This window comes from Rhodospirillaceae bacterium (assembly GCA_018660465.1).
Classification (GTDB): domain Bacteria; phylum Pseudomonadota; class Alphaproteobacteria; order Rhodospirillales; family JABJKH01; genus JABJKH01.
This window is the reverse complement of record JABJKH010000074.1, coordinates 1-56,973: the sequence shown is the minus strand read 5'-3', so window position 1 is coordinate 56,973 and position 56,973 is coordinate 1. Positions and strand designations below refer to the sequence as shown.

51 protein-coding genes are annotated in these 56,973 nt (G+C 51.2%); 27 read left to right on the top strand and 24 right to left on the bottom strand.

Features of this window, described 5'->3' with window-relative positions; translation table 11 throughout:
* A partial coding sequence (locus HOM51_11565) for a hypothetical protein (GenBank protein ID MBT5035142.1) occupies positions 1 to 341 on the top strand: 341 nt, incomplete at its 5' end.
* A 4-nt stretch (positions 342 to 345) separates the two neighbouring features.
* On the opposite strand, the gene HOM51_11560 is transcribed toward HOM51_11565, so the two are convergent.
* On the bottom strand, positions 346 to 1,551 hold the full coding sequence (locus HOM51_11560) for a hypothetical protein (GenBank protein ID MBT5035141.1): 1,206 nt from the start codon (positions 1,549 to 1,551) through the stop codon (positions 346 to 348).
* A gap of 290 nt (positions 1,552 to 1,841) precedes the next feature.
* On the opposite strand from HOM51_11560, the gene HOM51_11555 reads away from it, so the two are divergent.
* The 7 genes from HOM51_11555 to HOM51_11525 all read left to right on the top strand — a co-directional run bounded on the left by HOM51_11555 (position 1,842) and on the right by HOM51_11525 (position 9,588).
* Positions 1,842 to 2,708, top strand: coding sequence for a xanthine dehydrogenase family protein subunit M (locus tag HOM51_11555; protein MBT5035140.1), 867 nt, complete (start codon positions 1,842 to 1,844; stop codon positions 2,706 to 2,708).
* Between the two features lie 24 nt (positions 2,709 to 2,732).
* Positions 2,733 to 3,206: a (2Fe-2S)-binding protein gene (locus HOM51_11550; GenBank protein MBT5035139.1), complete on the top strand. Its 474-nt coding sequence runs from the start codon at positions 2,733 to 2,735 to the stop codon at positions 3,204 to 3,206.
* Between the two features lie 17 nt (positions 3,207 to 3,223).
* Positions 3,224 to 4,615, top strand: a complete 1,392-nt coding sequence (locus HOM51_11545; GenBank protein MBT5035138.1) for a molybdopterin-dependent oxidoreductase — start codon at positions 3,224 to 3,226, stop codon at positions 4,613 to 4,615.
* Between the two features lie 3 nt (positions 4,616 to 4,618).
* A complete protein-coding gene (locus HOM51_11540; protein ID MBT5035137.1) occupies positions 4,619 to 5,644 on the top strand; it encodes a molybdopterin-dependent oxidoreductase in 1,026 nt (341 codons plus the stop codon).
* Between the two features lie 171 nt (positions 5,645 to 5,815).
* Positions 5,816 to 7,282 (top strand): hypothetical protein, encoded by a 1,467-nt coding sequence (locus tag HOM51_11535; GenBank protein MBT5035136.1) that lies wholly within the window; start codon positions 5,816 to 5,818, stop codon positions 7,280 to 7,282.
* A gap of 86 nt (positions 7,283 to 7,368) precedes the next feature.
* Positions 7,369 to 7,782 carry a hypothetical protein gene (locus tag HOM51_11530; GenBank protein ID MBT5035135.1) on the top strand — a complete coding sequence of 138 codons (414 nt, stop codon included), beginning with the start codon at positions 7,369 to 7,371 and terminating at the stop codon, positions 7,780 to 7,782.
* A gap of 90 nt (positions 7,783 to 7,872) precedes the next feature.
* Positions 7,873 to 9,588, top strand: coding sequence for a caspase family protein (locus HOM51_11525; GenBank protein MBT5035134.1), 1,716 nt, complete (start codon positions 7,873 to 7,875; stop codon positions 9,586 to 9,588).
* An 81-nt stretch (positions 9,589 to 9,669) separates the two neighbouring features.
* Here the strand turns inward: HOM51_11525 and HOM51_11520 are convergent, their stop codons facing one another.
* A complete protein-coding gene (locus tag HOM51_11520) occupies positions 9,670 to 10,893 on the bottom strand; it encodes a pyruvate carboxyltransferase (GenBank protein ID MBT5035133.1) in 1,224 nt (407 codons plus the stop codon).
* A 283-nt stretch (positions 10,894 to 11,176) separates the two neighbouring features.
* Between HOM51_11520 and HOM51_11515 the strand changes: the two genes are divergently transcribed.
* From HOM51_11515 to HOM51_11505, 3 genes are all read left to right on the top strand, one after another.
* The gene (locus tag HOM51_11515; protein ID MBT5035132.1) at positions 11,177 to 11,980 is read left to right on the top strand and encodes an FkbM family methyltransferase; all 804 of its coding nucleotides are present in this window, start codon (positions 11,177 to 11,179) and stop codon (positions 11,978 to 11,980) included.
* 64 nt (positions 11,981 to 12,044) lie between these two features.
* Positions 12,045 to 13,037 carry an ABC transporter substrate-binding protein gene (locus tag HOM51_11510; protein MBT5035131.1) on the top strand — a complete coding sequence of 331 codons (993 nt, stop codon included), beginning with the start codon at positions 12,045 to 12,047 and terminating at the stop codon, positions 13,035 to 13,037.
* Between the two features lie 51 nt (positions 13,038 to 13,088).
* On the top strand, positions 13,089 to 15,761 hold the full coding sequence (locus HOM51_11505; protein ID MBT5035130.1) for a response regulator: 2,673 nt from the start codon (positions 13,089 to 13,091) through the stop codon (positions 15,759 to 15,761).
* A gap of 31 nt (positions 15,762 to 15,792) precedes the next feature.
* On the opposite strand, the gene HOM51_11500 is transcribed toward HOM51_11505, so the two are convergent.
* Positions 15,793 to 17,313 carry an MmgE/PrpD family protein gene (locus HOM51_11500; protein MBT5035129.1) on the bottom strand — a complete coding sequence of 507 codons (1,521 nt, stop codon included), beginning with the start codon at positions 17,311 to 17,313 and terminating at the stop codon, positions 15,793 to 15,795.
* A 192-nt stretch (positions 17,314 to 17,505) separates the two neighbouring features.
* Between HOM51_11500 and HOM51_11495 the strand changes: the two genes are divergently transcribed.
* Positions 17,506 to 18,987 carry a Fic family protein gene (locus HOM51_11495; protein ID MBT5035128.1) on the top strand — a complete coding sequence of 494 codons (1,482 nt, stop codon included), beginning with the start codon at positions 17,506 to 17,508 and terminating at the stop codon, positions 18,985 to 18,987.
* 14 nt (positions 18,988 to 19,001) lie between these two features.
* On the opposite strand, the gene HOM51_11490 is transcribed toward HOM51_11495, so the two are convergent.
* The gene (locus tag HOM51_11490) at positions 19,002 to 20,321 is read right to left on the bottom strand and encodes a hypothetical protein (protein ID MBT5035127.1); all 1,320 of its coding nucleotides are present in this window, start codon (positions 20,319 to 20,321) and stop codon (positions 19,002 to 19,004) included.
* Positions 20,322 to 20,427: 106 nt separating this feature from the next.
* Positions 20,428 to 21,684: an aminopeptidase P family protein gene (locus HOM51_11485; protein MBT5035126.1), complete on the bottom strand. Its 1,257-nt coding sequence runs from the start codon at positions 21,682 to 21,684 to the stop codon at positions 20,428 to 20,430.
* Positions 21,685 to 22,035: 351 nt separating this feature from the next.
* Between HOM51_11485 and HOM51_11480 the strand changes: the two genes are divergently transcribed.
* Positions 22,036 to 22,779, top strand: coding sequence for a hypothetical protein (locus HOM51_11480; GenBank protein ID MBT5035125.1), 744 nt, complete (start codon positions 22,036 to 22,038; stop codon positions 22,777 to 22,779).
* Between the two features lie 10 nt (positions 22,780 to 22,789).
* The gene (locus tag HOM51_11475) at positions 22,790 to 23,353 is read left to right on the top strand and encodes a hypothetical protein (GenBank protein ID MBT5035124.1); all 564 of its coding nucleotides are present in this window, start codon (positions 22,790 to 22,792) and stop codon (positions 23,351 to 23,353) included.
* Here the strand turns inward: HOM51_11475 and HOM51_11470 are convergent.
* Together HOM51_11470 and HOM51_11465 are read right to left on the bottom strand one after the other, a co-directional pair.
* A complete protein-coding gene (locus HOM51_11470) occupies positions 23,350 to 24,996 on the bottom strand; it encodes a UbiD family decarboxylase (GenBank protein ID MBT5035123.1) in 1,647 nt (548 codons plus the stop codon). The two genes, HOM51_11475 and HOM51_11470, sit on opposite strands and share 4 nt — an antisense overlap.
* Positions 24,997 to 25,078: 82 nt before the next feature.
* Complete coding sequence (locus HOM51_11465) at positions 25,079 to 26,581, bottom strand: amidohydrolase (protein MBT5035122.1); 1,503 nt, start codon at positions 26,579 to 26,581, stop codon at positions 25,079 to 25,081.
* Positions 26,582 to 26,686: 105 nt separating this feature from the next.
* On the opposite strand from HOM51_11465, the gene HOM51_11460 reads away from it, so the two are divergent.
* Positions 26,687 to 27,457, top strand: a complete 771-nt coding sequence (locus HOM51_11460; GenBank protein MBT5035121.1) for a metallophosphoesterase — start codon at positions 26,687 to 26,689, stop codon at positions 27,455 to 27,457.
* Between the two features lie 15 nt (positions 27,458 to 27,472).
* On the opposite strand, the gene HOM51_11455 is transcribed toward HOM51_11460, so the two are convergent.
* From HOM51_11455 to pcaD, 4 genes are all read right to left on the bottom strand, one after another.
* Positions 27,473 to 29,224, bottom strand: coding sequence for an amidohydrolase family protein (locus HOM51_11455; GenBank protein MBT5035120.1), 1,752 nt, complete (start codon positions 29,222 to 29,224; stop codon positions 27,473 to 27,475).
* Positions 29,193 to 31,358 carry a malate synthase G gene (locus HOM51_11450; GenBank protein MBT5035119.1) on the bottom strand — a complete coding sequence of 722 codons (2,166 nt, stop codon included), beginning with the start codon at positions 31,356 to 31,358 and terminating at the stop codon, positions 29,193 to 29,195. The genes HOM51_11455 and HOM51_11450 overlap by 32 nt, the downstream gene beginning before the upstream one ends.
* Before the next feature lie 107 nt (positions 31,359 to 31,465).
* Positions 31,466 to 32,353: an NAD(P)-dependent oxidoreductase gene (locus HOM51_11445; protein MBT5035118.1), complete on the bottom strand. Its 888-nt coding sequence runs from the start codon at positions 32,351 to 32,353 to the stop codon at positions 31,466 to 31,468.
* A gap of 26 nt (positions 32,354 to 32,379) precedes the next feature.
* Complete coding sequence (gene pcaD, locus HOM51_11440; protein ID MBT5035117.1) at positions 32,380 to 33,171, bottom strand: 3-oxoadipate enol-lactonase; 792 nt, start codon at positions 33,169 to 33,171, stop codon at positions 32,380 to 32,382.
* A gap of 154 nt (positions 33,172 to 33,325) precedes the next feature.
* Here pcaD and HOM51_11435 point away from each other — a divergent pair, with 154 nt between their 5' ends.
* The gene (locus tag HOM51_11435; GenBank protein MBT5035116.1) at positions 33,326 to 33,883 is read left to right on the top strand and encodes a TIGR02444 family protein; all 558 of its coding nucleotides are present in this window, start codon (positions 33,326 to 33,328) and stop codon (positions 33,881 to 33,883) included.
* Between the two features lie 9 nt (positions 33,884 to 33,892).
* On the opposite strand, the gene HOM51_11430 is transcribed toward HOM51_11435, so the two are convergent.
* Both HOM51_11430 and HOM51_11425 read right to left on the bottom strand, forming a co-directional pair.
* Positions 33,893 to 34,642, bottom strand: a complete 750-nt coding sequence (locus tag HOM51_11430) for a glutathione S-transferase family protein (GenBank protein ID MBT5035115.1) — start codon at positions 34,640 to 34,642, stop codon at positions 33,893 to 33,895.
* A gap of 19 nt (positions 34,643 to 34,661) precedes the next feature.
* Positions 34,662 to 35,261: a UbiX family flavin prenyltransferase gene (locus tag HOM51_11425; protein MBT5035114.1), complete on the bottom strand. Its 600-nt coding sequence runs from the start codon at positions 35,259 to 35,261 to the stop codon at positions 34,662 to 34,664.
* A gap of 269 nt (positions 35,262 to 35,530) precedes the next feature.
* On the opposite strand from HOM51_11425, the gene HOM51_11420 reads away from it, so the two are divergent.
* A complete protein-coding gene (locus HOM51_11420) occupies positions 35,531 to 36,463 on the top strand; it encodes an AEC family transporter (GenBank protein MBT5035113.1) in 933 nt (310 codons plus the stop codon).
* 14 nt (positions 36,464 to 36,477) lie between these two features.
* A complete protein-coding gene (locus HOM51_11415) occupies positions 36,478 to 37,563 on the top strand; it encodes a mandelate racemase/muconate lactonizing enzyme family protein (protein ID MBT5035112.1) in 1,086 nt (361 codons plus the stop codon).
* A 3-nt stretch (positions 37,564 to 37,566) separates the two neighbouring features.
* On the opposite strand, the gene HOM51_11410 is transcribed toward HOM51_11415, so the two are convergent.
* The 4 genes from HOM51_11410 to HOM51_11395 form a co-directional block, all read right to left on the bottom strand.
* Positions 37,567 to 39,714 carry a methyl-accepting chemotaxis protein gene (locus HOM51_11410; GenBank protein ID MBT5035111.1) on the bottom strand — a complete coding sequence of 716 codons (2,148 nt, stop codon included), beginning with the start codon at positions 39,712 to 39,714 and terminating at the stop codon, positions 37,567 to 37,569.
* Between the two features lie 206 nt (positions 39,715 to 39,920).
* Positions 39,921 to 40,580: a DsbA family protein gene (locus tag HOM51_11405; GenBank protein MBT5035110.1), complete on the bottom strand. Its 660-nt coding sequence runs from the start codon at positions 40,578 to 40,580 to the stop codon at positions 39,921 to 39,923.
* 12 nt (positions 40,581 to 40,592) lie between these two features.
* Complete coding sequence (locus HOM51_11400) at positions 40,593 to 41,366, bottom strand: methyltransferase (GenBank protein MBT5035109.1); 774 nt, start codon at positions 41,364 to 41,366, stop codon at positions 40,593 to 40,595.
* Positions 41,366 to 42,016, bottom strand: coding sequence for an alpha/beta hydrolase (locus HOM51_11395; protein ID MBT5035108.1), 651 nt, complete (start codon positions 42,014 to 42,016; stop codon positions 41,366 to 41,368). The genes HOM51_11400 and HOM51_11395 overlap by 1 nt, the downstream gene beginning before the upstream one ends.
* Before the next feature lie 317 nt (positions 42,017 to 42,333).
* On the opposite strand from HOM51_11395, the gene HOM51_11390 reads away from it, so the two are divergent.
* The 7 genes from HOM51_11390 to HOM51_11360 all read left to right on the top strand — a co-directional run bounded on the left by HOM51_11390 (position 42,334) and on the right by HOM51_11360 (position 49,500).
* Entirely contained in the window at positions 42,334 to 44,574 is a 2,241-nt protein-coding gene (locus HOM51_11390; GenBank protein MBT5035107.1) for a PAS domain S-box protein, read from the top strand.
* 93 nt (positions 44,575 to 44,667) lie between these two features.
* Positions 44,668 to 45,402: a hypothetical protein gene (locus HOM51_11385; protein MBT5035106.1), complete on the top strand. Its 735-nt coding sequence runs from the start codon at positions 44,668 to 44,670 to the stop codon at positions 45,400 to 45,402.
* Positions 45,403 to 45,411: 9 nt separating this feature from the next.
* The gene (locus HOM51_11380; protein ID MBT5035105.1) at positions 45,412 to 46,968 is read left to right on the top strand and encodes an ABC transporter; all 1,557 of its coding nucleotides are present in this window, start codon (positions 45,412 to 45,414) and stop codon (positions 46,966 to 46,968) included.
* Between the two features lie 76 nt (positions 46,969 to 47,044).
* Positions 47,045 to 47,326, top strand: coding sequence for a hypothetical protein (locus HOM51_11375; GenBank protein MBT5035104.1), 282 nt, complete (start codon positions 47,045 to 47,047; stop codon positions 47,324 to 47,326).
* Between the two features lie 134 nt (positions 47,327 to 47,460).
* Positions 47,461 to 48,297 carry a universal stress protein gene (locus HOM51_11370; GenBank protein MBT5035103.1) on the top strand — a complete coding sequence of 279 codons (837 nt, stop codon included), beginning with the start codon at positions 47,461 to 47,463 and terminating at the stop codon, positions 48,295 to 48,297.
* A 98-nt stretch (positions 48,298 to 48,395) separates the two neighbouring features.
* Positions 48,396 to 48,866 (top strand): cytochrome c, encoded by a 471-nt coding sequence (locus HOM51_11365; GenBank protein ID MBT5035102.1) that lies wholly within the window; start codon positions 48,396 to 48,398, stop codon positions 48,864 to 48,866.
* Between the two features lie 31 nt (positions 48,867 to 48,897).
* Positions 48,898 to 49,500 (top strand): cupredoxin family protein, encoded by a 603-nt coding sequence (locus HOM51_11360; GenBank protein ID MBT5035101.1) that lies wholly within the window; start codon positions 48,898 to 48,900, stop codon positions 49,498 to 49,500.
* Between the two features lie 21 nt (positions 49,501 to 49,521).
* Here HOM51_11360 and HOM51_11355 read toward each other — a convergent pair whose 3' ends face one another.
* Both HOM51_11355 and HOM51_11350 read right to left on the bottom strand, forming a co-directional pair.
* Positions 49,522 to 49,914: a hypothetical protein gene (locus tag HOM51_11355; GenBank protein ID MBT5035100.1), complete on the bottom strand. Its 393-nt coding sequence runs from the start codon at positions 49,912 to 49,914 to the stop codon at positions 49,522 to 49,524.
* A 23-nt stretch (positions 49,915 to 49,937) separates the two neighbouring features.
* Positions 49,938 to 50,345, bottom strand: coding sequence for a cupin domain-containing protein (locus tag HOM51_11350; protein MBT5035099.1), 408 nt, complete (start codon positions 50,343 to 50,345; stop codon positions 49,938 to 49,940).
* A 147-nt stretch (positions 50,346 to 50,492) separates the two neighbouring features.
* Between HOM51_11350 and HOM51_11345 the strand changes: the two genes are divergently transcribed.
* Positions 50,493 to 51,014: a phosphonopyruvate decarboxylase gene (locus tag HOM51_11345; GenBank protein ID MBT5035098.1), complete on the top strand. Its 522-nt coding sequence runs from the start codon at positions 50,493 to 50,495 to the stop codon at positions 51,012 to 51,014.
* Between the two features lie 11 nt (positions 51,015 to 51,025).
* Complete coding sequence (locus HOM51_11340) at positions 51,026 to 51,610, top strand: thiamine pyrophosphate-binding protein (GenBank protein MBT5035097.1); 585 nt, start codon at positions 51,026 to 51,028, stop codon at positions 51,608 to 51,610.
* 5 nt (positions 51,611 to 51,615) lie between these two features.
* On the opposite strand, the gene HOM51_11335 is transcribed toward HOM51_11340, so the two are convergent.
* The 5 genes from HOM51_11335 to HOM51_11315 form a co-directional block, all read right to left on the bottom strand.
* A complete protein-coding gene (locus HOM51_11335; GenBank protein ID MBT5035096.1) occupies positions 51,616 to 52,686 on the bottom strand; it encodes an Ldh family oxidoreductase in 1,071 nt (356 codons plus the stop codon).
* 11 nt (positions 52,687 to 52,697) lie between these two features.
* Positions 52,698 to 53,492 carry an SDR family oxidoreductase gene (locus HOM51_11330; GenBank protein ID MBT5035095.1) on the bottom strand — a complete coding sequence of 265 codons (795 nt, stop codon included), beginning with the start codon at positions 53,490 to 53,492 and terminating at the stop codon, positions 52,698 to 52,700.
* Positions 53,493 to 53,508: 16 nt separating this feature from the next.
* Positions 53,509 to 55,059, bottom strand: coding sequence for a hypothetical protein (locus HOM51_11325; GenBank protein MBT5035094.1), 1,551 nt, complete (start codon positions 55,057 to 55,059; stop codon positions 53,509 to 53,511).
* Between the two features lie 13 nt (positions 55,060 to 55,072).
* Positions 55,073 to 55,570 (bottom strand): tripartite tricarboxylate transporter TctB family protein, encoded by a 498-nt coding sequence (locus HOM51_11320; protein ID MBT5035093.1) that lies wholly within the window; start codon positions 55,568 to 55,570, stop codon positions 55,073 to 55,075.
* A 102-nt stretch (positions 55,571 to 55,672) separates the two neighbouring features.
* Positions 55,673 to 56,647, bottom strand: coding sequence for a hypothetical protein (locus tag HOM51_11315; protein ID MBT5035092.1), 975 nt, complete (start codon positions 56,645 to 56,647; stop codon positions 55,673 to 55,675).
* Positions 56,648 to 56,973 lie beyond the last annotated feature (326 nt).

The following is a 56,973-nucleotide window of genomic DNA, read 5'->3' as shown; positions in this document are numbered from 1 at the left end:
GTTATCTTCACTGGTTGCTAGCGTTAGTCGCAATCAAAAAGGGAGATTTAAAAGCGAGTTTTGATCAGGAACTAGATTTTATAAACAAACGAAACGATCAGCTCTGGAAAAGCTTAGGCCTCAAGAAATTAGCAGCTAAAGGCTATATGCCTGCTCAATTTGAATTGTTTCGGCGGTATAATCTAGAAACTCCATCGCTCCAAAATACAGTACGGTCTATCTTTTGGCTCACAGTTTATAAAGCTAGCGGTGGCAAAGAGAACCCTTGGGAGAAATTTGATTCTCACTTTGATCAAGCAGGTGCCGATAAATTACGGTCGTTATTTAAAGGGAGGTTTTAAAAATTTAGCCACAGTTTAGTCGCTCACGTTTTTGAGTGTTCGCCCGGAGTTCCCATTTAAGCTCAGTTTCTTTCTTAAGGTATGATTCGTATTCTGGAACCAGTTGATTTTTAAGTGCTTCGAGTTCATTAAGTTTTGCATCTATTTTATCCCGTTCCTGCAATTTACTCGCCAAGTTCCAGGCTGTTCTAAACAATGTGAGCATCGCCGAAGGTAAATTGGGCTTGGGAATTTTTCTTGGAATTGATTTCAAAAGAGTCTCGGCTAGATTTTCATCATATTTTCGGTATTCACTTACTAGGTCCCTGCGGAGTCCTTCTAGCTTAGAATATCTCCGGTTCACTTCTGGGGATACCTTATTAATTTTTTGATTAATTGTGTATCCATCGACTTCAAGTGAACGGCATTCATCTGCGTGATCTCCCTTATTTGATTCTTGAGGCTTTCTGTCATCGGCATTAGCTTCATTTCCTTTCTCACGACCACCATCACCATTTTCTTCATCTTCGTTGGCGGCTATTTGAATTTGAAACAATCCCTCATTCGGTTTCCACCTGAGGGCAGCACCATCGGGCAAAGTAAGCGCCTTGCCATTTACCGTCAGCGCATACGTTGGGTGCATGGTTTTGGATTCTGTTCGGGTTTGGTCGTCGGTTTTTAGGAAGGTGGTTTCAGGGTCGAAGCCTTGGGCTTTTAGGTCGGTTTCGAAGCGCTGTTTTATGACCTCGGCGGAGAGCGATGGGTATTCGAGTTCTGGCGCGTGTTTGGTGAGACGACCTGATCCATCGGCGCTGGTTTCTGCCCACGAGCGTCTGAGTTCCAGGAGTCCGAGTTCCTTGGCGATTTGATGGTCGCCTGTGTGCATGAAGTAGGTTTTATACGCCTTGATGTAGTCTTCGCGGAGTTCAGGCATGACCTTGCGCGGTTTTGGCAGGTTGGGGATGGTCGGGCGTTCTGGTGCGGGGACAGGAATTGGGTTTGGCATTGGCTCTGGCGAGGGATCAGGGGCCGGGTCTGGGTCAGGGTCAGGCGCTGGCGCTGGCAAAGGACCGGACAGGGACGGCGGGGTGTCGAGTTTCACATTTTCACCCGTATTAGCCGTTCCCTGCCCGGCCAGATCCCCTTCCAAGCCCGGAGCCGTGTCTCGGACGGGGATATCTTGTGCGACGTTGGCGGGATTTAAGGGATCGTTGTCAGAAAACTTGGCCATGGGAGGCTCCTGGTTTGTGGTGTTTTTTAGCGTTAATTATTCAAAGCGATGAGAATGTATGAATATTTCGTACAAAAGTCAAACGATTTTTTCGTACACTTCACATAAGCCTAGCCCAGCACCCTTTATCTAGAACATTTCTAAACTGTGATATTTCACAGCTTGACTTTTGGTGGGGAAAAGAAGAAGTTCGTGCTAACGATTTCAAGGGACGAAATCCACACAATTAAGGTTGGATTTTACCCTTAAATTTTCTGGCAATTATTCTCGTAAAGAATAGGATAAAGACCTTGAGACCATTTGAATTTGTTTCGGCATCCAATGCGGAAGAAGCGGTTAAAGCCTTGGCTGCGGCGGCCCCCAATGGCAAGCCTGTTGCGGGCGGCACCGACCTGTTGGTTGAAATCAAGCATGAGGCGTCGGCGGCAGAGACCTTAGTCGATGTCTCCCAACTGGAAGAACTGCGTGGGATTGAACTAACAGACGAGGGCCTCCGCATCGGTGCATCGGTCACCCATACGGAAATCATGGACTCTGACCTGGTAGCGGAGCACGCCCCTGCTCTGCAAGATGCGGCGCATACGATTGGTGCTGTACAGACCCGGACTTTGGGGACGTTGGCTGGGAATCTCGTGACTTGCGTACCGTCCATGGACAGTGGCCCAACGCTGATGGCGTTGGAAGCGACGGTGAACATCTTGGGGGCCAAGGGTGCGCGGACGTCGAGCCTGGAAGATCTCTTCGTATTTGTACGCAAAACATCATTGGAAGCAGACGAGATCATCACCGACATCGTGGTGCCGAAAAAGAACCTGAAAAAACCGACGGTGTTTCATAAATTTGGACTGCGCAAGGGCCAAGCCCTGGCTCTTGTAAATGCGGCTGGGTCTCTCCATGTGAAAGACGGCAAGATGACGGATGTGCGGATTTCGTTGGGTGCAGTCGCGCCTGTTGTCATCAGGTGTCTTAAGGCGGAAGCCCACCTGGAAGGCAAGAGCGCGGATGATGCCCAAGCCATCAACGAGGCGGCAGAAATCGCGCTTTCGGAAACCGCCCCCATCGACGATTTTCGCGCCTCCAAGGCGTACCGGAATGAACTGATCAAAGTCTTGACCAAGCGCTGCGTGGAACAATCCATCGCCCTTGGCCAAAAATAGACGAGTTAGTAGGAGCAAATATCCATGGAAATTAAAGTCACCGTAAACGGCGAAGAAAAGACCGCTAGCGTGCCGCCGGAAACGACGCTCCTCAGTGCGCTTCGCGAACAGTGGGGCATGACCGGATCGAAGTCCGGTTGTGAAGTTGGCGACTGTGGTGCGTGCACCGTCTTACTGGATGGCAAGCCGGTCAATTCGTGCTTGGTTCTTGCCGGTCAGGCGAATGGTAGAGAGGTCCTTTCCATCGAAGGGCTCGGCACACCAAACAACCTGGACCCGATTCAAAAGATTTTTGAAACCCATGCTTCCTTGCAGTGTGGCTTCTGTGGCCCGGGGGTCATCATGTCGGCCAAGGCACTACTGAACAAAAACCCCGATCCGACGCGCCTGGAAGTTCGCGATGCATTGGCAGGCAATCTCTGCCGTTGCACAGGGTACGTCAAAATGATCGACGCGGTTATGGAACTCGCTGCAAATAATAAGTCCGAAGCGGCTTAAGGGTAAGGAAACACATCATGGTCATTACAGTCAAAGACGGCGCCGCTACTGATACAAACACGCCGGAACTTCTTAAACGCGCAGACGCTGAAATCAAACTCCCCGCAGCGCCTAAGAAGGGTAGCGATCTTCAAACGATCATTGCCGATGCCAATCAACAGACCCCAGCCGTCGGCCAGCGGGTCGTGCGGGTTGATGCCCGCGCCCATGGCTTGGGCCGGACCGAATACATCGACGACATGACCTGGCCCAATCAATTGTTCGCCAAGGTCAAGCGCGCCGAAATCGCCCATGCCCGGATCAAAAGCGTAGACGTCAGCGAAGCGGCTAAAATGCCCGGCGTTAAGGCGACCTTGGTCGGCTCGGAAATCCCGGTCAATTCCTTCGGCCCTTCGCTTCAGGACCAACCTCTGATCAACGCCGACAAGGTGCACCACGTTGGTGACCCGGTTGCAGCTGTCGCGGCAGAGACCGAACAGCAGTGCATCGATGCGCTGAAAAAGATCAAGGTCGAGTATGAGCCTTTGACCCCGATTTTTAATCCCATCGACGCCATGAAAGAGGGCGCACCGCAGGTGCACGACGGCAAGAGCAACATCTATGCCTCCAAACAAATCAAAAAGGGCGACGCCGAGAAAGCCTTCGCCGAATGTGATCATATTTTTGAAGACTCATTCACCACCCAAATGATCGAACACGTACCGATGGAGCCGCATGCTTCTGCTGCAACTTGGGACGTCAACGGCCGCTTATTGGTGTGGTCGTCATTGGGTCGGATCACGTTAGGCCGGGCGGACCTCAGCCGAATTCTGCAAGTCCCCTACAACAAAATCCGCGTCACCGCGACCATCGTCGGCGGCAACTTCGGCGGCAAGAACGAACTGACGGTTGAGCCGATCTTGGCCTTGTTGGCGAAGAAGACAGACCGCCCTGTGCGGCACGTCTATACCCGCGAAGATGAATTTCTGTCATCCACCACCCGCCATCCGTTCTATATGGATTACAAAACAGGCGTCATGAACGACGGCAAGATTGTCGCGCGTAAAATCAAAATCGTCTGCGACGGTGGTGCTTATTGTTCGTGGTCGGAAACCACCATGGGCAAGGGCTGCATCTTAGCCGCGGGTCCTTACAACATTGATAATCTGGAAGTGAACGCCTACGCGGTCTACACCAACAAGGTCATGACTGGTGCCATGCGCGGCTTCGGTGCCCCGCAGGTTTGCTTCGCCTATGAATCTCACATGGATGACATCGCTCATGCCCTCGGGTTAGACCCCTTGGAAATTCGTATGAGGAATGCCTTCCATGAAGGATCAAGCAGCCCCACGGGCCAACAATTAGCATCCGTTGCCGTTCGCGAGTCATTAAAAATGGCGTCAGAACGCGCCGGTTGGAAGGAGAACTAAGTCATGGCGATTAAAAAAGGACGCGGCATGGCCTGCATGTGGTACCCGATTGGGTTCACTGTGATTTCCAATCCCTCCGCCGCAACGGTCATGGTCTGTGAAGATGGCACCGCAACGTTGCAAACCGGTACGGTCGAAACCGGCCAGGGTTCGTTAACAGCCCTCGGTCAAATTTGCGCCGAAGCGTTGGGTATTTCCTTGGATGATGTGAACATCGTCAGTGGCGATACAGATACCACCCCTATGGACACAGGCGCCATCGCCAGCCGCACGACCTACGTCACCGGCAACGCGATCAAATTAGCAGCAGAACGTGCGCGCACGATCTTGTTTGAATGCGCCGCCCCGATGCTGGGCGTTCGTGTGGATCAGCTTGAAGCCGTGGACCGCACGGTCCGGGTGCTTGGCTTTCCTCAACGCGCCATCAACATCGGCGATCTCGCACACCAATGCCAATTTGTGAATGGGACACCTGCTATTGGTAGTGCGTCTTACAATCCGCCGACGGTGGCCATGGACCCGGAAACCGGCGAAGGCAAACCGTTCAGCACCTACGTCTACGCCACCCAAATCGCCGAAGTCGAAGTCGACGATGAAACCGGCGAAGTTCAGGTGACGAAGATCTACGCGGCCCACGATTGCGGCACGGCGATCAACCCCATGCTCGTCGAAGGCCAAATCGAAGGCGGCATTTCCATGGGCGTCGGCATGGCGCTACAGGAAGAAATGCTGTTCAAGGATGATGGCTCTCAGGTCAACCCGAACCTGACCAACTACATCATGCCGACCAGCCTCGACATGCCGGAAATCGAAGTCGACATCGTCGATAACTACGACCCGACGGGGCCATTTGGCGCTAAGGGTGTCGGCGAGCCAACCGCGGTTCCAACGTCGGGCGCCATCGGTAACGCAATCTTCGATGCTGTTGGCGTGCGGATAAAATCCCTACCCATGACCGCAGAGAAAGTGCTGATGGCGATCATGGACAAGCGGGATGGCGAACAGAAGGCGCTGCCGGCTGCGGAGTAACGAGACGCACTATAGTGAATCCATAGGATCAGAAATTTAGTGAATCATTAATTTCGTACCCCGCGTTTAATGTTTGATTACCCATGCCTATTGACACACTTTTTAATAAATATAAGAATTATAAGTACTATCTATAGGTTTTAAAAAAACAACCCCGGGGGGGGAAGGGAGATGTTCAGTCCGCTTAGGTATGTTGCATTGATTGCAGGTGCCATGACTTTATCGGCCTGCGCTGAAAAGTATTCAATTTGGACTTTTGAGCATTTGGATGTTGACCGTGCGTTTGATCGCGCAATTAAATTATATGATGATATTGGCAAAGGGAATTCTGGCAATTGCGTCGTAGACGGGCACGCATTCCGCGGATTACGGGAGAGTTCGGCATCTTCAAAAAATCTAAAATTATTGATTGTTCATGGTATCGGATACCATCCTCAAGATTACTCTAAGAGACTGGTTCTAAACCTCATCCACGAACTAGGAATGAAAGATAAAGGTGAAGACACCTACAAGCTTAATCTCAAACTCAAGAACGAAAAATCAGAAAATGGAAATGACCTGCCAAATCAGTTTCGACACGGAGCACCCTTTTTAACGATAAAGAATTATCGCAAAGCGGATAAGAATAAATCAGATCCGGGACCAAGCTCTTTAACTATTTTTGAGGTGACATGGTCGCCAATAATTGAAGAGGAGCGGAAAGCTTTACTCTATGATAATGAGGTGAAATTTGGGCTCAAACGGGCATTTATTAATGATAAGATTAAAAGATTTCTGAACGACCGTGCTATCGATCCCCTAATCTACGCACGCAAAGATAATGTAGGGTCTCTGGGTTCAAAAATATTGGATTCGGTAGAACAATCCCTTTGCTGGATGACTCGGGGTGATTGGAGCGACTACCGCTTAACCAAGAAAGATTCTGATCGTTGTGAGTGGGATGGAAAAACTTTAGCACCAGAAAAAAGAACGGCAGCAGATCAGGTCAAGACGGATGAGTATGCAATTGTAACATTTAGCCTCGGCAGCCAGATTGTCATCGATGCACTGACAGAAATGGCTCCGCGATTATCTAAAGAAGATAAATCAAAAAAACCTGATTTAGTGAAATTCTATAATGAATTAAAAAGGAAATCTGTCGCAATTTACATGCTCGCAAATCAACTGCCTGTGCTTCGCATTGGTTACATTTCTAAGTATAAACCAATAACCCGGTCTCGTGGTACCTACTGCAATCCAAACAATACAGATAAATGGCTCAATGAGCTTAACATCGTCGCATTTAGCGATCCCAACGATCTGCTAAGCTATCCAATCCCAGAAAATTATTCCGGCCAACACATTGACTCACGGTTCTGTTCTAAGTTGACCAATGTTGTTCTAAACGTCGCCGAAGAAACTAAATATGCCGCTTATTTAAATTGGGCAAACCCCATCGATGCGCATTCAAATTATGATGCTGACGCCAGGGTAATTCGTCTGATTGTTGATGGGGCCAAGGTGGCAAAATCGAACAAGCGTTTAGTTTTGACCCGGGATATTGGGCTAATAAGTGACGAAAAGAAAAAGGAAGATTTTAAGAAATCGGGATCGGTCTGCACCACTGATGGCTTCATCAAAAACCAGAATTATCGGTAATTTTACTAATATTACTATTTTTACTTTACAAATTACCTAAATTCTGCTATTCTTCCCTGGATGAATAACCAAATAAGGAAAAAGCCATGACTGAAACATGTGCCATTGCAATCGATTTTGAAGTTCACAAGACCATTGAGAATGCCCGGCGAGGGTTTTCTGAGACGCCGAATGAGGCGTTGCGGCGGTTGTTGGGAATTGACACCACCAGAAGTGCAAAGCCGAAGCCACCGACGGGGAAGCCCTGGCGCGGCAAGGGTGTTGCGCTGGCGTCAGGCACCCTGCTCCGCATGGACTACAATGGGGTCGAATATACCGGCGAAATTTCGAATGCCGCGTGGCAGGTCGAGGGTCGCACGTTCCATAGCCCGTCTGCCGCAGCTGGTGGCATTGCGAAGACCAAGTCGGCAAAATCTGTTGCCCTGAACGGCTGGAACTACTGGATGGTGAAACGGCCGGGTGATAGTGACTGGCGGGCGCTGAAAGACCTCAAAGCCTAAGGTCAGCCCGCCCTCTCCTCTGCTTTCGCTTGTCATTTCCAAGTGCGCTTGTCATGATCAGGCAACTAATAAGTGTTTGGCAGGGGTGTCATGGGGATAGTGGAAAACACACGGGTGTTGGCATGGGGGCGCGTGATGGGGCTCATCGCCGTGTCCCTTTGCCTTATTGGCTTTTTCACTGAACCCGCAAGTGCCGCAAAACAGGCGCGCATTGCCTTGGTCATTGGCAACAGTGCCTATGAAAGTAATCCTCTCGCCAATCCGGTCAATGATGCGCGTTTGATCTCTCAAACCCTGCAAGAATTGGGCTTCGAAGTGATCGAGCACCTGGATGTAACCCGCAAAAAAATGCGCCGCGCCATCGTAAAGTTCGAAGAGAAATTGCGCGCTGGCGGGCCAACGGCAGTTGGCTTGTTTTACTATGCCGGGCACGGGCTTCAAGTTAAGGGTAAGAATTTTTTAGTCCCAATCGATGCTGAAATTCAACGTGACTACGAAGTCGATGACGAAGCCGTGGACGCCAATAACATTCTTGAGGCTATGGAGTTCGCCGGCAACAAACTCAATTTTGTGATCCTGGACGCGTGTCGAAATAATCCTTATTCCCGCAGCTTCCGCTCGGCCTCGCGTGGTCTTGCCCGGATGAGTGCGCCCAGCGGAACCTTGGTCGCCTACTCTACCGCCCCCGGCGATGTTGCCGCCGACGGTACCGGGACGAACAGTCCCTATAGCCAAGCCCTGGCGCGGGCCATGCGCATTCCCGGCGCACCCGTTGAACAAGTTTTCAAACAAGTTCGGATTGCTGTCAGAACAAACACCAAGGACGAGCAAACGCCGTGGGAATCATCATCTCTGACCGGAGATTTTTCGTTCCTTCCGAGCGGCAAAAGCGCACCCAAACTTGCGGCCCTACCACCGGCCCGCCCGCTGCCAGCCGCCCGTCCCGCCGCACCTGCACGCGTACCGGCACCCGCACAAGCACCAGTAGCCGATCCAGCCATCGAACTTGAATTCTGGCGGTCAATTAAGGACAGCGATGATGCCGGTGATTACAAAGACTATATGAAGGAATATCCCAAAGGAAAATTCGTTAGAATTGCAAAGCGGAGAATTAAAAAACTAAAAAAATTAAAGGTCGCATCGGTTCGTCCCGTTCCACGCACGACAACGCCGCCGAAGGCCAAGCCCGCCCCTGTTCAACGGCAGGTTCGTTTACCCTTGGCACCACGCCCGAAAGGGGCAAAAATCTTTTTCGTCACGCCTGTGAAACATGACAACAAGTCCGTCCCCTGGGCGACCGATAAAATTCATCAGGCACTCAAAATTGTTCCTAGCAGCCACGTCGTTCGTAATGGCGCGGTCGCACCTACGGATACTTTGGTCAACGCGTCGATCATGAAGCTAGATTACATCAACATCCAAAATCCCAATTATGCCAGTTCCATGGCGGGGGCGGCGTTGATGCAAGGGTTGTTCGGCAATATCGGGCAAGCCATGGCCTCCAGAGTTCGGCAATTCGAAGTCGTTGTCGATGTTGAAGTCATGGTCGTTGCCAACGATCAAACCACCGGCAAGACAATCACAGAAACCGGCCACGGCTACTTAAAAGTCAGTGACTACAGAAACCGCAACACAGCAACTCGACGCGCAGTTGATACCGCCTTCGCCGACGGGGCTAAACGTCTGGCGACACGGCTCTTGGGCAATGCTCCCAAAGCTTGGGTGCAACCAAAGGTGTTTAAGGAAGATAAAGACGAAGACTTCCCCAGCGATGAAGATGACGACAACCTAAACTCTCAATATTAACAAACAAGAACATAGGCAACAAAAAGCCCCCGGCAGGTTTCCCCGCCGAGGGCTTTTTTAAAGACTTAAGCTTAAGCTTGCTTAGGCCGCGATTGCGTCGCTGGCGATGGAGCGGAACTCCTCGTCAGTCAGCAAGCGGCTGGTATCGCTGCCTTTAGCTTTCACAGCCATCAGAATGGCCTGAGCCTGTTCGTCGGTGGCTTGGATTTGGAAACGCTCCAACCAAATTTTGATGGAGTCGATGCCAGAACCCTTACCCATGACAACGTCAGCCGAAGGTTGGCCAACGAATTCAGGACGGAACGGGAACAGTTCGGTCTGGTGCTCGGTGCCACAGTTGCGGAACCAGTTAGCGATGATGCCGGATTCAACTTGGAACACGCTATCGCCAACAACAGAGCGGTTGGAAGGCACGTCGACGTTGGCGATTTCCTGAACCATTTTGGCCAAAGGATAAAGCTTGTCGTAGTTCAGACCACAATCGATGTCATACATGGTCAGCAATGCCATGACGGTATCTTCCGTCGGGGCGTTACCGGCGCGTTCGCCAAGCCCCAGAACGGTGGAGTGCACGACTTCTGCGCCTTCCGCCAAGGCCAAGATGGTGTTCGCAACACCCATGCCGAAGTCCTGATGGAAGTGTGTTTCCAAACGGGTATCGGGGAATTTAGCTTTCACGGCGCGAACGAAGAACTGAACCGCATGCGGCGACAGAACACCGAATGTGTCGACCAACGCCAACGCATCCATGTGGCCTTCGGTGGCAACCCGGTTGATCAGGTTCAATACCCAGTCAATTTCCGAACGCGAGAAATCGATCGGGAAGAAGACAACTTCCAGGCCCTTTTCGTGGGCGTAGGCGGTGGCTTCGATGGAAAGGTCGATGGCTTTCTCGAGCGGCCATTTGTAGGCATTCTCGATCAAGTGGGTGGAAGCCGGAACTTCCATAATCAAACCCTTAACGCCGCAATCGACAGAAGCGTCGATGTCGCCCTTCATGCAGCGGCAGAAGGAATAGATTTCAGGGCCGAGATTACGGCTGTTGATCTCATGGATCGCCTTGAAGTCGGCTGGTGATACAGCAGGCAGACCCGCTTCGATACGGTGAATGCCGGCTTCGGCCAGGCCTTCAGCGATCCGGATCTTGTCATCAAAGCTGAATGCGACGCCGGTTTGTTGTTCGCCATCACGCAGTGTGACGTCGTGGATCTTAACTTCTTTGGCAAACTGGAATTCCTTGGTGACTTCGTCTTCGAAGTTCCAGGAACTGGTGAACCAGTTATCTGATTTCCATGGCTCGGACATGTGTAACGCTCCTTTAGAGACAATCTGAAAAATTCGCAATTGCTGCAAAATCGACGTAAAAAACAGGAAAAAACGGTTGCCCCGGCTACGATTACAATCGGGTGCAGCGTGGCGCGCAATATAGGCGTTCAAACAAGGGCTGGCAAACCCAAAAATGCTTGAATTTAGACAATTTTCGTGCCGTCAGGAACGATTTCTAATTCGTTGGTTCCGAGCCCCATTAACTGATCATAAAGGCAGTATTCATTAATGTCTGATATGGTCAATTTAACAGGCGATATTCATGCCCAATTTCGAAACAAAATCCGGCAATACCCTTCACGGTCCCATGACGTGGATCGCTTCCGACGTGTTTATTGGCAGGTCGTTGGAAGCCTATGGCCAGTATTCAGCGCATGAGACGGTTCTGTTCCAAGCCTTTATCGCCCCAGGATCAACTGTTCTAGATGTTGGTGCCAACATCGGTGTCTTTACCGTTGCGTTGGCCCGGCTAGTGACACCGACGGGGCGTGTTTTAGCGTTTGAGCCGCAGATACCGGTATTTGAGCTTTTATCTTCAAATGTTGAGACAAATTGCTTGACCAATGTGAGCCTGTACCAAGCAGGGGTCGGTCGTGAAGCGGGCACCCTGAACGTGCCGACACTTGATTATGCAGCGGATGGGAACTTTGGCGGCGTTGAACTGTCTCAGGACACAAGTCAGGGCACATCTGTTGATATCATCACCATTGATTCGCTTAATCTGGACGCCTGCCGATTAATAAAAATCGACGTCGAAGGGATGGAAGCACAGGTCATCGCAGGTGCTGGCGAAACCATCCAAAGATTGCGGCCCATCATATATGTTGAAAATGACCGCAAACAGAATGCAGCCGAGTTGATTCTGGCTCTTTTGGGCTTGGACTACCGGCTCTATTTGCATTTGGCCCCGTTTTACGAGCCAAATAACTTTTATAAGAACACCAACAATTATTTCGGCGAAAGTGTTTCGGCCAACATGCTATGCCTACCCCAGGAAGTGGAACAAAATATCGAGGGGCTGCCGGAACTCAAAGCACCTGAGGATTTGGTCTCTATCTTGCCGTAAATTTTTATTTTGCACACAAACATATGTGCATACATAGTTTAAGAACAAAGATAGTATTGTAACCATGCAGATGCGTTATAACACGATCTGGGGCCTCACTTTTGCTGTGGCGTTCATGCTCGCCGCACTTCTTCCGGCGCGTGCGGCCCCGACAGTCAAGCCGGTCACGGTCGCCATGTCGCTGACACCGCTTTCCGCGCCGTTTATTATTGCCCATGAGAAGGGTTATTTCAGAAAGAACGGCCTGGACGTTAAGGTTAAAGATTTCATTGGCGGGCACCGTACCATCAAGGCTTTATTTGAGGGAAAGGCAGACATCGCCACATCATCGGAAGCGGTGGTGATGTTCAACAGCTTCAAACGGTCGGATTTCACCATGGTCTGCACCTTCGTCAGTTCTGACAATGATGTTAAAATCGTAACACGAAAAAACACCAACATTCGTCGTGTTAAGGACTTGGCCGGACGCCGGATTGGAACCGTTTTAGGATCATCAGCGCAGTTCTTCCTTGATGAGACATTGGCTTTAAACGGCGTAGATCGCACGACAATAAAGGTGAGTCACCTGAACCCGGAGAGTGCTCCGGCGGCGCTAAAGCAGGGCGACGTGGATGCGATCGTTGTGTGGGAACCTATCTCGCATCTTGCCCTGACTGGGTTGGGAAAGGATGGTTTCGAGGTTCCCCACGACCGCGCTTATATCGAAACTTTTAATGCCATCGTGATGCGGGATTACGCTAAAAAGAATCCGGATGTTCTAAAACGCATGATTCGATCTTTGATCAAAGCCACGGAATATATCAAGGCACACAGGCAAGAAACCCAGCGCATCGTTGCTTCGCGTCTCGGGAAAGATTTAGCCCTGATCGCGGCGATATGGAAAGATTTCAGCTTCGAGATCAGCCTCCATCAATGGTTGCTTTCGACTCTTGATGCACAGGCACGGTGGGCATCCCAATTAAATCTTGTCCCCGACACAATTCAGCCGAACTATCTGGACTTCCTTTTTATCCCGCCGTTAAAACAAGTAAGCCCTAGTTCAGTAACGGTTTTTTGATAACCTATGCTATTAATTTATACGTCGATGGAACAATACAACTAATACCAAATGCGCATCAGAATCATCATCTTTATGGGGGCGATCATTTCAGCGTTGGCTGTTGGGGGCGTTTCGATTGGTCTTCTGGGGGTATCGCGCAATTATCAAGACGCCCTTGCACGAGACCAGTTTGCACAGGAAATTAGCACGGCAGTATTTCAGTTTTCATCGCTCACCACGGAATATCTTCTCCATCACCACAACACCGCACGTGTCGAGCAACAACTGCTGAACAAGCACCGATCACTTAAAAAGTTGTTGGCTCAGTCAAGCTTCGCCGACACGGCAGATCACGCCAGGGTCGCAAAACTCAAAAAATTTCAGGACAAGGCCTACGCCCTGTTTGTTCGGGCGGTGAAAAGCAACAATTCCGAGCTTATAAATGGTGATCACAGTTTAAGACTGCATGTCCAAGAAACGCGCTTGCTTTCCCAGGTTCAAACGCTGGCTCAAGCCATGGCGTCGCAGGCGACGATCTTATCTGTGCGCAGCCGTCAGGACCTAGGCACAGCAACCACAAACGCTGAGTGGCTGATCGGTTCCTTGATGGCTTTTCTGGCGGCTTTGGGGGGAATTTTCTTAGCCGTGATTATCTGGCGCATCATTGTACCAATCCAAAAACTTCAGGGCGGCATTTCCCGGTTTGGTGCCGGGGAAACAGGGTTTCGATTTTCTTGGAAACGGGACGACGAAATTGGAAACGTCGGTTTGGCCTTCGACAAGATGGCCGATAGCCTCAATGAAAGCGAAAGGAGAACCCAGCGGGAACACACTTGGCTGATGGATGCCATTAACAGTATCAAGGAAGGGTTCGCGCTCTATGACGCCGAAGACAAGCTGGTGGCCTACAACGACAGCTACCTGACCGCGATCGACGACATCCGTGAAATTATAAAACCAGGTACCACTTTTGAAGAGTATCTCCGGGTGCGTAACGAGCGGAACAAGCAAAAATTCGGCCAAATAATGGACGAAGAGAATATTCAAAAACGCCTGGAACAGCATCGCAACCCGACGGCCCCCTTGGAACGGTCTCTTCCTAACGGACGGACCATTCAAATCTACGAATATAAGACTCAAGAAGGCGGCACCGCCCTTCTCCGCGTTGATGTCACGAAGGCGAAAGCGATCGAGCAAGAGTTACGAGAAAGCCAACAACAGCTTTCCATCGCGATTGAAAGCATGAATGAGGCGTTTGCCTATTTTGATGCAGATGAAAAATTGGTTGTATTCAATAAAAAATTTCGCAGCACGCGACCCGGGCATGAGGAAATAATTAAACCTGGAATTTTATTTGAAGAATTTATTCGAATTCCCGCTACTCGGGCACAACCCCTCGACAATCAAGCTCGTGACGAGGCTTGGGTGCAGAATCGTCTTGAACAGTTCCGTGAATCGGACGCCCAATTATATAGAACATTGAATGACGGTCGAACGATCCAAATCAACCAAATTAAAACAAACGATGGTGGTACGGTTCTCTTTCAAACCGATATTAGCAATTTAGTCGAGGCCCGGGTGCAGGCAGAATCCTCCAACCGTGCAAAATCCACCTTCTTGGCAGCCGCCAGCCACGACGTTCGCCAACCTCTTCAAGCGCTGGAATTATTTCTTTCCGTGTTGGGAGAAAAATTATCTGCGACCTCGGTCAGCAAAGATAAATCGATCCAAACGCTTATCGACCGTATAAATGATTCCGTTTCCGCGCTGGATGGATTGTTTGCCTCACTGCTGGATATTTCCAAGTTGGAATCGCAAACCTTGCGGCCGGAAATGACAGAATTCGACGTCGGTGCTCTAATAGTACAATTGGCCGGCCAGTATGAAACACAGGCACAGGCTAAAGGACTTAAATTCAAGATCGATCCCGGGCAGTTTAAAGTGCGATGTGACGAGGCGCTTTTATCCCAAATTTTAAGCAATTTTCTAAGCAATTCGATCCGCTATACGGAAAGCGGAGAAATTTCGTTTTCTGCCCATCAAACCGGCGATCAAGTCCGCATCGAAGTTACAGATTCTGGCATCGGCATTGCCAACGACAAAATCAATAAAATCTACGACGAATTTTACCAGATCGGAAATGAACAACGCGACCGGACCAAAGGCTTAGGCCTGGGGCTTTCAATTGCAAAAAAGACTGCGGACTTGCTTGGGCTGCCCTTGACTGTTGAGTCAACGGAAGGTCAAGGGTCAACTTTCGCGGTGAATATTCTCATTATTGAAAGTCAAATAGACGATACCCAACTGCTCACAAGTGCGGCGACCAACCTACCTGACGACGTGAAGACCAAAACAATTGTTTTTATCGAAGATGATCCTATCGTTTTTGAAAGTTTAAAACTCCGCCTGGAAACATGGGATTACAATACAATCGCGGCTCCGTCATTGGAGGAAGTCCAGAACCTGCTTAAAGAAGACAGTACTCAGCAGCCAGACCTCATTATTTCGGATCTACGATTAGAGGGCTCGGTAGATGGTGTGCAGGTAATCGAGAAATTGCGAGATGACCTAGAAGCGCGTGTCCCGGGAATAATTCTCACCGGCGACACATCTCCGGATCGGCTTAAGTATATTGAGAACGCTGGTCTTTCGGTCTTACATAAACCAATACAATCCGACCAATTGGCGGCAATTATACACAGCTCTCTTGGGTCAACCCATCATCCCTGCGCCGCTGCATAATTCGCAGGAACACCTAAATTAGGGCGGCTACTTAAGATAGCGGCCAATCAAAAATTCCAGTGCTGGGAGCGGCACCTGCTATTCCTGCATCTGGGGGCAAAACTGGATTTATGCGTTTAACTTCGTCAGCACTCAATGCACCGACACGCTCGACCCCAGCGACAAAGCGATCACGTTCACCCGCATTAATCAGGTCCCCGGTCAAGGCATCGAACTTTTGAAGATAATCAGACCATGCCCAGCCTTGCCCGCTGTTGGGGTGCGCATTAGCAGCAGCTTTTTCGCCACTTAGGACTGTGCCGTCTTCGAGTGTGATTTCCAAACGTCCGCCAAAGGCTTGCTCTGCCGGGTCCGTGGCGTGGTAGCGTTCGCTCCAAACCGGGTCCTCGACCGTGCGAATTGAATGCCATAGTTTGACTGTCGATGGACGTGATGCGCGTTCCCGTGTGTAGCTATCAACGTGGTGCCAGCGCAGGTCTTCCAACGCGACGGCTAGGATATACGTGATCGAATGGTCCAGGGTCTCTCGGCTGGCCTTCGGGTCCGACTTTTGCGGATCATTAGCACCCGTGCCGATGACAGTGTGGGTGTGTTCGCTGGTGTGGAGGGTGATATCTTTGATCTGAGACGTATCCAACCCCTCCCCCATTTCCAAGGCGAGGTCGATCAATGCCTGGGCTTGATACTCTGCCGAATGGGCCTTGGTGTAGGTCTCCAGAATTCCTTTTGGCGCTTCGCCTGCTTCGGGCAGCAACACCCTATATTCTGCTTCAGGTCCGCCCAGCATCCAGGCGATGACAGAATCCTCGCCTTCATAGATTGGATTGGGAGCCCCCTCACCGCGCATGGCGCGATCTATCGCTTCAACAGCAAGCTTCCCACTGTGCCCTGGCACGTAAGCCTTCCACGAAGAAATTTCGCCCTTGCGCGATTGGCGGCTTGAAAAACCTATATGAACCGCCTGATTAATCGCCTGATAGACGATCTCCGTCGGCAGGTCCAACAGCGCGCCCAGGCCTGCGGTTTGGTCCGCGATCAGGTGCGCCGAATGATCTTTTTTGTATTCATGCAAACAAATCCGCCGGACCAGCTGAACATGGACCTCATAGGCGACCGCGATGGCACGTACCAAATCGGCCCCACTGCGTCCACATTGCTGGGCAACAGCAACCAGCGGCGGAATGCTGTCGCCGGGATGCGCATAGTCAGCGGCTAAATAAGTGTCGTGAAAATCCAGCTCCCGCACCGCCGTGCCATTGGCCCACGCTGCCCATTCCGCATGCACGGTTGTCTCAGGTGCCAAGCCAAACAGCGAAGCCCCGCCCGCCCGAGGATGCGTCAACGCCATCCGAAGCGCATTGGCAACAGAGCTACGGTTCAAACTCACCAAAGCGACAGAGGCATTATCGACAAGCCGACACGAAATCATCTCTGCAACGTCATCATTGATGGGGGGCCTGGACGTCGCAAACGCCGCCAGTTTCCACGCAAACTGATCTTCTCGAGCAAGCCTGTCCGATGAGGGATGAACCTTGATAAGGTGTTCTTGCATCGACTTTTCTCCGAATTAAAAATTATTGTCGTGTATTGTTTACGGGCAATAAAAATTGCCGCCAGAATATGAATATATTACGCTAAAAATCCGATTGCACAGAAATAACTTAAATCGTATAAGTTGATGTGATTAAGATAATTTTACCGACATAGTTGATTTTTCTGCTGTTCGTGAATTAAAGGGAATACAATGCAAGATTTCAATTGGAAACCTATAGAACCACTTTCAGATAAGGAAAGGGAAATTGACCTCGCTGCGACGAATGCATTATACGAAACTTGGTGGGACGCAAGAAAACGCCTTGAAGAATCCAGCTCTGAAAACTTAACGGCGTTTATCGGCCGACTTGTCCGCCGCTTAAGCGTTGAAACCGGTATATTGGAGCGTCTATACGATCTAGATCGCGGCACAACAGAAGCTCTCATCACTCGTGGCTTTATTGAAGAATTGGTAGCCCGAACAAACACCGATATTGAGCCATCTCGACTAATAGACATCCTTCGTGATCAAGAATCCGCAATCCAACTTGTGATGGATTGTGTCGCAGGAAATCGCGATTTTACAAAAGGTTTTATGCACGATCTTCATGTCATGCTGACACAACATCAGAATACAACTACTGCAGTCGATCAGCATGGAAATCGCCGCGAAATTGCCTTGGCCAGAGGAACTTTTAAAGAGCAGCCAAATAATCCGAGAAGGCCCGAAGGAACGATACATGAGTACTGCCCCCCAATACATGTCGAATCAGAAATAGAAAATCTGCTGAATTGGCTGGATGATTATAAGGATGAAGACCCAATTGTCGTAGCGACATGGTTTCATCATCGCTTTACTCAAATTCATCCCTATCAAGATGGAAATGGACGTGTCGCACGCGCCCTCACGACACTGATTTTAATGCGGGCGAATCTTCTTCCGCTGGTCATCGATCGTGATATGCGTGCTGAATATCTTGATGCGTTGGAAAGTGCCGACCTCGGCGAATTAACTCCGTTGGCGACTTTATTTGCACGATTAGAAAGAGCGGCAATATTGGAAGCGCTGAGCGTTGATGCAGATACGGATATCGATCAAGCGCACAAATTAACAACTGCGGTAATCGCCAATCTGGCGGCTAAATTCAATCGCAAGAGAGAAGTACATGACACTAAATTACGTAAGGTAAATGCAGTTGCTAAGGAATTGAGGCAGCAATCACGCGGAGACCTTGAACAAAGCTTTAGCCAATTAAAGGACTCACTTGCTGTCATTTCCCCATCGGAGGTACATATTTCTGATGGTGGCCCTGATCATGAAACTGCCCATTGGTATCGGTTTGAGGTCACTCAAACAGCAAAGCAAGCTGGTAAATCTGCCAACTTTGATGAAGATCACTATTTCGTAAAAGCCTCATTCCGGTTTGAAAGAGAGAGACTCGTTTTCGTAACCTCCTTCCATCATGTGGGGAGCGATTTATCGGGGATCATGGAAGCGACAGCATTTGCTCGGCTAGAAACATTCGAAGATTCAGATGACCGAAAACATATAGAGCATGAATTTTTCCCATGCGCGCTTGAGCCATTTGTCTTTACCTACAATACAAAAATTGAGGAAATACAAGCGGCATACGGTAATTGGCTCGATTCAGCCATTGCCATTGCGTTAAAAGAATATGGTGACCGTCTATAATTTAGCTTCGCACACTAAGGTGCGAAATTCATCCGGCCCGTATCCGCACCACCCATCCAGCGGACGATGCCGCCGGTGCCGTCGACAGAGACTTGCGCGCCGTCAGGGATGACCTCGGTCGCGTCTTGTACACCTAGAACCGTCGGGATGCCGCGTTCGCGAGCCAAGGATGCCAAGTGCGAGGTACTGCCGCCGAGTTCTGCAACAACCCCTGATACCCGTGGCAGGATTTGGCTGAGGGACGGGCCCGCAACCGTGGTAATGAGAATATCGCCGGGTGCGACCCGAGACAGCTCGCATTCGCAATTAATGACGCAGGCGCGGCCTTCGGCGACACCTGTACCGGAAGGCTGACCTTGAATACCCGGGTGACGGCGCCAAACTTTGGTCGGTGCCTTGGGCAGATTGACCTGTAGGGGACGGACCTGCAAAAGCTTGAAGCCTTTATCATCCATTGCCCATTCAATTTCTGCCGGCATGCCGATAACGGCCTCGGATTTTTTCAGGAAATGTGCAAGTTCCAGAACCTGTTCTTCACTGAGGCAGTGTTGTTCAGCTTCTTCATCAGTCGACTTATGTAGATTAGCAGAGCCATGGTGCTCACAACCGATCCGGTGGGATTTACGCCCCAAGTTCATGCCGATGACTTCAAAATCGTCGTTGATCTCATAGGCATCGGGAACGACTTCGCCCTGGGCAATTGCTTCGCCCAAGCCCCATGTCGCATTCAACCGCATGCCGCCTGCTGCCATCTGGCTAAGTCCGCCACCAGAAGCAACTGCCGTCACCAACGGCTGCACCAATAACCCCATGGCCGTACTGGCAGGGTTAATATCGTGGGAATCCATATACCGAAGGGCACGAACCGACCAAAGCGCCGCCCAACAGGCGCGCACGGCAGTAATAAAATCTTCTTCGCTCTCCAGCCCTAAAAAGCTTTCGAACTGTCCGGCAAAGGAGGACCCTTCGCGATCTTCAACCAAAGCTGATGAGCGAACCACCATTAGTTCACCGGTGCGGTCAATCAAGGCTTGGCGGGCGGCCAGAATCTCTTCGCGAAGCGCCGGGTCCATGTCGCCTTCATAGAGCGCCAGCCGAATTTCAATCGCGATAGAGCGTGCGTCCTCATATACCGCTTCACCAAATTCACGCATTTTCTCTTCTAATCCAGCCGCCACTAACTGGGCGCGGTAGGCGTCTTCACCAATGCAGAAGCCATCAGGGATCGGCAGGCCCGCTTGGCCCAAGGCTGCTTGATTTGCCGCCTTCGGTCCGAACCGATCTGAATTTACCGCTTCAGGTGAGGAAAGAAGAACAATGTGTGAGTCGGTCATGAGAGGTTACTTTCTGCCAACGTGATAAAATAAGACGAAGGGCGCCGACATTGTGATCGAGCTGATCACCGCCGACGCCCCCCAATTCGTCTTTGAAAGTCTTAAGTTAGATGACTTTCACCGGCATGATGCGGTCGATCGGGAAGTGGGTGATCAGTTCAGTCTCATCACTGTGAACGATAACCATTTCCTCAATCCGAACACCCCATTCAAGCGGCTTGCCGTGCTGGGTTTCCAGCGCGAAGACCATGCCTTCTTGAATTTCAAGTGGGTGATCCAAGGACCAAATCCGCGAGATAACCGGAGGATCGTACTGAGCAAGACCCAGACCGTGACCCCAAAGGTTGGCAGCCGCTTGGTCTTCTTCTTCGTAGCCCCAAGCTTCTTTCGCTGATGGCCATTTCTCAGCAATGTCGCGGGTCGTAGCACCCGGCTTCACAGCTTCAATAGAGGCCTGCAGCCATTCCAACGCCTTGGCGTAGTAATCTTTTTGCTCCTGGGTCGGTTCTGCACCCACGCAGTATGTCCGATAGTAGCAAGATTTATAGCCGTTCCACGTGAGAGCCGCCAAATCCATGAACACAATATCGCCCGGCTGAATAATCCGGTCGGAGAAGTTCCGCCAGTTCGGCCATGTGTTAGGACCAGAGGAGACAATGACGTCTTCAACGTCTTCCATGCCTGGAATATTGAACAGGAACTTCATGATGTGAGCCGTAACTTGGTTCTCAGTAACGCCAGGCTCCAGGAACTTCATGCATTCCCAGTGTGCCGCATCACCAATGGCACCAACGATGCGCATGCATTCTTGCTCATCTACGTTCTTAACAGCCCGTGCTTCCATCATTGGCGACATACCGTCGGCCCAGTGAATGCCTTCTTCTTCGAAAGCTTTCAGCATGTTGATGTCCATGAAGTCGACGCCCAGCTTTTGGCCTTCAACGCCGTTTTCTTTCATGACGTCCTTGGCAGCCTGGATGAATTTCTTCACCTGCTGAGAGGAAGCAGGACCCGCGGCACCCTTAATCCATGCATAGGAATAACGGATGTTCTCAGGCGGGATCCAAGGGCAGTGAGCCGCAATTTGAGCACCAATATCGCCTTGTTCAAACAAGACAGGCGCGCCGTCACCAGCCAACATCGCATAGCGAAGACCCGGCTTCAGACGGTTCCAGCCCGGGGTCAGTGTGGAGGTTACATAACGTACGTTCTCATCATACATGAGGATCATGGCGCCGAGGCCGGCTGCCTTCATACGCTCACGAGCGCGCTCCGTACGGTAGGTCCGCAACCGGTCCCAGTTAATCCGCTGTTGCCAGTCTACCCCACCCAAACCAAAGTTTGCTGTGCTATTTCGTGCCATCGAGTTGCCTTTCTTTTTTAGTTCTAAAGTTCCTTGGTGGAACTTTATTTAAAATCCGTGACTAATCGTTTCGTATCGATAAAAACGAGCGCCCATAACAGGCTTAGTATGGCGCGCAATATAGTGTCTCATAGGGAGGCTGGCAAACGCAAAATATGGCTAAAAGCCACACATTTTTTGCAGAATGGCATCAATTTGTCGTTAGCTGCCTTTTGGCACAAATCAGTACCTGATAGACCAAAATGAGCCTTGAGAAATATTGCGATACTGTAGACAGACAAATCGAGTTGAGACATGACGTCACCAGTGATAGGATAACGCGTAACGTAGATTCGGTTTCGGGGGCTTCGCATGAATTTGTTCGTAAAGTTTGTTCCCATGGTAGCTGTAGTGCTGCTTACTGGCTGTATGTATGACAGGGCTCAGTATGACGCTCAGCCCTATACGCGCACGGCGACAGACATCGGCAGCAAGCCGGTCGCGCAACAGCGGGTTCATGCCGCGGCCCATTGGGATGCATTAGCACTGGAGACCGTCGCCGGCATCGAACAAGCCCGTGTCAAACTACCCAACAAGAAGACCCCGTTCTTTGTTGAGGCCGCTGATCCGACCATGCCATTTTCCGTTGCCCTTCGCGAACTCCTGATCACACGGCTGACACAAGCTGGGTTGCCCGTTTCGCTGAGCAGAGGTGGCGCTTACAGAATTCACACAGATGTCCGCCCCGTGCCGCATAAGCAGTATGTCCCGCCGCCCATGAGCGGCTACGTCATGGGGGGTGGCATCGCCGGTATTTCAGCAATCAGCATAGCCGCACCCACAGCACCTACCATTGCAGCCGGGGCCATTCTATATGAACTCGCGGATGCCAATGGTATTTTTCCGTCTGAACCTCGGCCCGAGGTTATGGTCACGGTATCAGTCACCAAAGGAGCGATGATTTATCATCGCTGGTCGAAGATTTTTTACACTACCAGCAAGGAACTCCTACAATACGTCGGTGCCCAGGCACCTGCCCCGCTGTTGGTACACGAAGCATCGGCAGCCAAGGAACCGCTGAAGATCCGACAGTTCTCCGTTGGTTCAACGAATTAGGAAACCGCGAATGAAACCGATAAATGTCCTGATCAGTTGTCTTGCGGTTGTGTTGGTTGCTGCGTGCGGCTCGCCTAACCCTGTATTGACCAAGTCACCCAAGACACCGGGGACGGAACTGATCGTTTCCAACTATCAGGCGATGGATCAACTGCTGCAAAAGAATCAGACCAACCTGAACCCAGCCAAGCCGGTTCTTGTAACCAGCCTCGCTGATATCAATAACTTGGAACTCTCATCGCCCTTGGGCCGCATTTCATCAGAGCAACTGGCGTCTCGGTTGGTCGGCAGCGGCTATGCGGTGGTCGAAGTCAACATGGGCAATCGGCTGCGGATTAACCGTGGTACGGGCCAGCTTATTCTATCCCGCGATGTTCGCGAACTCAGCCGGGAAAGTGGCGCACAAGCGGTTGTCGCAGGTACCTTTACGGTTTCCCAGAATGAGGTATTTGTAAACTTAAAGCTGCTTCGCGCCGATGATGGCCGGGTGCTGTCGGCCCATGACTACGTTCTAAAAATGGATGACAACGTTCAGTCCATGGTCACGCCTGTTAGGCGCTATACCGTTTATTAGTCTTCTGAATCTTCTTCGGGCACTTCCCAGACCGGCGTTTCGGGTTTAAGTCCCCCACGTCTGCGGGCATAGGTGTTCTCACCATTCACGTGATAGAAGCCTTGGACAGCCCGCACCGCGCCGTCTTCCCAATCATCTGACCAATGCCCCATTTCATAGCCATGCCAGGGGCTTTGCGGCGTTAAGGACGGCAGTTGCAGGCGTTCCCAGATTTCCTTGGCGTGTTCCATGTATTCCTTTTTAGGCAACGCCAACGGCGGCATATCGCCTTTCATGGTGGCGTCGATTAGTAGGGTCGAATCCTCCGACGGCCCGTCCTTGGCTTTCGGGCCATGACCGCGCGCGCGGTGGGGAAGGATTTGCATGTCTTCAATCGGATTGGCCCGATAGGCCAGCGCCCAGAAAACAGAGTCCGCATTGTCGGGATCAATGTCCTGATCAATGGCGATAACATACTTGCCACTGTCTGCCCGCAGCATGCTCGCACCATTCAATGCCCGCCACACTTCGGTCCGGGACGTGCCCTTTTCAAGCTGCACGAACAAGACCTTGCGGATGTTGGTCAGCGGTTCATGCAAGGAGACCTTCTTAACGCACTTTAAACTTAAGTTATTGCGGAGATGATTCAGGTACATCGGCTCGTAGGCCACCCGCTTGATAACGCTCGATTCACTTGGCGTTACTTGGCTGATGATCGACGGCATGATGGCATTAGACTTATGCGTGATGGCAGTCACGGTCATCGACATGTTGAAATCTTCCAACGCGATATGGCCATGGGATTCGCCGAACGGGCCTTCTGGTTCCAACAATTCCGTATCGACTTTACCTTCGATGATCAGTTCCGCGTCCGCCGGTATCATCAGGTCGACCGTCTTGCCCTTCACCATCCGCACCGGTGCGCCTAACAGCGCCCCGGCGACGGTCATTTCATCCACCCCGATGGGCATTTTCTGCGGTCCCATGAAGCAAATCGGTGGTGGCGCGCCAATAACAAAGACACAGTCCATGGTCTTGTCGCCGCGCTTTTGATATTTGAGCCAATGCAGGTAACCCTCGGCCCCGCCCGGACGGCTCGACATTCGGACACCTAAGCGATTTGGCGCTTTTAGCCCGCCGCGATAGGTGCCCATGTTCTGCACACCGGTTTCAGGGTCCTTGGTAATCACCCCGGTCGCCGTAAAATAAGGTGCCGCATCAAAGCCGGGACTGGAAATTGGCACTGGAAGGGTTTCAAGCCCGTTGCCCGGACCAATCAAATCATCGCCTGTAATCACGACTTCTTGGCAAGCGCCTTCTTCGACTTCCACAGGATCAATTGGATTGGCGATGGCATGGGTCCACTTATCGCCAATTTCATCGACGGGCACGCCCATGCCGATGCTGTAAATCTCCGGCGTCGCAGCCAGAGCACCGACGACGACCGGCATGTCATAGGTCTTGTTTTTGGAGTCTTTGATATTGGTGAATAAAAATGCAGAGCGTTGCGATTCCGGCACGCCGCCCCGAAACTGCCACCGCACCAGGGGATGCATCTCGGTATCTTTGTTAATCGGTACATCAATGGTGCGCAGCAACCCCTTGTCGTGCAACGCCTTCAAATGATCTTGAAAATCAGGATAGCCCCGTTCATCCGCGCTCATGCGTTTCCCTTATATCGGTCGTTAATTTGATCGAAGAATGAACCAAGGCTGGAAAATGTAAAGCCTCAAGTCTGGGAATATCTCATCTATCCAGACTCCTGTGCACATGATACCCCTCACACGCCAAGCCGACGCAGTGGCTGGAGACGAATTTGGCCATGGCTTCCATGCGTTCTTTGGTTGGTGCGTTTTGGTCGCGCAGGCGATCCGCTGTTGCCTGTACATCGCGGCGCAGCTTGTCGAAATCGAGCGAGACAAAGCGGCGTCCCTGCAAGACCATCCGTCCGCCGATCATGACGCTATCAACGGCGCTGCTGTCCTCGCAGTTAATGATCTGATTGGCGACATCATTTAACGGCACGAAGTTGATGTTTGTCAGGTCGATAAAAACAATATCGGCCTTAAACCCCGGTGCCAAACGACCGACCATGCCCGCCATCCCCAATGCCGACGCACCGCCCAAAGTCCCCGCCCGCAAGACATCCCAGGTGCCAAGCCAGGTCTCAGGATCGGGATCATCAAGCCTGGAGACAAATGACGCCATCCGCAGGGCCTCAAACATATTTTGGTGATCGGCGGAGGCCGACCCGTCACTGCCAATACCAAGGGTAACGCCGGCGTTCAATATCTGACGCGCCGGTGCGACACCATTTCCCAAGCGTAAATTAGATCCCGGGTTATGGGCGATACTTGCCCCCTGATCGCTAAAGCGTTTCACATCGTCTTCGTCGAGCCAGATGCAATGTGCACCGGTAAAGTTTGGACCCAGCAGTCCCAAGTCATCCAGATGCGCCGTCAGTGTTTTGCCATAGAGTTTTAGCCCCGCAACCGCTTGTACTTTGGATTCTGCCAGGTGCATCTGAACGCCAACATCGTATTCGGCGGCAAGATCACGGCAGGCGCGAATAAAATCGTCGCTGCAATGGTGCGGGATGGTTGGCCCCAATGCCGGCCGCACTTGGTCGCGATCAATCAACCAATCCTCCATCAACGCCCGACAATTGGCGATGTGTTCTTGCCAGGGGGCGGCCTGCGCTTTTTCAGCAATACTTCGATGCGGTTCCGGCAAGGAATCCAAAAGCCCAGGAATGGCCTGATACAAACTCGTGTCGGCCATCATCGGCGCCAGCACCACCCGCACACCAACTTCTGCATAGGCACGGGCCGCTGCCGAAATTCCTTCTACCGAAGGTGATGGCACTTCAAAGAACATATCGTATGCAGAGGTGCATCCCTTCAGCACCAGTTCCACGGCATTTAGGCGGGCCGACAAATACCGGTCTTCAAGGGTACGGTTGCCGTTGAGCCAAGAGCTCGCATGGAGCAGAAGTTCAAGCGACCATTTATCGCCAGAACCCTTGCCAAGGCTAGTGCTGCCGTGGGTGTGCGCATTAACCAGCCCCGGCATTATCAGGCGATCCGTCGCATCAATAACAGCCGCGTCCACAGGGGCATCCATTCCGGGAGTCCCCACCTCTAGGATACTGTCCCCTTCGATCAATAGATCCGTTGGCTCGACCGATCTTTGTTCCGGATCAAGCAATAGTCCATTGCGAATGACGTGTCGGGTAGGTGCTCCAGCCACGGGTCCGCTCCTTCACCACCTTAATTTTATCCAAAGAATGTACCGCCCTTACGACGTTTATAAAAGGACGTGCTCAGACAATTAAAGTCCTGCTAAACTCACCCCATGGCGAGGCTACTTCATTTTACGGACATGCATCTGCGCATCAATCAGCCGGGCACGGCGAGTGATCCTTTGCGCCTGTCCCGCAGCATGCCCGACGCACTTGATCGTCTGGCGGAGCAGATAAAAGAACTCACTCCGGATGTTCTGGTGATGAGCGGTGATCTTCTTGATGTGCCTGATGAGGTTAAGGATGGCGGGACACCGGATGATCGCTCCCACGAAGAATGGGTAGAAAGCGCAAAAGCGGATTTTCAGTTAATCCGGGATTGGTTTGATGCGACCGCCGTCCCCTATGTCGTTGTGCCAGGCAATCACGACCTTGAAGGCGCCTTTGCCGATGTTTTTGAGCCACCGCCAAAGCCGCGCGACATTGCGGGACTTCGGTTTTTCTGTTTTTGGGATGAATTGGCAGACGACAAGCAACCACTTCGAACCGGCGCGCGCAAAGAACAGTTTGAAGATGCCCTGACCAATCCAGAGCACGACTGCCCGCAAGTCCATGTTCAGCACTACATGATTGATCCGCCGACCGTTGGAAAAGGCAAGCGCTACGAATACAAAACTGCAGATACAATGAAAGAGGCGCTTAAAAGATCTGATCGAGTGCGGGCCGTTTTGTCAGGCCACTACCATCCCGGCAGCAACGCCACAACGGACGGTGTTATTCACTCTCTGCCGCCAGCCTTTTGCGAAGCGCCGCACGCCTTTCGGATTTATGATATTGCTGATGATGGCACGAGCACCATTACGGACCACGCTCTCGATTTATGAAGAGATATTTCCAGGTTATTCAGGCAACTTCCTGCCATTGCTTAGCTTCGCCTGATAGCGAAACTTTTTGTTGAAAAGAGTTATTTGATCGGGCTGATTTTTTAGCAAAATTTTCGTGCAGTGTTTTTTGTCATTTCTCGTGGTCCGACAGAGCATCGATTTTTTATTGATGAACCATCGCTTGGTAAAAACTCTGTTGCGACCACCGCGTTTTAAAAATGCGCTGCCGTCCTCATCGAAATAAATAAATAAATGATTCCCATTAGTCGGCGCAATAAAATCCAATGTATTTCCGACAATAAGTTTCCGAATTTCTCTCTTTGAAAGTGGGCCCATAGTTTTCGGCTCAGCACTGCCTGCGGGCAGAGGATAATCGCTGGGATTGATCAATTTAAATTTGAAGATACGTTGCGCGTTTTCAAAGGCGACCTTACGCGCAACTACAGGAGGTAAATAGGGCAACCGGACCACCCGAACCGCAGGTGCAATGCCTTTACGAAACCCTTTCACAGAATTGTCCGCCAGATACCAAGCTTCCGCACCGATCATAAAACGGTCAGGGAATTTTGTGATGAGCCTCTTCCAATCTGGGTCCATCCGGGCACCACCTCGGAAAATTGGGAACCGGGCGTTTAATCCGCGAATAAGCTTCAAGCTAAGATATAGATTGGGATGGGCTTGGAGAAGCCGCCGGGTCAAGTCGGGCGAACGCAAGCCGGTCGTATCCATACCCAAATGAACCCAGATAATTCTCGCTTTGCGATTATGCCGAAGTAAGCGTTCAAATGCCGTTATGTTCTCTTCGATATAGGCAGGGTTATCGGAACTCTTTTTTCGCATTCTTTTCGACACCGCCCATTTCTCGGGCACAGCTTCCATATGTATATCGATTGGAACGTCGTGCTTCGCCGCCATATCAGCGAGTAGTAAATAGAGAGGATGATCCGGCTGAACATTTTCAAACGGGTGGCCGGAGCGAAAAGAAAAATGCAATGCCGTCGTTTCGCCAAAGCCGATAGCCCCCTTGGCAATAAGTTCATCAGCTCTTGCTATAAAATCAGCACGGTCTCCCTCATCAACGCTGTCTCGACTTATATTATTAATCATCGGGTTTAGGGATCGCCCGCCACCCAAGACTCTGAAACGTGTAGGATATTTTTTCGTAACCCTGATAAGGTCGTCGAAATAGGAATTTTCAGAACGATTACTAGGGGGCGACATCACGATGGATGCCTGCACACCATGCTCATCCATTTGCCGGATGGCATTTTCAGTTGTCCCCTCCCAATCTCGGTCCCCCTGACCAATATCGGGCTTAATATGCGCGTGGGTCACGATCACGGGCAACTTGGCATACCATGCCGCATTAGGATGCTTCGAAAAATCAGGTCCCTTTGACGTTTTAGAAAACCGAGCCTCGAGCTCTTCCTTCGTGACATAGCCATCACCATCGGCGTCCAGTTTCCCGAATCTATTTTTCGGACCAAGGAATTCGTCCCTGGATATTCGACCGTCGCCATCCTCATCCATTTTCTTGATAACTTTACTCGGCGTACGTTGACTCGAACGGTCTCCTCCCCCGCGTTGAGCAAGCTGCACTTCTACGCTGGTTCTATCAATTGCTTGGGACGGTGGCGATATCATGATCGCCATCAGGATAAATTGTGAGGCTATGATTATTCGATTCATGCAGTCGATACTACAAGAATGCCGATAAGCTGCAAAACCTAAAAAGCTAAAGTGTCTTCGCCTCCAACCGCCGACCATGCAGTACGGGTTCCGTATAGCCATTCGGTTGTTCCCGGCCCTTTAAGACGAGATCGCAAGCGGCTTGGAAGGCGACACCGTCGAAGCCTGGGGCCATATTGGTATAGGCTGGGTCGCCCGCGTTTTGGCCATCAACTACAGCCGCCATGCGTTTGAGAGTTTCCATCACCTGATCTTCACTGCAAATGCCGTGGTGCAGCCAATTGGCGATGTGCTGGCTAGAAATGCGGAGGGTCGCGCGGTCTTCCATCAGGCCGACATCGTTGATGTCCGGCACCTTGGAACAGCCGACACCCTGATTGATCCAACGCACGACGTAGCCCAAAATTCCTTGTGCGTTGTTCTCCAGTTCCTGCTGAATTTCGTCTGCCGACCAGTTGTGACCCCAGGCCACAGGAAGGGTCAGAATGTCGTCCAGGTTCGCCCGCTCACGGCCCGCAATTTCATCTTGTCGGGCGTGCACATCAACCTGGTGATAGTGTAGGGCGTGCAGCACAGCAGCTGTTGGCGATGGCACCCAGGCGGTATTCGCGCCAGCTTGCGGGTGGCCAATTTTTGTCTTCAGCATCTCTGCCATGCGGTCCGGTGCGGCCCACATGCCCTTGCCGATTTGCGCCCGGCCCTTAAGGCCACAAGCCAAGCCAATATCAACATTCCAATCTTCGTAGGCGGCGATCCAGTTGGTGGCTTTCATATCGCCCTTGCGGATCATCGGACCGGCTTCCATGGAGGTGTGAATTTCATCGCCGGTCCGGTCCAGGAACCCGGTATTGATAAATACGACCCGTTCGCGCGCCGTCCGGATACATTCTTTTAGGTTAACAGTCGTGCGGCGTTCTTCATCCATGATGCCCATTTTGATGGTATTGCGGGGCAGGCCGAAGGCGTCTTCAATTTTGCCATAAAGGTCCACCAGCATGGCGACTTCTTCCGGCCCATGCAGCTTTGGATTCACGATATAGATCGATCCGGTTTTTGAATTCTGAAATGTCCCTGTGCGCTTTAGATCATGCACCCCTATCGCCACCGTTGTCATGCCGTCGAGGATACATTCAGGTATCTGCTTTCCATCCGCATCGTGAACGGCTGAAATCGTCATCAGCGGGCTCATGTTCCGAACCATCATCAGGCTGCGACCGGGCAACGCGAATTCAGACCCATCAGGAGCAGTATAGGTTCGGTCAGGGTTCAAATGCCGTGTCTGAGACCTCCCCTCCTTCTCAAAGATATCTTCTAAATCGCCCTTCATCAGGCCCAGCCAATTGCGATAGGCCGTGACTTTATCTTCCGCATCGACCACGGCGACGGAGTCCTCTAAATCTACAATCGTCGTTATCGCGGCTTCCATGATGATGTCGTTAATACCTGCAACATCGTCCTTGCCGATCATGCCGTTGCGGTTAATTTCGATTTCTAAGTGGAGCCCGTTATCAACGAATAATATTCCCGTCGGCGCATCGGCACTGCCTCTGAAGCCAGCAAATTTTCCTGGTTCAGCAAGCCCTGTAACAGACCCGTCATCGAACGTAACTGAAAGAGCACCGTCTATGATCGTATAGGCGTCGGCCTGTTGGTGCGACCCTTGAGCCAACGGTACGGCACCATTTAAACGTTCTCTGGCAAACGAAATTACCCGTGCCGCCCGCACAGGATTAAATTCAGCACGTATTTCCGCACCTCCGTCAGAGGGGATAGCGTCCGTGCCATACAGCGCGTCGTAAAGACTGCCCCACCGCGCATTCGCCGCATTCAGCGCATAGCGCGCATTGGTGACCGGCACGACCAGTTGTGGGCCAGCAATGTTGGCAAATTCAGCATCGACGTTTTCTGTCGTGGCAGAGAAAGCTTCACCTTCTGGCACCAGATAGCCGATGTCGGTCAGAAAAGATTTATAGGCTTGAAGATCGAACGGCTGCTCTTTCTGGGTGACATGCCAGGCATCAATTTTCTTTTGAAGATCGTCGCGTTTGTTTAGCAACGCTCGAATACGCGGAGAAAATTCGCCGACAAGTTCCTCCATCACATCCCAGAATTGATCAAGGCCAATGCCCGTTCCCGGCAACGCGGTTGTATTTATAAAGTCATATAGAACAAGAGCAACGTTTAAGTCTCCCACTGCAATTTGCTTAGCCATTCTTTACGCCCATCTTATATTAGATTATTGAGATGTACTAAACAGCATAAGCGAAAAAAGCAACGAGAGTCTCGATAAAAATGTGTAGCGACGCCGGAATTTAAAAACTATTTTTTGGCGAGATATTCTGCCGTGACGACAGAACAGTCTTCTAACGTCGTGCCGCGCTTTCGCGTTTCAACAATTTCTTCACCGAGCGGTGAATCGGCTATAATCTGGAACATCTTTGCGCCGCCAACACAGGTCTCACCGGGCATGCCAAGCGCCTCAAATGTCTTGCCGATTTCTTCGACCTCTCCGACCCAACGATAGGCCTTGGGTGGTGTCAGGGTGACGCGCTTCGAGGCCCACTCAAAACCATTCTTCTGCGACGAGCTGAGTTCGTGAACGACCTCATCATAAACACCCAAGGCCTCTGCTGCGGCAAACGTTTCCGCCGCCAAAGCCACCATGGTCTTTGTCATATTTGCAAAGCACATTTTGACAGCCGCCGCCCGACCAATGGTGTCACCAACATGGATGATGTTAAGGCCGTATTCCTTCAACTGTGAAAAGTCGTTGGCGTAGGGACCGGACGCATAATATCGGGTGACGTTCTTAATCGGGTCAGGCGGATCACCGAGAATACCGACATCGACAAAGTTCGCACCCACGGGCTCGACAATCGCCTGAATTTCTTCTTTGGTGGTGGGGGCCACCGCATTGCAGTCGGCATAGAGAATAGATTTGTTCGACGCCTCAATGTGTGGCGCCATTTGTTTCGCCAACGCAACTGCCTGAACCGGTGGCAGAATGGACAGGAACATATCGGCTTCGTTGATTAAGGCGGCGTCATTACCGACATCTTCCATGCCCGCATCTTTGGCCAGCCCAATCGAGCGACTGCTGCGACCAGTCAAATTGGTAATGACCCGCAGTCCATGGTGCACAAGCTGTCCCCCGGTCCCAGACCCCATTTCACCCTGCGCAATAACAGCCACGGTTTTAACGGTCATTCGATTTCTCCTAATAAAAAATTTTCTTAGGTATGCTTCGCCAAAAACGCTTCCAACGCCACATTAACGGATTCGCTACGTTCAACACAGGTGAAGTGTGCGCCAGGGTCTAGTTCTAAGAATTCCGATCCTGGCAATTTCGCAGCAATTTCCCTCATGCCCGATGGCGGCGTCCCTAAATCTTGGGTGCCGGCGATGATCAGGGCTGGAATTTGAATGTTTTCCATCCGGCTTAAGTAATCCAAGCCCTGCAACGCACGCGCGCAACCTTCATAACCGATGGCAGACGTGGCGCGAATGGTGGCGCGGATTTTATCAATGGTCGCTGGGTCGGACTCACGAAACCCCTCTGTAAACCAGCGTTCAATGGTCGGCTCTACCAAGGCCTCAATCCCCTTTTCGCGCACCATCGTAATCCGATCATCCCAAGCCTGAGAAAACTCCGCCGGGGCATCGGCGCGCGCATTACAACAAACGATGCTGTTCAAACGGTCCCGATAGCGAATCGCCAGCCCTATGGAATACATGCCGCCCATCGACAATCCAACGAAGTGAGATTTCTTAACCCCTAACGCGTCCCAAAGCCCGATGATGTCATCGACCAGTAGATCCATTGTGTAGGGTGCAGGCGCTGCCTCACTGCCGCCATGGCCGCGGGTGTCATAGCGCAACACCCGATAGCGGTCTTTCAGAAAATCCCACTGCGCGTCCCACATGCTCATGTCTGAGGCCAGCGAATTGCTGAACGTCAGCCACGGCGCGCCCTCTGGCCCATCGATTTCATAGTTAAGTTTAACACCGTTTGCGGTTACCTGCATGATCGCTTCCCTTATTAGTTTGGCCTTATTGATTTAGCCCCAAGGTAGCAGACAGGTTTCGGGTTGCAAATATAATGACGACAATTCGCCGTTTTCTTCCCCCAAGAATGAAAGAATGTGTCTACAATACTTTATTCAACACAAGGACGATGACATGCCGAGTCCGTTTTGGGATTTCTCAGTGGATGTCTATGACCGGGACGGCGTTCCGCCTGCCTGCTTAGCGTTGCAGGAAGGCTGCGGCATTGATGTCAACATGGTGCTGCTCTGTTGCTGGGCCGGAGAAATAGGCGCCGGACACTTAGGCTTGCAAAACATTAGACAGGCCTTGGGTGCCATAAACGGCTGGCACTTTGATGTCGTCCGCGGGCTGCGCACAGTCCGCAACCACCTTAAGTCCGGCTTTCGGGGATTTGAAGACGAAGCGGTCCAAGAACTCCGTAAGAGCATTTTGAAGATAGAATTAGACTCTGAACATATGGAACAAGACAGGCTCGCAAATGCCGTCTCCCTGACGCCTGGTACCGACATCCTGCCTGAACAAAAAGCATCTGATGCCGCCGCCAATCTGGCTGACTACTTTGCGCTGGGAGCCAGCAGCAACCACGAAGACCGCAATGGCCACATCGCAAGCATCCTGGCGGCTTGTTTTTCAGAAGTTCCCCAAACAAAGATAGACCGAATTGTGGCGGATGATTTTAGGGACGGCTAGGTCATTGCCTCATAACCCCTGTGCCAACGTATGTTTTTCTGAGAGTCTGCAGCCTTCGTATAGGGCTGTCTGAAACGCTGGGCGTTTTTTAATGCGGGCGAACCAGTCGGTCATTGCGGGAAAGTCGCTTTCCCAGAGTTCTGCAAACCCTAGGTCTTCCATTCTGTCGATAAGGGGGGCCACGATAATGTCGGCCAGGGTGTACGTGTCTTCGACCAGCCACGGGCTGTTTTCCAGGGCACGATCCATGCGTCGACAGGTGTTGGTGATTTGCTCTAGTGCGGCTTCAAAGTCCTCGCGATTAAACCCCTTGGCTCCCATGCGCCGATAGAACTGTTTGCGAAGCGGGCGAATATCGGACTGTTGGTCATGAAACTGCTGCTCATCAAGGCCCTGAAAGCGCGGCAGAAAGGCCATGTTGAACGATGGCGTGCGAACAGCGATGGTGGGCACTTCTTCATGAAATCGCATCCAGGCCCGCATTTCTGCGCGTGCGTGTGGGTCTTTTGGCGATAAAGGAGTATCCGGGAACACGTCATCCAGATACTCACAGATGACGCTCGAATCATGCACAAGCCGATTTTCGTGCACCAACGTCGGCACGACACCGTTTGGATTGATCTTTAAGTATTCAGGTGTGAGATGCTCATTGGTTGCTAAATCTATGAATTTATCTTCCCACGTAAGATCTTTCTCAGCGAGGCACATTCGCACCTTCTGGCTGCAGGTGGAATGAGGCGTATTATAAAGTATTAACATTGTAGTTTTCTTCAGCGCCCTACCCTGCCGCCTGATCTTCCTCGCCCGTATCTTCTTTCCAGCGATGCACGATCCCGGCATCAATATCCATCTGATCCAAAGCCCGCCCGACGGTCTGATTGACAATATCATCGATGGATTGGGGACGGTGGTAGAAGGCGGGGACGGGGGGCACGATAGCGCAGCCGAATTGTGCGGCCTTGGTCATTAGTTCCAGATGACCCAAATGCAACGGCGTTTCGCGCACCAGCAACACCACAGGGCGGCGTTCTTTCAGGCACACATCGGCCGACCGACTGATCAGGTTATCTGCGAACGAATTGGCGATACCCGATAACGTCTTGATCGAACAAGGTGCAACCATCATCCCAGAGGCACGGAAAGACCCACTGGAGATCGACGCACCAATATCCTTAAACCCGTGCACCACGTCGGCACGGTCGCGGACTTGATCCAAAGACAGTTCGGTTTCCGCAGCAATCGTCTGCGCACCTGAGGGCGACAGGATCAGATGCGTTTCCACATCCGCTACGGTGCGCAAGACCTCCAGCGTGCGAATGCCGTAAATGGCACCAGACGCGCCAGAAATCCCAACAATAATCCGCTTTTTCTCTGACATTTTTATTCCAATTTCTAAGGTTGTGCCGCTCAGCACCCTTCGAGACGGCCCTATTATGGCCTCCTCAGGATGAGGATTTTACTAAAACATAGAAATCAACCTCATCCTGAGGAGCGCTAATTTAGCGCGTCTCGAAGGGTGCTCAACGGCACAAACTCTCCCGATTATCTCTTGCCCAGGATATTAAACCATTTCCAAGTGAGGGTAAAAACTTTAAGAGAAAGGTCCCTGACACCAGCCCAGACAACTTGAGCCTGTGGAAACCATTCGTGGAAAATATTCTCACCGTAACAATCCCGTTCTTCGCCCTGATGGGCTGTGGCTATGCCGCTGGTCGGGCGAAATTATTTACGGCCGCGGGCATCGACGGGATGATCTTTTTCGTCTTTTACTTTGCCCTGCCCTGCCTGCTGTTTCGTTACATGGCGCTGAGCCCGCTCAGTGAAATTGCTGATTTTTCATTCATGGGCGCTTACGGCGCCGTTAGCCTGGGTGTGTTTATTCTAGCGGCCTTTGGTGGAAGGTTGATCTTCGGCTCGCCCATGGGGGTGATGGCGCTTCAAGGTCAAGCCGGTGCCGTCTCCAACGTCGGCTTTTTAGGACTGCCGATGATTTCTGCTTTGTTGGGTCCAGATGCGGCGTTGGCGGTGATTCTTGCCCTGCTGGTTGATCTAATTATTTTTATGCCGCTGACCCTATCCATCCTGGAAATAGATAAGAACAGAGACCATGCCCTCGGACCGGCAATCCTAAAAATATTCCGCGGCACTTTCTTAAATCCGTTTGTCCTCTCCATTGGCTTAGGTGTGCTGGCGTCCGCAGTCGGATTTAGAATGCCGACGCCGATAGATTCATTCACCGGCCTATTGGGTGCCGCTGCCAGCCCCTGTGCATTATTCGCGCTCGGCGCCTCCTTGGCGGGCCGACCGCTGGCTAAGGATTTTAAGGAAGCCAGCTACTTGATCAGCTTCAAGCTGTTCATCCACCCGCTGGCCATGTGGTTCGCTATGACTCAAATATTTGACGTCAAACCGATGTGGGCGACGGCGGTGATCCTGGTCGCAGGATTGCCCATCGCTGGCAACGTCTTCATCCTGGCACAAACCTACGGCACCTATTCAGAGCGCACCTCAACCGCGATCCTGGTATCAACCGCGATTGCCGTGGTGACGTTTTCTGTCTTGGTTGGGATTTTGACTTAGGATATAAAATACCCATGACGTCGACCATCTCCCGCATCACCCCCACCGTCACCCGTGTCAGCGATAAGACCAACTGGACTTTTATTGAAGTCGAGACCAGCGATGGCGTTCGGGGGGTTGGCGAAGCGACTTTGTATGGCCAGGAAGAGGCGATGGGGGCGCTTACCAGGGGGGTTGAGGGCGACCTTAAAGGGCAACCTTTGTCCGCCATTGAGGCCTTGGCTGAGACGACATCCGCGTCCACCGACCAGACTCAGCGGGCCGTGATCAGCGCGCTTGAACAGGCGAGTTGGGATATTCGCGGCAAGCAAGAGGGCAAGCCGGTTCATGAACTTCTTGGTGGCGCGTTAAATAAACAAATTCCAATTTATGCCAATATTAACCGCCGTACGGTGGATCGATCCTTAGCCGGGTTTGAAGCCAGCGCGCGGGATGCAATTGATGCGGGATTTAACAAGCTGAAAATTGCACCGTTCGATGGCTTATATCCGGACATTGGCCGAGAAGGCGATGCCCTTTTCAGCGCCGGCATAGATCGCATCGCGGCGACGTGTGAGGTGGCGGGCCCCAATGTTCAAGTTCTTGTGGATTGCCACTGGCGACTGACCGTGTCGCGGTCTGAGGATCTCATCCGGCAGGCAGCAGAGATGGGGCTTTATTGGGTTGAATGCCCGTTGCCGGAAGACCCAGATGATTGCGTTGATCTGGCTCGCTTACGTCCCCTTAAAGATTCTCTCGGCGTGCGCATGGCGGGGACTGAAAAGGGCACCAACTTCAACTACTTCGAAAAATTCATCGCGGCCGAGGTCTACGACGTCATCATGCCGGATGTGAAATACGCGGGCGGTATTGGCGCGTTAATGCGGCTTGCCAAATTAGCACATGAACGTGGTATCGATTACTCGCCCCACAACCCGGCCGGACCGCTCTGCCATAACGCGACCCTGCACGTTGCCGCGGTAATTCCGAACCTATTGGTTCTGGAGCACCAGTTCGACGAGAGCCCAATGTTTAAGGACCTGTGCCCTGGTGCTGTGCCGAAGATTGAAAACGGGTTATCGCCCCTGCCGATGGGGCCAGGGATTGGGTTCAGTTTATAGACACTAAGTACGCACGTTTTTTAAGAACCCGCTCAGATTACCCTGCATATCTTTCGTCGGCCCATCAAGATCACCCGCCGCCCAAAGAACCTTAATGGCAGAGCTATAAGATTGGGCAGATGCCAGGGTTACGCCGGCAATTCGATCCGCCACCAACTTCGAACTTTCATTAACACGTTCCACAGTTTGAGTGATTTCCATGGTGGCGCTGCCTTGTTCTTCGACCGCCGCTGAAATGGAGGCGGCGACCTCGTCTATACTGGTGATCGTTTTTGTAATGTTTTCAATGGCGACAACAGACTCTCTGGTCTCAGCCTGAATTTTCCCAATATGCTGACCAATTTCATCGGTCGCTTTCGATGTCTGGTTGGCGAGATTTTTAACTTCGGATGCGACGACCGCGAAGCCCTTACCAGCATCCCCCGCCCGAGCCGCCTCAATCGTGGCATTAAGGGCCAATAGATTGGTCTGTTCGGCAATATCCGTAATCATACTGACGACTTCGCCAATTTTCTGTGCCGCCACATTGAGACCCTGAATTTTTGCATTCACATCGTGGGCTTCCGACACTGCAGAGTTTGCAATTTGTGAAGACTGGGCAACCTGCTGGCTGATTTCCTGAATGGAAGAGGAGAGTTCTGTCGTCGCTGCCGCTGCGGCCTCAATATCTTGCGATGTCGCTGCCGAAGCTTCTGCAACCTGAAACGATCCGCTGGAGGTTTTATCGATGCTTCCCCCCATACCAACCGCTGTCTCAAGCAAATTATTGGAACATTCGAGAATGGTATCCATAGAAACACCCACCGTTTCCTCAAGATTATCCGCCATTTGATTCATCGCAGCCTTCTTTTCAACTTCTGCTCTTTCTACAGACGCCCGCTGTTCCTCTTCAAGCCGCTTAACTTCGATGCCATTATCTTTAAATACTTGTACCGCCGCCGCCATTTCGCCGATTTCATCTGTTCGGTCCAAGCCCGGCACGGTCATATCTAAATTACCCTCCGCTAGTGAACCCATGCCAGCCGTCATCTGGGTAATGGGACCGACAATCCGTCGCGCAAGTGAAATTCCAATCACCGCAATCACAATCAATACAACGATCCCCGCAATCAATATGAATTTACGCATTTCGGCGATGGGTGCTAAAACTTCTGCTTCGTCAATTTCAGCAATTACTGCTAACTTAACACCGTTGAATGTGGTCGACCCATACGCGGAAAGAACCCGGTTTCCATTAATGCCACGCGCTTTCTCAACTCCTTTCTTTCCTGCCAATGCATTTTTTACGGCTGGCGTATCTGTTTTTTTCTTCAGAATTGTTGACGCTTTAGACAGACGAAGGTCGCTGCGGAGCAATAAATCCTGACCGACCAAATAGGCCTCTCCTGACTTTCCCATACCAACGGGAGATTGCATAACTGCATTCAGACGTTTGATCGGCATTTGAAGGATCAACGCGCCCCCAAAATCACCAAATTCATCCAGAAGTGGTGTGCCAATAAAGCTCGCTGGAGCATTCTTTCGGGGGGCATAGGACTTAAAGTCGGTAAAAACAATTGTTCCCTTTTTCGGCTTTTTCTCAGCTGCCTTAAAAATAGCAGCCAAGTCAGTCCCCTTCCATTTTCCTTCTAACAGGTTGGTTGCAAAATCGAGTTCTTTGTAGACCGAATAGACGACATTGCCGTCAACATTGACGATAAACAGGTCATAATAACCGCGTGTTTGGATAAACCGCCGAAACCAGGCATGAAATTCAAGGTGCGCCGTGCTATAGGGCGAGCCATCTGTTGCGCCGGCCAGTTTATCTTTCTCACCAAGGGGGTGCGGATTATTTTTGATATAAAGATCCTGAAGGGCCAGGCCTGCTTTTTCGCCCAATTCTTCATATCCTTCAGAGAATTTCAGCAAGCTTTCCACAACCGACTGATTTGTAGCCAGAGCCGCAAGGTCCTCTTCCGTTCCACTCAAGTATGATTCGATAGCCACCTGGCGAGATTGTTGCAGAACAACCAAGCGTTTGTTGGCCTCAACAACAATCTGGTCGGCGGACTTTATATACCCAATGAACCCCGTCGCCAGCACCGCAACCGACGCCAATATCACCATCGCCAGTGGCAACTTTTTAGCTAACTTCATGTTTTGAAAATTCATAATAAAATCCTAGGCAAAATTCTAATTCACGCGATTTGATATATAGGGTCGCGCCAAGATATTATATTACAATAATTTCATATAATAATGAAACCAAATAGCATACGATGGTGCTACTTAATTTCTGGGCCACAAAATGGGCCCAATTTTTTAAGGATTTTGGCTTAGGGCGTGCGGAAGACGTAGGCAATTGTCCCCGAATTTGCTTAAGCGTGACCCGCGTCTTGAGAAAATCCAGCAAGGCCAACTTCGATCCAGCGTTCCAGGATCGGCTTTAGATTTTCAAACGGCTGGTAACCCGCCGTCAGCATCGCATAGGTCTCACCTTCCTTTACCATCATCGATGGGAAGCCCGTTGCGCCTGTGCGCTGGCAAAAGATGAAGTCGAGCTTGGTGAGTTCTTTGTAGTCGTCAGACGAAAATTTAGCTTCAAATTCCTCTGGGTCCGCACCGACTTCTTCACACAACACCTTGAACGTTTCGACATCTGTCGTGTCTTTGTTTTCGGTATAGAAACTGCGGCTGATGGCTTCATAGAACGGCAGGGTTTTTTCCTTGTGCAGGGAACGCATGGTGACGACGGCGCGGCAGGCGGGTTCTGTATCCAGCACAAACCCTTCCCGATCAAAGAAGCTAAAATCAAACGGTGCCCCTGTGGCACGGTTAACGTCTTCCCAATGGTGGCGGATCGTTGCTTTGTAGTCATCAGACATGGGGTCAGTTTCATAGGCATGCAGTCCGCCCAAGCGGATGGTCAGGGGGGCTTGGTCGTTGAAGTGAGTATAGATTTCCTCAACCGCGTGGGAGAATCCCCAGCACCAAGAACACATGGGGTCGCCGACGTAGATGATTTCTTTGGTTGTCATATTTCTTTTCCTTCAGGAAATTTTTCGATAGCTCGCATATGCCACTTGGTATGTCATCCTAACTTCATCACCCTGATCCAAACGCCGTAGCACCCTTCGGAGGGCCGCGGCTGACAAGGGTTGGTGGTTCGCTGCCGGCGTCTCCGCACCGATACCTTTAATCACGCGGGCAAAAGCGAGCGCGCTGGGGTAGGTCCGCGGGGTCTCAATAACATCCACCTGACCATCACCAAGCCCGTCAGGCCAGTATCCGTTCAATGTCTTAAAGGATGGAAATTCAGGCGTCCCTTGAACAAATCCACTGGCCTGATGCGCGTCCTGCCATTCAGCCAATGAGCCTTTGGCGAGGGTCGTGTAAGCAAGATACCCGCCCGGACTTAACAAATGCATCAAGCGAGCAATGCTGCCGGGTAAATCTTCAAACCACTGAAATGTCATGTTGGCGCAAATGAGGTCGAACGGCCCGTCCATGGTTGGCGCTTCACCGTCCATCTGACGAAACTGTATGTCAGGGGGGTCGCCCAATTCACGGCGGCAGGCGGCCAGCATATCAAGTGAAATATCTGTCACGATCCAGTGAGCATCAGGAAGCGTTTCTCTCAGCACGTCGGTCAGGAATCCTGTGCCGCAGCCAATTTCCAAAATTCGCGGCGAAGCAGGTAGTGAGAACGCGCCAATCCGATCCGCCAAGTTCCCTGCCGTAACCCGTTGCAGCTTGGCAGTTTGAGCATAGCCGTCAGCTGCCTCGCCGAAAGCACGATTGATACGATCTTTCCGCTGGCTCATTAAAGGTCGTCCCATATGGCCAACAACCGTTCGGCGCACCACGCTGGGTCTTCCATTGGCAACAAGTGTCCGCCATCGTGCCACTGAATTGGCGCCACCCCCTCAAACCCGGCCTTGGTCATCGCCGGTGATACGATCTGGTCAGACTTCCCCGCCAAAACGAATACGGGCGTCCGCTCAAGTGCCAGGGCATCCCGTTCATCCCAATCAGCAAGCCATGTAAGGCTCTCAGCCATGCGGTCGATGTCAAATTTATTAAGCGGATTATCGTTGCCACACCGACTCATAAAATCAGCAGTTACTCGGTCTGGCTTCCTAAAATATTGCTCCTGCATTAACTCTAGAACTCGGACGGGCTGGGCAGGATGATACCCCTCGGTCTCAGTAAAACGCGGAAAAGCATTGATGCCGACGAGTCCCTGCCATGGAGCTGGTTTATGTTTGAGCAGCCACATAAACCCCATCGAATGTCCAACCGCCAGTACAGGCGCGTTCAATTCGACATCTGGCATGACAGGATCACCGGTAAAGCCTAGGTCCACTGGGGCACACTTGAACTGCTGCAGACAGTCCACCAGCGGATCAAAAAAATGCCGGTCAAATCCCCAGCCATGAACCAGGAGTATTGTGGGGGTATCTGTACCTGCCATGCGAATGCACCGAGTGAAATCGAAACTCGTTTTTAATAGCTTTTAGCCCAACAAGCACGCAACGAGTTTCGTTGGTCGTGTTATGTATCCAAGTTTAGCACGCGAATGAGCCGCATAGATCGCCAGTGCCGATAGCCTACGCCAATAAATTCAAACGAATATAGCCAAATTGCATAGGTGCGTAATGGGCTAATAGCCTAATTGCAAACCTTACCCTAACCTGACAATCTTCGCCCTCAATTAAGTATAGCTCTCATTTTTAGAGTCAAAGCTTTCTTAACAGGTCCAGATGCGCGATGGAGAAACAAAGACTCTATATGATGATCGGGCTGACCTTGCTCAGCGTGTTTCTGCTTTCGATATTGTGGGAATTCGGCTTTGAGGAGACGGTCTATTCATGGTTTGGTCAGAAACACGCCACAATTGAATCTGATGGGGAGAAATGGGAATATATCATTACCGCTACAGCCTTCGTTGCGATCGGATTATTCCTTTCTTTTTTGATATCTCAGCCAACCCTCACGAAGCATAGGCGTGTAGAAAAAGCTCTTCGTGAAAGTGAAGAGCGGTTCCAAACCCTTATCAGCAGCGCTGACCACGGCATTCTTGCCCATCGGAATTGGGTTCCTCTGTATGCCAACCAGAAGTTGGCAGATATGTACGGGTATGATTCAGCAGAAGAGATCATGGCGCTGGCATCAACAAAATCATTAACCCACCAAAATTATAGACACGACAATCATAAGCGTAGGCTCATAGGTGAGAATCTGGAACCGGATTACGAAGTTAAAGGATTGCGTAAAGACGGAACCGAAATTTGGGAAGAACGTCGATCCTTTATCATAGATTGGGATGGTGAACCTGCTGTTTGCAGCATGAGACTCGATATATCCAAACGTAAAAAAGTGGAGTTGGAACTGCGCCAGACCCGCGATGAATTAGAACGTCGGGTGGAGGAGCGCACAGAAGAGCTAAACGCTGAACTAAAAATGCGCAAAAAGGCGGAAGAAATTGGCGACTTAGAACGTCGACGGTTGGCGGATGCAGTTAACAGCTTTAAAGACGGCTTTGCGCTCTACGATGCAGAAGACAAACTGGTAATTTGTAACGAAAATTACTTGGCTGCCATGGATGATGTCCGTGACTATCTAAAGCCCGGCATAACATTTGAGGCGTTTCTTCGGATCCGTGCGGATCGCGGCCTGCGCCAGGATGGTATCGTGCGAGACGAAGCATCCATCCAAAACCGAATGAAAGAACATCTAAATCCAACGGGGCCGTTGGAAAGACAATTTGATGACGGCAGAACGTTTCAAATTCATGAATTTAAGACACACGATGGTGGTATCGCCGTCGTTCGTATCAATGTCACAGACTTAAAAACGTCAGAGCAAGAGTTGCGCCAAAGTCAGGAACGACTTTCCAACGCGATTGAAAGCCTGAATGAGGGATTTGCCTATTACGATGCCGATGACCGCCTTGTAACTTTCAATGAGCACTATGCAGCACACCACAGGAGCATGGGAAGTGATTTAAAAGCGGGGGTAACTTGGGGGGAATTGATCCGGGGGCTGGTTGAGAACAAACGCATCCCTGCGGCGGCGGGGCGAGAAGAAGAATATATCGCCGAGAGAATAGCCCTCCACCGTAATTTTAAAGAGCCTCTCGTTACCCAAAAGGATGACGGCATGTGGATCATGGTGACCGAAAGTCTCACCCCAGACGGCGGAACTGTCCTAAGCATCCTGGACGTTACGAAACTAAAAAATACGGAAGACGAATTGCGCCAAGCAAAGGCTATTGCCGATGAGGCCAGCCGGGCCAAGTCTACATTTCTTGCAGCGGCCAGCCATGATGTTCGACAACCGCTTCAGGCGTTGGGGATGTTCTTATCAGTGCTCGGGGACAAGCTATCAACACCGCCGATTAAAAATAATCAAACGATCCAAATTCTTGTTGCCCGCATGAACGATTCGGTTTCTGCATTAAGCGGATTATTCAACTCGTTGTTGGATGTTTCCAAATTGGAATCTCAAACTCTGGACCCTGAAATTTCTGAATTCGATGTCGGAGAATTGATATCTCGACTGTCAGGCCAGTTTGAGCCTCAGGCAAAAGCCAAGGGACTTATTCTCAAAACCAAGACTGCGGAATTAAGAGTACGAAGCGACGAGGCCCTCTTAAGTCAGGTATTAAGTAATTTTTTAGGGAACGCCATTCATTATACGGATGAGGGCGAAATTCTATTCAGCGTCCGTCTGCGTAAGAACCACGTTGGAATTCAGGTCACCGACAGCGGCATCGGTATAGCCAAAGAAAAAATCGATCACATTTTTGAAGACTTCTACCAAGTGGGAAACGAACAACGTGACCGAACAAAGGGAATGGGGCTAGGTCTTTCCATTGCCAAACGAACCGCCGACTTACTCGGGTTGTATATAGCGGTGAGGTCTGAAGAAGGCGTTGGGTCTACTTTTGCCATTCAGATGCCTGTTGTTGAGCCCTCCGATATCAATGCCATTGAAGAAGAATTAAATGTAAGAAAAATGAGTGGTTAAAAGATGGGCAGCCCTAATATTTTTTGTCGATTGTCCGGAATTGAAATCTCTGGTTAAGTAAGCGGACCATTTAAATTTATACTGACCCACTTAATGAATAGCATCGACACACCGTCTGAAATAAAATCCCCTGAGGCTTATCAGGCGGCGATGCTGGCGCTCAATAATAAGACACGCCCGCCGGCGGTCCTGCGTTTGTTGATGAACGCGTTCGAAAGCTATCGTCAGGCCCGCAAGATTGGTTGGTCACGGCCTTGGAATAAGTATGGCGTCAAAACCTTTCAAAGCTTTCGCTTGGACCTAAATCAAGACACAGACCTGATTACGTTTGCTAAAGACCTGGCACCGTCAGATATGCCGGAGGACGCCCGGACCTACGTCGAAGACTTGTTGGATGATGCGCCGAACTCTCGTCAACAGCTCATGGGATTCTTATTCTTTCATGAAATTGTGGACGGTGATCAGATTCATGAAGGCGTCACCCTCAGTTTTGGGCGAAAGCACCAGAAGCGCTATCGCGACCGGCTCGACTTTGTATTTGAGGCCCCTGTACAAAATGGCCAAGCTGGATCGTTTTCTAAGCTTAGGATTTACGTTGATCCCTTCCAAGGGGTCAAACCTCCGCTCTGGGAGACTGAATGTGATGGTGCAGCGATGACATCTGCCCCCGTAGCATTCGGCCGCCTGTGCGCGGTTTACAAGGAGTGGCAGTCGGTACAAGGCCGACCCTGGGATCATTGGACGTCGGTGTATATCGATCACTTCGGCCCCCGCCGTCACTTCGTCGAAAACAGCCACTTCCCTGTTTTCGAAACGGTTGCTACGTGATGATTTATAATGGCCTACCTCAACGTCTTTAAACGCATTGCCAAAGTCGCCAAGATCGGTGTCGCCGCCCGAAAATTAAAACGCAGCGACACAGACAACGACCGCCTAAAAGCCCGGCGCGCACTGACGGCTTTGTTCGCCGATGCCCGCGGGGTCACCATGAAGTTCGGCCAGTTGATGGCCCAAGGTGGTGATGATCCGCTGACAGAATTAACCGACAGCGTTGAGCCGTTGCCGCTTTCAGACATGATCCCCGTTATCGAAGAAGAACTTGGTCGCCCGGCAACGGATATCTTCGCTAACATTGAAGAGTCCAGCGCAGCTGCGTCGCTCGGCCAAGTGCATAAGGCGGAGCTTAAAGACGGACGCATAGTCGCGATCAAGGTTCAGTATCCCGCCATCAAAGATGCCGTCGATGCTGAGATGAAACTGTTCGGATTGATGCCCGGGGTGGGGCCTGTCAGCAAGTGGGGGTTCGACCTCGACGGATATAAAACGGCACTCCGGGAAAATATGGACCGAGAATTAGATTACAGAAACGAGGCCCGCCGCCAGGAAGAGTTTCGGCAGACGCTTAACGTAACGGGGCTTATTATTCCGCAGGTGTTTTCTGAATTCACCACTGCTCGGGTCCTGGTGCAGGAATGGAAAGAGGGCGTCAAACTGGAGGACGTCGCGGATTGGGAGCCAAATGATCGCAACAACGCTGGGCGAATTTTACTCTCCACTTTGTTGCAGAGTTTGTTCCTCATCGGCGAAGTCCACGGTGACCCACACGCCGGCAACTTTATGTTTCAAAAGTCTGATGCAGGTGATGTCTCTGTCGTGCTGATCGATTTTGGCTGTACCATTGAAGTGGCTAAACCCAAACGTCTCGCCCTGCTAAAAACGATCCTCTCGCTCCGTGAAGATACCCCTCTTTCTCCGATGGAGGCATTCGCGGCGATTGGCTTTGATGCGGATAAGTTGTGCGCGATCTCTGGAAGTTTGGCCCCGCTTGCGCACATTCTATTCGAGCCATTCAAGAAGGATGGGAATTTCTTCGTTCAACAGTGGAATTTAAAATCTCAGTTTGAGCAATTGCTTGGAGAAAACCGATGGTGGTTTAGGGCGGCTGGCGAGCCGACACAAATTCTGCTGTTACGCGCCTTCCAAGGCTTCGTACAACAGCAGGAAACCATCCGCTGTGGATTGGACTGGGGACGAACACTGGCAGCGACACTCCCCAATAGCCTGTTTGAAGAAGCGCGGGCGCTAGAACTTCCCAAGATGTCGGCAGACATCACCAGTCGCGCATCTTATGTCTCGACATCATTGCTCATAGCAAAGTCACTTTGTGTAACAGTCCGGGAGAATGGAACCCAGATCGTCGCCCTCACCATGCCGGCAAAGGCCGCGCTGAACCTTGAAAGCCTCATTCCACCAGATGTCATTGAGTTCCTTCGTGCCTCCCCTGAATGGGATCTAGAGAAAATCTTCAGCGACGTTCGCGCCCGCGGGCTTGAGCCACAAGAAATTCTAAACTTCAACAGAGAAACAAAGAATTATCATATTTGGCTGGAGTGACCCCAAGCTTAATAATTAGTAGAGGAATTTGCGATAGTCTGGGTCTGAAATCGAGCTAAAAACGGGAATTGAGCCCATGATCAGAACCGCCATATTTGCCACTCTTGTCGCCATACTTTTCGCGACACCCGTCGCGGCGCAGGGCGTAAACGACCAAAATCCTGGCCGGTTCCAGGGCGGGCAGTCTGGTGTGCCGTTGTCTTTCTTTTGCAATCATGTGCCAGATTTAAGCGTGCAGCGCTCTGACGGCGTCGATAACTGGGTGCGTATTTGCACAGTCTGGTTTGCTGCTAATCGAGATCTCGGCCGAGGCATTGACGGCAAAGACTCTTCCAAATCCACAAAATCCTCCAAATAATTTCCCCGACTTGTTGTTGACCGGGGTCAAGGCAACACATCTGAATTCCTGGCACTATAATTCTGCAATCAGCGGAGGCTTGCTCCTCTGATTGATCCAGAAGACGAACAAATTTGGGAAATCAGGAGAACACCATGTCGATGAAAAACATCCTCGTCCATGTCGAAACGGCGGGCAATGCCCCTGCTCAAGTGGCCGCTGCCCTTGAATTCGCCAAGGCGGAAGACGCAATTTCTACGACAGGTCTCTGCGTTCGTCCTGCCCTTCCCTTCGTCCGCGGTGAAATTGCACAAATTCCGCCGGAGGTCGTTGAGTCTTACAACAAGAACTTGGATCAAGAGCTATTCCCTGCGGCCAAAAAAATATTTAAATCTGCCGCCAAAAAAGTCGGCATGGAAGACAAGGCCGTTTGGGAAACCGCCGTTGGTGATACGGCGCAGTTACTGGAACGCAAAGGCCGCTATGCCGACCTAATCATCGTCGGTCAAACCCAGCAAGAGGATACGCTTAGTAATTATCACCGACTGTCGGATAACCTGGTGATGATGGCGGGCAGGCCGGTTCTGGTCATCCCCGACCTTGGTATTGGCGATAGCATTGGCAAAAAAGTCCTGGTCGCCTGGGATGGCAGCCGCGAAGCAGGCCGGGCCGTATCCGATGCGCTCGATATTTTAGCGCGTGCCGATGAGGTCCACTTATTCAGCGCTGGCGATACCAAAGAGCAGGCCGATAAAAAACTTAAAGGCCTGAGGGAATATCTTAGTAATCACGGTATCGAAGCGGCTGAAGTACTAGGCGTAACCGGTGTCAAAGATCCCGGTGAGGCTATGCTGGATCACGTTAAGCATGCAGACCTCGACATGATTGTCATGGGGGCTTATGGCCATTCAAGGTTCCGCGAAATGATCCTTGGTGGTGCGACCCGGTATGTCCTAGAACACACCACGGTTCCAATCTTTATGTCGCACTAAAAAACGCTCGTCAGAAATAGTGACCATCGATCAATTGAATATTCAACGTGGAGGATTATATTAAGACGTGATGTAACTAGAATTGAGCGGAGGATGGAATGCCATCTTCGAAGAAAAGAAAAAAGGCATCGTCCTCGGCCCCGGCTCCATCAACGGCGACCTCTAGCGGTCTCCATTGGAGCTGGTATCTCTTGGGCGTCTTCCTGATTGCTATTGTCGGGGGTGCAATTCACCTGACATCCAACAGCCCTAGCACCGCGCACCTGAATGTAACGGTTCCTGCATTGGCCGGTGCTGCGGCCAGCGGCGGAAAAATTTTCGCGGAAAATTGTGTTTCCTGTCACGGTGCGAATGCGGCCGGAAGCGACAGCGGACCGCCTCTAGTCCACAAAATTTATGAACCCAATCACCATGGTGACGGATCGTTCTACATGGCCGCCAAACGCGGCGTTCGTCCGCATCATTGGAAATTTGGCCCAATGCCGCCGATGCCAAACATCAATGACGGCCAGATGGTCAACATCGTCGCCTATATCCGCACACTTCAGCGGGCAAACGGCATTTTCTAAATAATCAATCGAATAAGGAAGGAAATTAAGCATGAAAGTTTCTGTACTCGCGATTGCGCTGACCCTTGCAGTGTCGGTTGGAGCCACGACTTCTTGGGCAGCCGGCTCCCATAGCACCCCCCACAAACCGCACGGAAGTATGGGTTCCGGGAAAATGGGGCACGGAACTATGGGTCATGGGGAAACGGGGCACGGCCACGGCTCGTCTGCAACCGGGGAGCCTGGAAAAGCAGCCCATGCGAAGCGCACGATTTCCATCATGATGGATGATAATTTCTATGCGCCGAAAAAGATTACCGTAAATGAAGGCGAAACCGTTCGCTTTGTCGTTAAAAACAAGGGTCAGTTGGTGCACGAATTCAACATCGGCACCGCCGCCATGCATGCAGATCATCAGAAAGAAATGATGGGCATGATGGATAAGGGCATTCTCGAAGCCGATAAAATCAACCATAACATGATGAAAATGGGCGGCGGCATGATGCACGACGACCCGAACAGTGTTCTATTGGAACCAGGAAAGTCCGGCGAAGTTATCTGGAAATTTGCAAAATCCGGCAACCTGGAATTCGCCTGTAACGTGCCCGGCCATTATGAAGCCGGCATGAAGGGACATTTGAAAATCCACAACTAGGTTTTATAGCTAATTTAGTCGTCAGCCCCCACAGATCACGGTGGCAACGGCCGTTCCTTTAGGGCCTTCACCACGGACAGAAATCTGCGCACCTACAGGCAGAACGCTCCACACTTCTTCACTCACCTTCGGGCACGCTATCGACACGACGCTACGCCGAAGTCTCTCCGGCATGGCAGAAATTTTTTGCGCGTGTTCGCCCGGGATTAAAACACTAACTAAAATAACCTTACCCTTAGTTTGGGCATGCCGATAGGCCCAGCCATGCGGAATTGACATCGTCTTGTAGCGCGTGGAAACCATGTGCAACGAACGGGTAAAGGCCCGGTCAAAATCATCTCGGACGAACCGTTCGTGCACATAAAGCCACGACAACAACATCGCCGCCGTGATTAGCGGCACTGTTCTCCGCATGTGATCCCCCTCGCGGTTAACGCTTACCCGACAGGATTGGCCTTAAAGTAGTCGACGTCCTCCGCCGATTGTTCCCAATTATCATTGCCCCGCCAACCGGTGGAGCGGCCGTACTTATCGCCGCCATAGCGAACCCGGAACAACATCGTGCGCTCTGGTCCATTTTCGTATTCATGTACTTCGCCGGGCGGATGCACAATAAATGCCCCGGGCGTTACCGGAACAGCATCTTCCCCAGGAATTCGCATTGTGCCCCCGCCTTCGAAGCAGAAATAAATTTCGGTTGCTTCCGGGTGGCAGTGATAAGGACTGACCTGACCCGGCTCCCAACACGCGACTGTCACATCACCCCCCTCAATGGTAGCGAGATTTTTCTCGATGTGCTTTTCCAGACTAAATTCGGCTTCACCCTGTAGGCTAAAAACATGCATGTTTACTTTCCCTTTTTTATTTTCATCAACATCAACACCTCAAGTGAACGATAATTTTCAAATAACTGCAATTCACCTTTGAACCTTTCTCAATCCGCACATAGGATACTCCCTCACGCATCGGCAGGTAAGAGGAATTTAAACTCGATGACGGACAACGATAGAGACGAATGGTCGGCCCAGTTGTTTAACCAAATGGTTGATGCTGGGGTTACCTTGTTTAGTTATATCCCGGACTTCGGAAACGCCCGTATTGTTGAACTAGCAGAAGCCCACAATGAGGCTCAGCCAGTGCTGCTGACCACGGAAGAAGAAGGCGTCGCGGTCTGCGCAGGCGCTGATTTAGTCGGCAAGCGCGGGGTGCTGATGATGCAGTCATCGGGCGTTGGCAACTGCCCCAATTTTTTATCCCTGGTTAAAGGTGGCGGATTTCCCATCCTGATGGTGGTATCCATGCGGGGTGATTATGGCGAACAGAACCCGTGGCAATATCCGTTGGGTCAAGCCGTGGATTCGCTATTGGAAGCCATGGGCGTGTTGCTGTTCAAAGTCGATTCGCAGGAAGATTTAGAACCTGCGATCACCGCAGCGCTGTCCACAAGTGGCAAGGGCGGACAATCGTGCGCCATCATCCTCACCCAAAGATTTATCGGTGCCAAAGCGTTTTAGGAGTTAAAGACATGTCAGAACCCACAATCGACCGCCGCGAATTGCTGGCGAAGCTTATCCCCAACCCTGACGATTATCTAATTATTAGCGGCCTCGCAGGTGCTGCCCGGGATGCGGCAGCCCTAACCGAAGACGGCGATAACTTGTTCACCATGGCGGGTGCCATGGGGGCGGCTGTTTCCATGGGGCTTGGCGTCGCGATGTCGGCACCAGACCGGCAAGTCCTGGTCATAACCGGCGATGGCGAATTGATGATGAACATGGGCGGCTTGGCAACGGCTGCGTCCGCCGCGCCGAAAAATCTTTCGATCATCTGCATCGACAACGGTGTGCATGCAGAAACTGGTGGCCAAAAGGGCCATACATCTCGCGGCACGGATTTGGCCCTGGTCGCCCAAGGTACCGGATTAACGTCAGTTATGAAGGTCACCAATGACACTGAGATTGACGAGGCAGCAAAGTTCCTGACAGGGTCAGCGGCGCCACGATTCTTGTTGGTTAAAGTAACCGATGGTCCACCGGCTTCCTACAAACGGAACATGAACCCGACCGCATGTAGAATAAGATTTAGGAACGCTTATATGGCTTCGGCTTAGGGGCTTTACTCTAACACAAACTCAGCATTCGCGTTCTTCGCGACATCCTTGAGTTTGCCGCGCAATCCGGGCGGGACAGGAATTCCAGTATTTTCCCGTTCCGCCCAAATTTTCTTTTCGGGCTCCCCTGCGACCATGACAGGTTCATCAGAGTCACTGGGTCGGGTCGCGTGGAGATCGTCGATCAGTTCATCGACTTTGCTTTCAAACACACCTTCCGGCACAAATGCCGTCGGATTGATGGTCATGAAGAAGTGGCCGAGGTCCATGGTCCCTGGTGTGCGTCTGGCGTGGCCTTCTGAGGTCACCACACTGGCACCGGAAAGAGCCGTCGATAGTATTTCAACCATTGCCGCCAAGCCGTAGCCTTTGTGACTGCCCAGTTCGCGTGTCCCGCCAAGGGGTGATTGTGTACTATAATTACTAGCATCTGTCGTCGGCAGGCCATCCGCGTCATTGGCCCAGCCGATGGGCAGAGGATCGTTCTCGTTCGCCTTATTGCGAATTTTGCCTGCGGCCACAGTAGATGTCGCCATATCTAGACTGAAATCTGGATTGCGTTTTGCAGGGGCGGCGAAGGCGATGGGGTTGGTTGAAAGTTTGGCTTCCGCACCAAATGTGGGTGAGACCCTGGGAGCCGAACCACTGGTTACTGAAAAACCAATCTGCCCGACCTTGGCGGCTAAATTTGAATAATACCCAGCTGCCCCGTAGTGCGCTGAATTCCGGACAGCGACACCCGCCATGCCCACGGTCTTAGCTTTCTCAATCGCGATTTCCATGGCACGGACGCCGGCAACATGGCCCAACCCACCGCCTGCGTCTAATAGGGCTGTACCAGGAGTTTCACTCACAAGTGTCACCTCGCCATCCATGGTCAGTAAACCGTCGCGGCGACGCTGATCATAGACCGTTAGCATGGAAATTCCGTGGGTATCCACGCCATGCATGTCGGCATAAATCATCGCGTCCGCAGTGATCGGAATATAGTCGTCGCGCATCCCCCAGGCCGTCAGCACGGCGACAATTTGGTCTCTAAGGACAGAGGCAGGAAAGAGTTTAATTTCGTCGGACATGGTCGGTTTTCCTAGACGATGCTTTTAACCAGACCACCATCCAAGCGCCAGTTACTGCCGGAACAATAGCCACCGTATTGACTGCACAAGAAAGCAACCGTGCCGCCGAATTCTTCCGTCGTTCCAAAGCGTCCGGATGGCAAGGCGGCCTCGCGCTTTGCTAGAATCTCCTCCGGCGTAACGCCTTGTTTTTCAGCATTGACCCGCGCGCCCTGTCGGGTACGGTCGGTCAGGACTGAAGACGGCGATACGATGTTGACTGTGATGCCATCGGCAATAACTTCACCCGCCAGCGTTTTCATATAATTCACGATTGCACCGCGCAGCGTATTGGATAGCACGTAATTGGGAATCGGTTGCACGATGGCGGTTGATCCCACTGTTATGATCCGCCCCCACTTGCTGGTCTTCATGTCGGGTAGGACCAAGCTGGTCATCCGGATCAGGCTGAGCACCATGTTCTGGAATTCGCTGATCAGTTCCTGCTCATCCAGTTCCTCTGCCAACCCAAACGCCGGGCCGCCATGGTTGTTGAACAAAATATCAATGGGACCGCCAAGCGCTTCTTTTGAAGACTCATACAACGCGTTCATGTTGTCTGAATTTGTGACGTCGCCTTCGAAGCCGACCGCAAGGCTCCCGGTTTCATCGGTGATTTTCTTTGCAGCAGCCTGCGCTCGCTCCAAGTTCGAACCACTAACGGAAACACTGACACCTTCCGCCGCCAACGCCAGGGCTGATGCATAGCCAACCCCTTTGCTCGCGCCCAAGACGATGGCGCGTTTTCCCTTAATGCCGAGATCCATTGTTTTCCCCTGTTGTTTAGGCTTTATCCGTCTCTTCGACTTCGTCTGCAATGTCCTGCATGCGCTCACTCATCCTGAGGCGTGTGGACAGATAGGTGAAGAAGACCACAGCCAAAGCAAGCCCAATCGCCAGCGGACTATTGAACAATGCCGCCATCCAATCGCCTTCCTGGATCAACAGAGACCGACGAATGTTTTCTTCAGCCTGCGGTGCCAATAGGAAAGTAATGACCAAGGGTGCTTCCGGAATTTTGTAAAGCCGCATGAAATAACCCAACACGCCGAAGAACAACATCACAACGACATCATATGGATTATTCTCGTATGAATAAGATCCAATCACCGCCATCATCATCACAATAGGCACCAACAAAGGCGCCGGAAGTTCACCCAGTTTGGCATAGACAAAGGCAAAAATTCTGCCAATGCCCAGATTAAAGATATTGCCAACCAAAAGTATTATGAACAGTGAATAAATGATTGTCGGAAACAGCTCAAACATCCGCGGTCCAGGTGTCGCCCCTTGAAGCATCAGCGCAGCACCAATCAACGCTGCAACAGCGCTTCCCGGAATACCGAAAGCCAGCAACGGCACCAAGGTCGGGCCGACGGTCGCGTTATTGCCTGATTCAGCAGCCGCAATACCTTCAATCACCCCCGAGCCGATTTTCTTTTCAGGATATGCCTGCTTGACGATTCCGTAGGACATGAAAGCACCAACGGTTGAACCCAGCCCCGGCAGCATACCAACAAAGGTGCCAACACCGAGGCCAATGGCCATTTCTCGCCAACAGCTTATATATTCCTTCCACGAAAGACCGTCGCCACTGACTGTGAGAATATTCTTAACCGTATCGCCAAGCTCTTGTGCTTTTTTGTTTTCACGTACGATCTCCACAGTCTTTTCCATCATCGCTCCCATGGCAAAAATACCAATTACCAGAGGGATAAGTTTAATCCCGCCAGCGAGCCACCATAGATCAAACGTATTTCGGGAAACGGAACTAATAGGATCAATCCCAATTGTTCCGACATAAAGCCCGATTGCCGCACTCAACATACCCTTAGCCAAATGGGCACCACTTAACGCACCCAGCAGGCAAACGGCCAAAACCATTAACCAGAATCTCTCAGACGGTCCAAATTCAAGCGCAACCAAGGCTAACAGTGGCGCGATTAAAACGGTAATTACATCGCTGAGGAAATCCGCCGTCACAGAAGCATAAAGCGCCATTAACAACGCCTTACGACCTTCTCCTCGCCGCATCATTTTATGGCCGTCAAAGACAGTCGCCGCCGCTTCAGAGGTGCCAGGCGTGGCAAAACTAATCGCCGAGATCGAGCCGCCATAAATGGCGCCTTTGTACAGACCAATCAAAAGGCCCAGGGCAGATGCTTGAGGAAGAGTAAAAGTAAGGGGCAGCATCAAGGCCACACCGGTTGATGCGCTTAGTCCAGGCATCGCGCCCACACCAACGCCAATAAATACACCAATCGCCAGCCACATCATCGTCTTAAACGTAAAGACCAAGACGATAGCTTCTTGGAGGGCTTCTACATTAACCAAGGTAATTCTCTCTCTATGCTGGGATGATGAAGGACGGGAGATAAATCCCGATGACTCGGAACAGGCCGAAGATTGTTATGCTGATAATAACGCCAGCAATAACCGCAGTTCGGATGGGTCGGATACCTAAGACATAAACGCCGACCGCCAGGAAAAAGGGCGTTACAATCAGAAAATCAACACGCCATGCCAATTCGAAATAAATGTAACAAACCACGACGACAATTGCCGGAAGGATAAAATCCTGCCGATTAACAGCAGCCATTTCTTTATCGGTTTTATCCTTGTGCCCATCGAAGATCATGGCCAGGGAACAGGCCAGCATCGTTCCCGCGGAAACAAGCGTGAAAAAGCCTAATTGAAATCCATCGCGCAGCCTTTCGAACACCCACTCCTGCTGGGTCAAATAAAGTACCAATAGGAGAAGCAACGCCGTGACGACAACGCCAAACCCTTGATTGGTTCTGATCCAATCAGCCCGTTTATCAGAGCCAGAAGTTTCACCGTCCAAACCGAAAATCCCCCGTCTTAAAATAATTAACAAACGTTAAGACGCCGAACCGCTCGGACCGGAGAAACCGGTCCGAGCGGACAGCAATCCACTATATTCAGTCTACTTGAGCAGAGAAATGTTCTCTCTGGCCAACTTCAACACGTCATTGTAGGCAACCGCAGCCTTATCTTGCGGCAGGTAGGTGATAATTTCACCCAACTTACCGATTAGCTTCTTAACCGGCTTCGCCTTCAAAAGCTTACCAAGCTTCTCGGACATGACCTTAACCTGTGCGTCCGGGGTATCCGGGTGCATGGCGAAGAAACGAGGCGGGTTGTAAGGCTTAAGGCCAAGAGTCTTGGCGTTCGGCACGTTACCCAATTTTTTCTTCTGCTTTTTAGGATAGTCAGTATCACTGGCATTAAAGATCGCATTGTGCTTCTGCGTCATGCCGATGGCGGTGGACGTGGTCAATGCGATCATATCAATATGCTTACCGATATAATCATTCATTGCTTTGCCGGTACCGGAATAGTTAACCAGGACCACCTGCTTATCTACACCCAAGGCCTTCAACGCTTGGACAACGCCCAACAAGTGAGTCATCGTTGCGCCGATGGATATTTTCTTGCCACCTTTTTTAAGGTGAGCAATGAAGCCCTTCCATGTGTCATAAGGCTTACCTTTTGGTGACATCAGGGTGGTTTTCATGACTGAATAGTAAGCAACGATTTTGATCTTACCGGGATCAAATGGCGGCTTCTTTTCAGCCAATGCAGCCAAAACAGGTGTTGGGCTGGCGAGAATTACGGTATGTCCGTCAGCGCCTTTAGCAAGCATGTGCTTCCAACCAATGGTTCCACCTGCGCCACCACGGTTCTGTACCCGCATGCCGCGACCAAAGAAGTCGAAGCCAACAGAAGACATAACGCGTGCCCAGCGGTCGGTTCCGCCACCAGCGCCGAATGGCACCAACGCCAGAACGGTCTTGTCGTTAGGATATTCAGCAACAGCCTTCGTCGGCCCCATTGCTACGGTTGCCGCAACGGCAAAAGCCGCCAAGGTGGCACCGTTTAAAAGAGTACGTAAGGACATAAGATTTTCCTCCCTATTTGTAAAAAAGCCCTGTTAATACTGTCGTATGTGTTCATTCGCAAAAAATACTGGTCCATGCAGGATGATAAAGCAAGCTAATGAATACACCGTGGCAGAATTAAGGCGTTTGCGCCTGGAAGCCAAGCACACCAACAGTTTTTTATCGCTTCATTCAGTGCAGTTAAATTGTCCGTCGTCATATAAATTGGAACAATCACCGGCCTGATCTAAAGGAGGATCTGGCTCATCTGGTTCAAGATATTAAGCGGCGTATTTGCGGTATTGCAAGCGCCGGTGTTCCATTGTTTTCAGTTTGATCCTTTCCC

Bases quoted from the DNA above. Each gene is read 5' to 3' on its own strand.
- HOM51_11560 (MBT5035141.1), bottom strand. From the start codon at position 1,551: ATGGCCAAGTTTTCTGACAACGATCCCTTAAATCCCGCCAACGTCGCA.
- HOM51_11550 (MBT5035139.1), top strand. From the start codon at position 2,733: ATGGAAATTAAAGTCACCGTAAACGGCGAAGAAAAGACCGCTAGCGTG.
- HOM51_11545 (MBT5035138.1), top strand. From the start codon at position 3,224: ATGGTCATTACAGTCAAAGACGGCGCCGCTACTGATACAAACACGCCG.
- HOM51_11540 (MBT5035137.1), top strand. From the start codon at position 4,619: ATGGCGATTAAAAAAGGACGCGGCATGGCCTGCATGTGGTACCCGATT.
- HOM51_11535 (MBT5035136.1), top strand. From the start codon at position 5,816: ATGTTCAGTCCGCTTAGGTATGTTGCATTGATTGCAGGTGCCATGACT.
- HOM51_11530 (MBT5035135.1), top strand. From the start codon at position 7,369: ATGACTGAAACATGTGCCATTGCAATCGATTTTGAAGTTCACAAGACC.
- HOM51_11525 (MBT5035134.1), top strand. From the start codon at position 7,873: ATGGGGATAGTGGAAAACACACGGGTGTTGGCATGGGGGCGCGTGATG.
- HOM51_11520 (MBT5035133.1), bottom strand. From the start codon at position 10,893: ATGTCCGAGCCATGGAAATCAGATAACTGGTTCACCAGTTCCTGGAAC.
- HOM51_11515 (MBT5035132.1), top strand. From the start codon at position 11,177: ATGCCCAATTTCGAAACAAAATCCGGCAATACCCTTCACGGTCCCATG.
- HOM51_11510 (MBT5035131.1), top strand. From the start codon at position 12,045: ATGCAGATGCGTTATAACACGATCTGGGGCCTCACTTTTGCTGTGGCG.
- HOM51_11505 (MBT5035130.1), top strand. From the start codon at position 13,089: ATGCGCATCAGAATCATCATCTTTATGGGGGCGATCATTTCAGCGTTG.
- HOM51_11500 (MBT5035129.1), bottom strand. From the start codon at position 17,313: ATGCAAGAACACCTTATCAAGGTTCATCCCTCATCGGACAGGCTTGCT.
- HOM51_11495 (MBT5035128.1), top strand. From the start codon at position 17,506: ATGCAAGATTTCAATTGGAAACCTATAGAACCACTTTCAGATAAGGAA.
- HOM51_11490 (MBT5035127.1), bottom strand. From the start codon at position 20,321: ATGACCGACTCACACATTGTTCTTCTTTCCTCACCTGAAGCGGTAAAT.
- HOM51_11485 (MBT5035126.1), bottom strand. From the start codon at position 21,684: ATGGCACGAAATAGCACAGCAAACTTTGGTTTGGGTGGGGTAGACTGG.
- HOM51_11480 (MBT5035125.1), top strand. From the start codon at position 22,036: ATGAATTTGTTCGTAAAGTTTGTTCCCATGGTAGCTGTAGTGCTGCTT.
- HOM51_11475 (MBT5035124.1), top strand. From the start codon at position 22,790: ATGAAACCGATAAATGTCCTGATCAGTTGTCTTGCGGTTGTGTTGGTT.
- HOM51_11470 (MBT5035123.1), bottom strand. From the start codon at position 24,996: ATGAGCGCGGATGAACGGGGCTATCCTGATTTTCAAGATCATTTGAAG.
- HOM51_11460 (MBT5035121.1), top strand. From the start codon at position 26,687: ATGGCGAGGCTACTTCATTTTACGGACATGCATCTGCGCATCAATCAG.
- HOM51_11455 (MBT5035120.1), bottom strand. From the start codon at position 29,224: ATGGTCGGCGGTTGGAGGCGAAGACACTTTAGCTTTTTAGGTTTTGCA.
- HOM51_11450 (MBT5035119.1), bottom strand. From the start codon at position 31,358: ATGGCTAAGCAAATTGCAGTGGGAGACTTAAACGTTGCTCTTGTTCTA.
- HOM51_11445 (MBT5035118.1), bottom strand. From the start codon at position 32,353: ATGACCGTTAAAACCGTGGCTGTTATTGCGCAGGGTGAAATGGGGTCT.
- pcaD (MBT5035117.1), bottom strand. From the start codon at position 33,171: ATGCAGGTAACCGCAAACGGTGTTAAACTTAACTATGAAATCGATGGG.
- HOM51_11435 (MBT5035116.1), top strand. From the start codon at position 33,326: ATGCCGAGTCCGTTTTGGGATTTCTCAGTGGATGTCTATGACCGGGAC.
- HOM51_11430 (MBT5035115.1), bottom strand. From the start codon at position 34,642: ATGTTAATACTTTATAATACGCCTCATTCCACCTGCAGCCAGAAGGTG.
- HOM51_11425 (MBT5035114.1), bottom strand. From the start codon at position 35,261: ATGTCAGAGAAAAAGCGGATTATTGTTGGGATTTCTGGCGCGTCTGGT.
- HOM51_11415 (MBT5035112.1), top strand. From the start codon at position 36,478: ATGACGTCGACCATCTCCCGCATCACCCCCACCGTCACCCGTGTCAGC.
- HOM51_11410 (MBT5035111.1), bottom strand. From the start codon at position 39,714: ATGAATTTTCAAAACATGAAGTTAGCTAAAAAGTTGCCACTGGCGATG.
- HOM51_11405 (MBT5035110.1), bottom strand. From the start codon at position 40,580: ATGACAACCAAAGAAATCATCTACGTCGGCGACCCCATGTGTTCTTGG.
- HOM51_11400 (MBT5035109.1), bottom strand. From the start codon at position 41,366: ATGAGCCAGCGGAAAGATCGTATCAATCGTGCTTTCGGCGAGGCAGCT.
- HOM51_11395 (MBT5035108.1), bottom strand. From the start codon at position 42,016: ATGGCAGGTACAGATACCCCCACAATACTCCTGGTTCATGGCTGGGGA.
- HOM51_11390 (MBT5035107.1), top strand. From the start codon at position 42,334: ATGATGATCGGGCTGACCTTGCTCAGCGTGTTTCTGCTTTCGATATTG.
- HOM51_11385 (MBT5035106.1), top strand. From the start codon at position 44,668: ATGAATAGCATCGACACACCGTCTGAAATAAAATCCCCTGAGGCTTAT.
- HOM51_11380 (MBT5035105.1), top strand. From the start codon at position 45,412: ATGGCCTACCTCAACGTCTTTAAACGCATTGCCAAAGTCGCCAAGATC.
- HOM51_11375 (MBT5035104.1), top strand. From the start codon at position 47,045: ATGATCAGAACCGCCATATTTGCCACTCTTGTCGCCATACTTTTCGCG.
- HOM51_11370 (MBT5035103.1), top strand. From the start codon at position 47,461: ATGTCGATGAAAAACATCCTCGTCCATGTCGAAACGGCGGGCAATGCC.
- HOM51_11365 (MBT5035102.1), top strand. From the start codon at position 48,396: ATGCCATCTTCGAAGAAAAGAAAAAAGGCATCGTCCTCGGCCCCGGCT.
- HOM51_11360 (MBT5035101.1), top strand. From the start codon at position 48,898: ATGAAAGTTTCTGTACTCGCGATTGCGCTGACCCTTGCAGTGTCGGTT.
- HOM51_11355 (MBT5035100.1), bottom strand. From the start codon at position 49,914: ATGCGGAGAACAGTGCCGCTAATCACGGCGGCGATGTTGTTGTCGTGG.
- HOM51_11350 (MBT5035099.1), bottom strand. From the start codon at position 50,345: ATGCATGTTTTTAGCCTACAGGGTGAAGCCGAATTTAGTCTGGAAAAG.
- HOM51_11345 (MBT5035098.1), top strand. From the start codon at position 50,493: ATGACGGACAACGATAGAGACGAATGGTCGGCCCAGTTGTTTAACCAA.
- HOM51_11340 (MBT5035097.1), top strand. From the start codon at position 51,026: ATGTCAGAACCCACAATCGACCGCCGCGAATTGCTGGCGAAGCTTATC.
- HOM51_11335 (MBT5035096.1), bottom strand. From the start codon at position 52,686: ATGTCCGACGAAATTAAACTCTTTCCTGCCTCTGTCCTTAGAGACCAA.
- HOM51_11330 (MBT5035095.1), bottom strand. From the start codon at position 53,492: ATGGATCTCGGCATTAAGGGAAAACGCGCCATCGTCTTGGGCGCGAGC.
- HOM51_11315 (MBT5035092.1), bottom strand. From the start codon at position 56,647: ATGTCCTTACGTACTCTTTTAAACGGTGCCACCTTGGCGGCTTTTGCC.